Origin of the sequence: Streptomyces diastatochromogenes (assembly GCF_002242805.1) — a bacterium.
GTDB lineage: Bacteria > Actinomycetota > Actinomycetes > Streptomycetales > Streptomycetaceae > Streptomyces > Streptomyces diastatochromogenes.
Window position 1 is genome coordinate 111346 of record NZ_MCGQ01000022.1, and the last position, 56299, is coordinate 167644.

Genomic DNA, 56299 nt, shown 5'->3' on the forward strand with positions numbered 1-56299 from the left:
CTGGGTGGCGTTCGTACGACGGTGATCGGTACCGAAGTTGAGGATCAGCGGCTCCTGCTCGGGCAGCGCGGGCAGCTGCTCGGCGCAGTGCACGACCCGGACCGGCAGTCCCGAGGGATCGAGCAGGGCGACCGACTGGCCGCCGCCCGGTACGCCGATGTCCCGGACGGTGCTGCCGGTGGCGCCGGCCAGCCGGTCCAGGTCGGCCCGCTCGGCCGCGCGGAACGCAGGCCCGATGAACCGGGACGCACGCCCCCGCCGGATGACCATGCAGGGTGAGCCGGCAAAGGTGCCGCGCAGCCACAGTTCCCGCTCGGTGCGGGCGGCGATCGCGAATCCGAAGTCACGGGCGAACACCTCGGCCCGGTCCAGGTCCGGCTTCTCGAACTCGAGCCAGGCCAGATCCGCCACCTTGATCACGGGGTTCCGGGAACGTCCAGGATGCTCTCCGCGCAGGGCGCCCTGCTCACTGTGGAGGTCTTGGTGGGGCGTCTGGGGAGCGGCCCTGTTAGCGGGGGTGTGGGACATGGTGTCCTCCAAGCAACACTGCTGTAATGAGGAAATCATCAACATTGCCGATATCCATCGTCAATAGGGTGGACCCAAATAATTGATGATCTCATCAGTGATGGCAGACTCATCGCGACGGTTGTTACACTCGCGATATGCCGACGTCAGCCCCGCCCAGGAACCGCTTCGAGAGGCGCCGTGCCGAGACCCGTCAGGCGCTCGTCCGTGCGGCCCGCCAGATCCTCGCGGAGACCGGGGACACCAGCGCCAGCATCCAGGCCATCGCGGAGCGCGCGGACGTCGGTTTCGGCTCCTTCTACAACCACTTCGACTCCAAGACGGAGCTTTTCGACGCCGCGGTGACAGACGCCCTGGAGGAGTTCGGGCAGGTCATCGACGAGCGTGTACAAGGCATCGACGACCCGGCCGAACTCGTCGCCGCCGGCTTCCGGCTCACCGCCCGCATGGCCGACTCCCACCCCGAACTCATGCGGATCCTGCGTGACCGCGGTCTCGCCTACATCCACTCCGCCCGCGGACTCGCCCCGCGAGCCCTGCGAGACCTGGAGAACGGCATCGCCTCGGGCCGCTTCACCTGCCGCAACGCGACCACCGCTCTGTCCGCCATGGGCGGCACCCTGATGTCCCTCGTGGCGCTGCGACTGGCCCGCCCCGACCTCGACGGCGACGAGGTCGCCTCGGACCTGGCCGAGATGGTCCTGCGCATGCTCGGCGTCCCACCGGACGACGCCCACCAGGTGACCCGGCGGCCGCTGCCCGACGTCAGTTGACCGGAGCACCGGCCGCGCCAGGCGCCGTGGGCACCGGAAAGCCGTGGGTGTCACCCGTCCACCGGTGGCCGCGCGGACCCTTGCCCTCGACCAGCCCATGAGAGCGGGCTCCCCCCGGGACACCGCGCAGCCAGATGCGGCCATCTGAGGCTTCGCGATCCACCAGGACGGCGTAACGTCGTCAGCGTGGACTTCACCGCGGACAGTCTTCTGTCCCGTGCCGCACATGAACTCAGCCCGCGAGCGGACGAGCTGATCCACGACGTAGAGCAATACCTGCGGCGCGAGGTCCCCGAACTGTGGGACGAACCGGACATCGCACAGATGACGGGGGAGAACGTCGCCGAGCACGTCGTCGCCATACTTTTCGGCATCGAGCACGACATCGAGCCGAGGCGGATCGATCCGCCGGCCGCCGACGCACAGCGCGCGCGTCGGCTGGCTCAGCGCGGGAAGCCGGTCACAGCGATGCTGCGCGCCTTCCGGCTCGCGCAGGGCCTCGTCATCGACCGGCTGCTCGAAGAGCTGCCCCGGCTCACCAGCGATGCCGAGCCGATCAACGCGGCGACACGCAAGCTGATCGCGCTGGCGACCGAGTACATGGACCGCATATCGGAGACGGGCGTCCTGGCCTTCCAGGAGGAGCGGGATCGCCAGCTGCAGTGGCGGCTCTCGGTGGTGAACGAGGCGAGCGTACGCGTCGGAACGACCCTGGACATCGCCCGCACCGCCCAGGAGTTGGTGGACCTGGCCACCGAGCACTTCGCCGACGCCGGCACCGTCGACCTCCTCGACACGTCTCCCGGAGACGAGCCCCCGGCGAAGGGCACACTCGTGGTCCGCCGGGTCGCCCAGCAGTCGGTGATGGACGGTTACCCCAAGACGACCTCCGTGGAAGCAAACTACGGGGAGTCGTCGGTTCCGCCGCAGCAGATCCACAGGTATCCGGACGGATCACCGCCGGCTCGCGCCCTGGTCACCGGCAGGCCCTCACGGCACCAACTCGGCCCGTCCGCATCCATGCTGCTGGTCCCGCTGTGCGCCCGTGGCACCACGCTGGGTGTCGCTAAGTTCTTCCGTCACCACAAGCCCGACGCTTACGGGGACGAGGACCTGCTACTCGCCCAGGAGATCGCGGCCAGGGCGGCGGTGGCCATCGACAACGCCCGCAGATACACCCACGCGCGCGCGACCGCACTCACCCTCCAGCGCAGCCTGCTCCCGCGCAGTACACCCGCGCAGTCCGCCGTGGAGGTCGCCTGCCGCTACCTTCCTGCTGCCGCCCAGCTCGGCGTGGGCGGCGACTGGTACGACGTCATCCCGCTGTCCGGCGCCCGGGTCGCACTCGTGGTGGGCGACGTGGTCGGCCACGGCATCCACGCCGCCGCCACCATGGGCCGACTGCGGACCGCCGTGCGCACCCTCGCCGACATCGACCTGCCCCCCGACGAACTCCTCACCCACCTGGACGACGTCGTCATCCGCCTGTCCGCGGAAGTCTCCTCCGAAGTCTCTGCCGAACCGGACACCGAATCCGCGGGGGACATCGGAGCCACCTGCCTGTACGCCGTGTACGACCCCGTAGCCGGCTGCTGCACCCTCGCCCGTGCGGGCCACGTGCTGCCCGCCGTGGTAACCCGGGACGGAACCGTCAACATCCTCGAGCTGCCAGCCGGCCCGCCACTCGGCCTGGGCGGCCTGCCCTTCGAGACAGCGGAGATCGACCTGCCCGAGGGCAGCCTCCTCGCCCTGTACACCGACGGCCTGATCGAGGCCCTCGACCACGACATCGAGACGGGCCTCACCCGACTGTGCCACGCCCTCGCGCAGTCCTCCGCCTCCCTGGAGGCGACCTGCGACACCGTCCTCGAAGCGCTGCTGCCCGCAGACCGACCGCACGACGACGTGGCACTCCTCCTGGCCCGCACCCACGCCCTCGGGGACCGTCAGGTCGCCACCTGGGACGTGGCTGCCGACCCGGCCGAGGTCGCCCGTGCCCGAGCGAGCGTCTCCAAGCAGCTGACCACCTGGGGACTCGAGGAACTCGACTTCACCACCGAACTGGTCGTCAGCGAACTGGTCACCAACGCCATCCGCTACGGGCGACCTCCCATCCAGCTGCGTCTCATCCACGATCGCACCCTCATGTGCGAGGTCGCGGATGCCGGCAGCACGACTCCGCACCTGCGCCGGGCCCGTGTCTTCGACGAGGGCGGCCGAGGTCTGTTCCTCGTCGCCCAACTCGCCGAGCACTGGGGAACGCGCCATGCCCGACGCGGCAAGACGGTCTGGGCGGAGTGCGCCCTGGGCGCGCCGACGCTCTTCTCGGACGCGGCAGCGCTGGACGTGGAGGGTATTCCTGGGGTCGTATGAGCACCGTCTCGCCCGGCCCCCTGAGACGATCGCGACGCCCCGTACCGGCAGAACGTCATACTCGGCGGGCCGCGCCGACGCCCTCGAAGAGCGCTACGGCCGCGGCATTGAATTCGTCCACCTCGGCCCATGCCGATGCGGCCCCGGAGCGGTGCAGCGAACCCAGCGTGTGGGCCGGCAACGCCCGTGCGATGCCCCGGCGTTGCGCATCGGCCAGGACCGCGATCAGCCCGATCCTCGGCCTTCGGGTGACCGGCGCCACCCGGATCAGCCCCACGTACCGGCCGGACAGTTCCGCGACCGCGTACTTCGACGGGTCCACGATCGTGACCCCAGCAGGGCGGGGCAACACCTCGGCCGGCATCGTTTGCCGGCCGACCGTGGCCTCGACCTCGTCGCGAATCGCCCGGTCCAACACGCGCAGCAGGTCTTCCTTCGCCTCGCCGGCGGGCACGATCGTCACAGCCGACGGCAGTCGCACCGCGTCGAGCCCGGTGCCCCTCGGGTCGGTGGGCACGCCGTACCCCCACTCACGGCGTACTCCCGCTCACGGCTCCCTGTCGTGAAACCGCCAGGCTCCCAACCGGCCCGGGCCTCGCGGTCGGTCTCGTCGACCACCACGTACAGCGGCGTCGGCACGTCCGCCACCCATCGCAGCGGCGGGCCGGTCGAAGACAGCGCCCTGCCGCGCATCGATGCCAACCCATGGTCCGCGGACGCTCCCCGGCCCCGCATGCCCGCTCGCACTCCGGACGTCGGTCTCGCGCATGACTCGGCCGACCGAGCTGCGGACCCGGCTGCGGCCGAAGCCTGGCGCACGGTGTCGCCGGTACGCGTTCACTCGCCGGCCGACCGGACCTCCATGTCACTGGGCGTCCGCCGCCCGTACTGACGCGCACTCAACCGGACCTTCGGCAAGATGGTCGCCGCAGACATCGAGCGGCTCGGTACCCGTCACCGCAAGGGTGAGTCGGCGGTGGGCGTCAGCACGGACTCGGCGACGCCGACGATCTGGCTGATGTCGAAGCCCTCCATGTCCGCACTGAATTCGGGGCTGGACAGGTACGCCTCCAGCCGTTCCTGAACGTCGTCGACGTCCTGGTAGGAAACGAGGGCGCACAGCTGGGGCGCCTCACTCCCAGGAGCTGCAGCCACCGTCCAGACGCCGTGGGTGGCGATCCTGTGCTTGGCCATGCCTGGAATGTGCTTGGACCAGATGTTCTCGTAGGCGACGAGTGCCTCAGGGCTGCGCAGTGTGTAGACGCGAAGCTGGTACTGGGACATGAACTCTTTCCTTCTCTTCTGTGGCCGGGACAAAGATCACCATCCGCCCGGCGGCTGGGAGGCTTCCCTCAGCCTTTTGCAAACAGGTTCGCCAGTTCGAGGTCCCAGTCGATGTGTCCGGACTCGGTACCCCGTGGCACCAACGCCTCCGTGTTCTCCAGGAAGGTCCTGACGTCCTGCACGGGAACCTCGAGCAAGGCAGTGCCCGCGGGAGACCCGAGAGCGATGTACATCCCTTGGTCACCACGGCTGACGGCCGACCAGATCCGGATGTCCCCACAGCCCGCAGAACCCCTCAGGCCATCGGCCAGAAGATCACGCCCCAGTAGGTGCGCGAGATGACAAGCTGCACGGCCACCTCCTGCATGACGGTCTTCAAAGACTCCATCGACTTTCACTCCTGCCTGGGCGGCGGTCAGCGACCGCTGATCTCATCCTGGCCGTCGCGGTGCCAGCCATGGATCTCGTCCCAGGAGTAGCCCAGTTCCAGCAGATAGCCGACACCGTGGTCCCAGCGGTAGTCGCCGGCGTTGACGCTGCCGGCCGGGCGCTGGCCGTCAACGGACGCAGAAGTCGCGGCTGAAGCGGTGCCCCCGGCACCGAGAACGGAGACTCCCGCGACCGCCACGGAGAAAGCGGTGACGGCAACGCGCCTCGTGAGCTTGTTCATGGTCTTTCCTTCCCGATGGGTGCGATCTGCACCCATCGGCTGCATACAGGCGCTGTGCGACACCTGGCGTGGTCCGAGGAAGCTCTTCCATACAACGTATGGAAGTTCCCTTCCAGGATTACCATACGACGTATGGAACTGTCTAGGCGGCACAAAGGGCCCCGCATGGCCGGCAGCGGCACTGAGGAGATCAGCCACACCTGCGAGCAACTTGCCAGCGCGGACGAGCTGCCCGGGATTCCCGTTCGTCGACATCGACGTGGCCGGCGCCGGCCTCGGGCAACCGCGACCCCATGCGGTTCAGCGAACCCGATCGGTTCGACCCCACCCGCCCGGACAACCAGCACGTCGGCTTCGGCAGCGGCATCCACCTGTGCTTCGGCACGCCACTCGCCCGCAACCAAGCCGAGGCCGCGCTCGGTGCGCTGGTCCCCCACCTCGGCACGGCGCGCTTGGTCGAGGACCCGCCCCCCTACCGCCAGAACGCCATGCTTCGCGGACCTCGCCACCTGCCCATCCGACTCTGAGACCGAGGGGCGACGACAGCAGGCCAACAGGCTGCCGTTCAGCACGGCCAGGGCGATCACCAGGTCGACCACGGTGAACCGGCCTGCGTTCATGTCCTCCTCCTCGTCGCGCTTCGCCCGCGGAGCCAGTCCGTCGCCGGCGCATATCCGACCGAGCCGCATACCCAGCGAGGCGCTGGCAACTTGATCACTTCCGTGAGACTTGACTATATAGCGGTCATATCTGACTATTCCATCAGAAGTGGACAAAGTCGTCCAAGGTTGGCAGATGTCGTGCCGGTGCAGGGCTACAGGTCAGGCCGACGCACATGCCGACGCTGCCTCACACCCACGCACCGATGGGAAGAACCGGATGACGAACACCGACCACACACCACTCACCGAGCCGGTGAGCCCCCGAGAGATACCCGACGCGGCAATAGCGATGCTCGATGGGGAGGGGACCGTGGTGGGGTGGACGCACGCCGCTGAGCACCTTGTCGGGTACTCGGCCGGGGAAGTGGTGGGCCGGTCCGCCGCACATGTGCTGCCGCCCGCCGAACACGCCCCGAGGGCTTCGGCGTTCGCCGAGCAGTGCCGCGCCCAGGGTGGCTGGTCCGGCACCGTGACGGTCCGCCACCGCGACGGCCACACCATCAAAATGACGCTGCGGATCTCACTGCTGTGGGGGCAGGACGCCGCCACCCGGTGGCTGGTGTCCGTTACCGACATAGGCACCCTGTCCTCGGGGGCGTCCGACGGAGCTGTGCGGGAGTCGCTCCTGGCCCACTCACCGGTCGGCATCGCCGTCTATGACCCGCAGCTGCGCTGCACCTGGGTCAACGACGTCATGGAGCGCCACGACGGCACTCCTCGTGAGCGACGGTTCGGACGCCGCCTGCGGGACTCATTGCCCGCCGTCGAGGCCGAAGCGCTCGAGGTGGTGATGCGGCAGGTGCTGGAGAGTGGCACCACCATGGTCCACGAGTACCGGGCGTGGTCGTCGGCGGACCGGCGCCGGGAGCACGCGTTCTCGGCCTCGTTCTTCTGCCTCCAGGACGCGGACGGCACGGCACTGGCAGTGTGCTCCATGAGCGTGGACGTCACCGGCAACCGGCGGGCGCGCGAGCGCCTTGCCATCCTCAGCGAAGCCAGCACGCGCATCGGCAGCACCCTCGATTTCATGCGGACCGGGCAGGAACTGGCCGACCTTGCCGTGCCCCTGCTGGCCGACCACGCACTCGTCGACCTGGTGGAGTCGGTTCCATTCGGCGTAGATCCCTCGGGGGGGACCGGCAAGGCGAGCGGCCCCCCACCTGTGCTGCGCCGTGCCGGTGTGGCCTCCATCGACCGGGGTGTCCTCACATTGCCGTGGGTGCGCCAAGAGGTGATCCGCCCCTTCCCGGCCTCGTTGTTCGCCACCGCCCTGCGCACGGGCACGTCGTACCTGGAATCGGTGCTGGACACCTATTCAGGCCCCTGGGTCAGTCACGACCCGGTGCGGACGCAGAAGCTCCGTGACAGCGGCGTCCACTCTTTGATGGTCGTACCCATCCGTGCGCGCCGCTGTGTGCTGGGGCTGGCGGTGTTCGGCCGCTCCCAGGAGCCGGCGCCGTTCCAGGAGGACGACCTCCTCCTCGCCGAGGAGCTCGTCACCCGGGCCGCGCTCAGCCTGGACAACGCTCTCCAGTACGCTCGCCAACGCACCGCGGCACTGACGCTCCAACGTGACCTGCTCCCCCACCATGTGGGGGGCGGCGCCGCCGTCGATGTGGCCTCGCGCTATGTGCCGGCTGACATGGACCACGGCGTGGGGGGCGACTGGTTCGACGTGATCAGGCTGTCTGGCGCCCGGGTGGCCCTCGTCGTCGGAGATGTGGTCGGACACGGCATCAACGCCGCGGCGACGATGGGCCGATTGCGCACCGCCGTGCGCACGCTCGCGGACATGGAATTGCCTCCCCACGAACTGCTGAGCCACCTCGATGACACGGTCAGGCGGCTGAGCGAAGAAGATGCCGACGCTCCGGACCAGTTCCCCGCGGCGGTGGGCGCAACCTGTCTGTACGCCGTCTACGACCCGGTCACCCGGCGGTGCACGATGGCGCGGGCCGGGCATCCCCCGCCCGCGGTCATCGACCCGCAGGGCCATATCACTTTCCCCGACATGCCCGCCGGGGCCCCGCTCGGCCTCGGCCTCGGTCTCGTCCCATTCGAGTCCGTGGAACTGGAACTGCCCGAGGGAACTCTGCTCGCGCTCTACACCGACGGTCTGGTCGAGTCCCGCGACGACGACATCGACGTGGGCCTGGATCGCCTGGGCGCCGCCCTGGCAGAGACCGGTTCGTCCCTGGAAGACCTGTGCTCTCAGGTGATCGAGACCCTGCCGACTCAGGCGCCGGGCGACGATGTCACCTTGCTCCTGGCGCGGACTCACGGCCTCGAACCGGCCCAGGTCGCCTCCTGGGAACTGCCGAACGAACCGGCCGCCGCCCGCATCGCCCGGCAGGCAGCCGCCCGTCAGCTCAACGAATGGGGGCTTGAGCATCTGGTGACCACCATGGAGCTGGTCATCAGTGAACTGGTCACCAACGCCATCCGCTACAGCGGCGGGCCGATCCGCCTGCGGCTCATTCAGCACCAGGTCTTGACGTGCGAAGTCTCCGACAGCAACACCGGCCACCCACGCCCCCGTCATCCCCACACCATCGACGAGAACGGCCGCGGTCTTTTCCTCGTCGCTCAGCTGTCCCGCAGGTGGGGCTCACGCTCCGCAACGGACGGCAAAGTCGTCTGGGCCGAACAAGACCTGCCCTCGAAAGCCGTTGCGGTGTGACGCGCTGCCGACCGGCGGCCAATGGCCGCCACCACACGCCGATCTCTCGAGCCGCAGGCTCTCGTACAGGAAGCCACAGATGGATATCGACAATGTCAAGAACGCAGACTCCGCAGGCGCCTCCCACGGATCGAGGGCCGTCTCCGGTTCCGGCCCCAGCGGCAGCTTGTACGCCTTCGACGGTCTGGCAGCCGCCGTGCTCGACGATCGAGGCGCGGTGCTGCGGTGGACCGGAACAGCAGAGGACCTGACGGGGTTCCGCGCCGAGGAGGTCTGTGGCCGCCCCGTGCAGGAACTGGTGGCCGGCCTCCCGGACGACCTGCGCGGCGCCACGGAGATGCCGGCATCCGGCCGGGTATGGCTGTGGCACCAGTGCGGCGACACCATCGATGTCACCTTCAGGACCACCATGGTGGGGGGCTCGGCGGAGATCCTCGTCCTGGCGGCCCCTACGCCCCACGTCACCAACCACGAGCACGGTGCGGCGCTGCTGCGTGCGCTGGCCGCACAGAACGGGATCACCATCGCCGTGCACGACACGGATCTCACCACTGTGCAGACGAACGCCACGCCGGGCAATGTCGACGGCCGTCCAGTACCGCCCGGCGCTCGGCTGAGCGACGTGCTGTGCGCCCAGGACGCGGAGAACCTCGAGGCAGTACTGCGCCAGGTACTCGAGACGGGTGCCCCAGTGGTCCGCAGAAACCAGCAAGTGAGCTGGCGGCACGATCCGGCGCGGCAGTACGCGCTGTCGCTGTCCGCCTTCCGGCTGGAGGACGCGCGGGGACGCGCCACGGGGGTCGCAGCCCTGTACATCGACGAAGCCGACCAGATGCGTGCCCGCCGTCATCTGGACCTCGCCCGCGAGGTGGCCGAGCGGGTAGGAGGATCCCTGGATGTCGTACACACCGCGCAGGACCTTGCAGACGTTCTCGTACCTGCGTTCGGGGATCTCGTCGCAGTCGACCTAGCGCACCCCGTTTTCGCCGGGGACGAACCCTCGACGCAGCTGGGCGGTGGAGACATGAACAACGCGGCTCTTGCGCCGGCCACCGCAGTGTGGCCGGCCGGCATCGAGCGTGGGCAGCCCGTCCCGCCCCTTTTCTCCCACCCCCTGCTGCACAGCTTCCGACACGGCGAGCCAGTCGTCTTCGGCGTTGACGACGTCATCGCCATGCTCAGCGACCCGCAGCTGGTCGAGTATCTCGTCCCGAAGCAGGCCCATTCGGTGATGGTGGCACCGTTGCATGCCCGGGGGCTCACACTCGGCGCCATATCGGCCTGGCGATGCGGCCGATCCGACCCCTTCACCGAGGACGAGGTGGATCTCATGAAGCAGATCGCCTCCCGGGGTGCGCTCGCCATCGACAACGCCCGCCGTTACACGCGCGAGCACAGGGCAGCCGTAGCGCTGCAGCAGCGCCTCCTTCCCCCCGCCACGACCGACACTCCGGCAGCCGAAACCGCCGGGGTCTACCTGCCCGCAGGCGGGGGAGCGGACATCAGCGGCGACTGGTACGACGCCATTGCTCTGCCCTCGCTCCGGCTGGCCCTTGTCGCCGGAGACGTGGTCGGCCACGGCATGCCCGCGAGCGCCACCATGGGCCGCCTGCGTGCCGCCATCCAGACGCTCGCGGACCTGGAACTCGAACCGGACGAGCTGCTCACCCGGATCGCGGACCTGAACCAGCGCCTCGCGGCCGAAGCCCCATCCGGCGACCGCGACATCATCGGCGCAACGTGCCTGTACGCGGTCTACGACCCGGTCACCAGGCGCTGCGCCATGGCCAGTGCCGGGCATCCGCCACCCGTCCTGGTCCGGCCCGACGGAACCGCCGAAGCAGTCGGGATCTCCCCGGGGCCACCACTCGCCCTCAGCGGCATGCCGTACGAGACCACCGTGATCGACGTTGCGCCGGGCAGCATCCTCGCTCTCTACACCGACGGCCTGGTCGAACGGGGCGATCGCGACAGCGGCCAAGGCCTGCGGCGCCTGACGGACGCCCTCGCCGCGTACTGCCGTCCGGATAGTGCCCTGGACGAAACCGGCCGGGCTCTCCTCGCCGACCTGGCAGACCAGGCGCCACGCGACGACGCGGCCCTGCTGCTGGCCCGCACCCGCGCCATCCCGACGGCGGACACCGCTCACTGGGAGATCCCGGCCGATCCGGCCGCCGTCTCCAAGGCCCGAGGGTGGATAACCCGCCAACTCACCATGTGGGGCCTGGACGACCTCCTCTTCACGACCGAACTCATCGTCAGCGAACTGGTCACCAACGCCATCCGCTACGGTCGTCCGCCGATGGACCTCCGTCTGATTCGCCACAACGTCCTGGTGTGCGAGGTCACCGACTCCAGCAGCACCCAGCCCCGTCTGCGGCGTGCCCGCATGACCGACGAGGGAGGACGCGGCCTGTTCCTCGTCGCTCAGCTCGGCGGACGATGGGGCTGCCGCCACGGACAGAACGGCAAGACGATCTGGTCCGAGCAAGCCATCCAGGATTCCCCGTGAGGCTATGGCTCACCGAGGTGGGTCGCGGCAGAGTCACCCACAGCTCTGATGTCCCTCGCCACCGTGTGCCGTGACAGCAACTACCCGAGGTGGGAGTCTGCGAGCAGGAGCAGACTCCCACCTCGTGGCCGCGGCGCGGCTCCGCTCGACGGAGGCGCAGCGACCGGGATCAGGTGCCATCACCGAAGCCGGGCTTGGCATTGATCACGGAAGAGACGTCCACGACCACGTCACTCGCACGTTTCTCCGGCACCCCGGCAGCGATCAGGGTGGCGACGACGAGAGGGACGACATCATCATCCAGGACCCCGTCATTGACGCTCTCCAGCAAGGCGACCATCAGCGCTTCCAGTCCAGCGCTGAGCGCCACGGGCGGCAGGTGGGAATGGAAAACTCCCTCCCGCTGTCCCCTCTCCACAATGTCCGTCGCCGCGTCTCGGACCGGAGCCAGGATCCCCGTTACGCGTTCGGCTCCCAAGTGCCTGCGAGCCAGCGCCAGGAGCATCCGATACCTGTCCCCCACGGGCCACATCGCAAGAAACAGCCGCGCCAGGGCCCGCTCAGCCGGCTCATCCAGCCCCACGGCGTCTTCCGCCGCCTCCCGCAGCGCTGCGGACGCCTCGTCGGCGAGCGCCGCCAGCAGAGCGTCACGCCCGGGAAAATGCCCGAAGAGCGTGCGCCGCACGACACCGGCGGCTCGCGCGAGCTCCTCCATCGTGATGTCCGGGTTCCGACCGAGCTCCTGGCGGGCCGTGTCCAGGATGCGCGCCCGGTTGGATCGTGCATTGCGGCGCTGAGGCGCGCGGGCCACGGGTTTGCTCACGACAACCTCGGTACATCTGTATGGCAGGGTGGCGGCGCAGAGGCCAATCGGTACGTCCGATTTTGACAGAAGCGGGAATCGCCTGCTCTGTCGGCCCGTCGCTGTGCGCCACTCTCGCCGGCAGCTGCCGCGGGTGAATTTCGCACGATCCACGCCGACCCATGCAGACGGAAGCTCTCAGTCACGCAGACAGTCCTCACCCCGGGGCAGTATGGGCCGTGGATGCCGGGGGCACGTGAGTCAGTCCATCGAGATCACTCCGCCCCAATCACCCGTCGCCATAGCCGGCCAAGAGGCAGCCGGCCGTCCAAGGGCCGGCCTTACGACTTGGTACGCGACTGACGTCGGGACGTGCTGGCCCTGGTGGATTGTCTGGTGGTGATCAGCAGGCCGTGCGGTGGACGGGCACCAGTTCGGTCTCGTCCGGTGCCGGGTCGGTCTGCGGGCGGCGCGGTCGGAGAGCAGGCCGGCGATGGCGGCGTGGGTCTCGGGGTAGTACTAGCGCCGTCCGGTGTACCGCTGCAGCGGGCGCCACTTCTTCTCTTCTCCGATGACATGCTCGACGCAGATCCGGCGGGCGGATGGTCGTCGGCGCTGCTCGCGTCAGGCATGCCGCTCGCCGAGCGGGGCGTCATCCTTCGGTTTCTTCGGCGGGGCGCTGACCTGGTCGGGGAACTCGTTGGCCAGTCCTAGGTAGCCCTCGTCGGCCTCGGCTTTCACCTTCGGGTGCAGGCGGAGCATGTGTGTGGGCGGGCCGCTCCTCGGGGTTCAGAACCCGTATCACCGCCGGCCGGTCGGCACCCGTCGTCTCCCGCAAAGCCGGAACGGGCCCAGCCTTCAGCAGCGAGGACTTCCCGCTGCCGGATGGCCCGAGTACGGCTGCAAGACGTTTCTTTCGCACCGGTGCGGGCATCTGCGAGCAGCCGCGGTCGGACGAATGCTGACCCAATGCTGACTTTACTGACAGGCCATCAGGTAATCGTCGGCTTGACGCCCGCATCGATGCGAGTCGGGCGTCAGCCGGTCCGGGAGCAGCGGTCGTTTCCCCCGGCGCTTCGCAGTTTGCCGCATGCGACGGACGTATCAGCATGACACCGCCGGCAGGCGAGGATGTCCGTGACCGACTCGGTCACGTGGACCCGGTGCTCGTACGAGCGGGCGGCGACGTCCTGCGGTCCCCGTCCGGCGCCGGGTCGGCCGGTCCGGGCAGCCCGCTGGGAGCGGCTCCTGGGACCGGACGTCCGAGGGCCGACTCGGTGCTCTCGCCGAGGAAGCCGCCCGACTGGTGCTGCCACAGCTTGGCGTAGGCACCGTTATCCGCGAGCAGCTCCTCGTGGGTGCCCTGCTCGACGACGCTTCCGCGGTCGAGGACGACGAGACGGTCCATGCCGGCGACGGTGCTCAGACGGTGGGCGACCACGAGGGCCGTACGTCCGTCCATCAACCGCCACAGGGCATCCTGAACGAGGAGCTCGCTCTCCGAGTCCAGCGCGCTGGTCGCCTCGTCGAGCAGCAGGATCGGGGCGTCGCGCAGGATGGCCCTGGCGAGGGCGACACGCTGGCGCTGGCCGCCCGAGAGTTTCACTCCCCGCTCCCCCACCAGAGTGCCGAAGCCGTCGGGGAGTTGGTCGGCGAACTCCGTGACGTGCGCGGCCGCGGCCGCGGCGTGGATCTCCTCGTCGGTGGCGCTGGGCCGGGCGAAGGCGATGTTGTCCCGCAGGCTGCGGTGGAACATGGCGGGTTCCTGCGGGACGTAGGCGATCAGTGAGCGCAGGTCGGTCTGGCGCAGCCGGCGGATGTCCTGACCACCGATCAGGATGCGTCCGTCGTCGATGTCCGACATCCGCAGAAGGAGCCGGGTGAGTGTGGTCTTGCCGCCGCCGGACCTGCCGACCAGGCCGATACGTGCGCCTGCGGGCACGTCCAGGTCGAGTCCCTGGAAAATCGGCTTCGCGCCCGTGTGAGCGAAGGTCACCGCCTCGAAGCGGATACCGGTGTCCCGCGGTGCGAGCGGTTCGGGTTCCGTCGGGTCGAGCACGGTGGGCGGATCCAACAGCAGCTCCGTGAACTGCGCGGCCTCGGTCATCGAGCTTTCCAGCCGCCGGTAGATCTGGTTGAACTCGAACATGATCTCGGTTGCGTTGGAGTAGTAGGTGAAAGCGACGACGACCTCCTCCACTCCCTGACCCGAGCCACCGAAGGCGATGGCGACCAGCAGACCCAGCACGTTGGTCAGCACGGACATGGGGGCGATCAGGGTGTCGACGCGCAGATTGCCGTAGTCCCACGACCTCAGCGTCAGGCGCCGGGAATCCGCGACACGGCTGCGGTGTTCGTCGGCCTCCCGCCCCTCGGCCGCGAACGCCCGGATGGTCTCCATGTTCACGAGGCTGTCGGCAACGTGGCCGGAGACCCGGGCGATCGCCGCCTCACGGTCATTGACGAGCCTCTGCCGACGACGGATCAGAGGTGTCGCGGCCACCACGGTCAGCACGATCATCACAAGAAGGCCGGCGACGAGCATCGGTTCATAGCTCCAGAGCACCACGGCACCGAACACCAGGGGAACGAGACTGCCCACGATCCGGTACGTCACCGTGTCGACGAAGTCCTCGAAGCGCTTGCCGAAGCTCAGTACCCGTTTGGTCAGGGAGCCGGCGAAGTTGTCGTGGAAGAATGCCGCGTCCTTGGCGAGGAGTTCGTCCATGCCGCCCACGTACAGGTGTTCCATACCGAGGGCGTCCACGCGGTTCAGGCAGTGCTGCCCGACCCGCCACACGGCCTCGGCGAGCAGCAGCGTCACGCCGAAGCCCAGCACGTACGGCAGCGCCGAGCTGAGGGCGAGACCGCCGTCGTCGGCGGCCTGTCCTGCCAGTTTGGCGATCAGTAGGGGGGCGACGTAGCGGGTGCCGATGTTGCCCGCGGCCGGCAGCAGCAGCGCGGGCAGGGCCAGCCGCCGCAGTCGCAGCAGTTCCCGGCCGTAGCGGCACAGTGCCAGAACGACCGCGCTCCTGCCCGGCATCGGCCCTCGCGTATCTGTTGTCCCCATCACGCTCCCGGAGGTTCGGAAGTCGGAAGTGTCCCGTCGAGGGAGCTCCTCAGTCCAGGCATTTACCGCGGACCGGCGATTACCGGACACCGCTGCCGGCAAGCACGCCGGCACAACTGCCGTGCCGGTCGCGTACCAGAGGTCCCGTTGGCCGCAGCAAACAGCGGAGCGCTGTCAGTAGCGGGTGGCAGCATCGAACACATGACGGACACCACGGCATTCGACTGGCGGCCCTTCCTTCTCAAGTGGAGCGGGGAGTGGGCAGATTCCCTGCCGGACGGCGAGACGCGGGGCGAGGACGACGAGACCGCCAGGCAAGCGCGGTGGCTGGGGTTCCCGCCCGCGTCCGAAGAGCGGATCGCAGCCATGGAAGCGCGCCTCGGCCGACGGATGCCCCCGTCGTACCGGGAGTTCCTCAAGGTCAGCGACGGGTGGCGGCACGCGGGCGGTTTCGTGTGGCTGCTGGCGGGGACCCAGGAGGCGCACTGGCACGACAACGAGTCGGGACTTGCTGACGTGTTCGAGGAGTACCTGGACGAGGACGCCGGGCCCGAGGAGCGGCTGGAGGCGGACATCTGGCGGCGCGGGCTGCAGCTCGACGTCGAGTCCGACATCACCCACGTCCTCATGGACCCCGAGGACGTGGACGAGGACGGCGAGTGGGCCGTGTACACATGGGCGAGCTGGCGGGCCGCGCCGCCCGAGCGGCACGCGAACTTCCTTGAGTTCATGCGGGACATGTACCGGGAGCTCCACAGCCTGCGGGCGCACCGGAGCGACGGGGAGCCGGTGTTCGCCAACGACACGACGCGAGATCTGGACGCCCTGGTGGAGGAGGCCCGGCTGGAGGCGCTGCGCGGCGGCTGGGAACGGGCCGGGGAGGCGCTGGACGAGGCCAAGGAGTACGGCAGACCGCGAGCCGCTGGGCTGGGCGACCAGATACGCCGCCTGCTCGGACAGACCTACATGGTGTACTTCGACGGCCTGGTGACGGACCCGCGGTACGCGCCCGAGATGCTGCCACCGCTGGTCGCCGAGCATGCGGCGCACTCGTACCGGGACGACTCCACGCTGACGTTCCATCTGGGGGGCGCCGACGACGACCTGGTGTCACTGGCTTACGCCACGCTGGATCAGATGCGGAAGGGCACGTACCGATACACGGCGGCCGGACCGTTCGGGGAAGCGGTCGAGCGGGCGCGGGAGCTGGCACGGTGGGGGGACACCGACGGGGCATGGCGGACACTGATAGATGCTCTGTCCCTGTGGGAGCCGCTGGGACCGGACCACCTGGCGCCGCTGGGATGGGTGGCCGACCCCGTGCTCGGGCCGCTGCTGACCCCGGGGCGCGGCCACGAGCTGCTCTCCACGCCAAGGGGCGGGCAGGCCGGCGAGGCGCCGAGGCCGACGGTCGGGCTCGACCCGGGCGACCTGGCGTGGCTCGCGGAGCCGGACCCGGGCAACAACCGCACGTCCTACCGGTTCGTCCTGGTGGAAGGTGTGGAGCCGCAGGAGTTGCCCGGACGTCTCGCGGACGGGGACGGCACCCTGCTGAACGAACCCATGACCTTCTGGGAGGCGCGCGACAGGTCGCTGCACGACCAGAGGGAGTTCTCGTCCTACGACGACAGGGCTCTCATGGCGGTCGGCCGGGCCGGCACCGGCTGGAGCTTCGCCTTCGACGGCGATCCCGCCCCGTTCGACCAGCGGCGGTTCGTCTCCCCGGCCGCGGCCGCCAGCGCCGGCACCCGCGCGGTGGTGGTGTGGAGCGGCCTGAGAACGTGGCACGGAGAACCGTTCTTCCACCTTTCGGTGGCGCGAGACGGTGCCGAGCAGTACGCATTCACATACGGGGACGGAGAGATCCGGCAGAGCGGGGAGATACCGCAGGCACTGGACCCGAGCCGGTTCTTCGGTGACCTGGCGGACGGCGTCGAGGCGGAACGGTCGCTGCTGGAAGCGGTGGCCGGCGAGTTCGGTGCGTCTCTGCCGCGTCATGCCATCTTGAACGGGCGGCTGCACACATTCGCCACCCGCTCCTGGACGCGGCCGCCCAGGAACGGAGAGACGTACGCGGTGATCCGCATGCATCGGGGAGCCCCACGCCCGGCGGACGGCGAGCGGACGGGAGACGACGGACCGGCGAGCAGGTAGAGACCACGCGGGCCGCGCAAATCCTCGATGCGGTGAGATCCGAAAGCACGAAGCCCTGGGACGTCGGAGGACGAACTCCCGAGGCTTTGTCCTGTCGGCGGCTTCAGGCCCTGAGCGGGGGAACAGGTCTTCGATGTCAGCGCTCTCGGGGAGTCCTTCGAGCCAGCCGATGACGGCACCGGACGCGGGACGTCGTACCCCCGTGCGTGACGAAACCCCGCCCACCAGAACACTCACCAAACGGCGCGGGGGTACAGCAGTGCCGCGGCATTCGTGGCGGCTGCCGCCGCATACGGCAATGTGGGCAATTGGGCCATGGGAGAGCCTCCGCACTGCAGTCGGCCTACGGCCTGACCTCCGCCGCGTCCGCCGGCGGCTCCGGCAGGACCATCGCCATCGTCGACGCCTACGACGACCCGAACGCCGAGTCGGACCTCGCCAACACCCACGACAGTCAGGCTCTGATGTCCGTGTCCCGAGCCTCCCGCCGATCCGCTCCACCGCGGGCCGCACCGACGCCGGCCGGCCAAGCTCCACGGGGCACGGGCTGTGACTGCTTCCACTTGCGCTGATGGCTGCACTGGCAAGGCATCACCCCCTACAGCGCTGACGGTGGACTGTGGCCACTTCGTCTCGCAGATCAAGGTTGTGTGAACTACGTATTTACGCGGGCGACCTCGATCGTGTGTGGAACGAGCCGAGGTGTACGCGATTCCGATGGCCCTGGAAGTGCCGGAGGCGAGGGAATCGCCGGGAGAGGCCGCTGGCGCAGGCGATCCCCCCGCCAGGGCAGAGACGACGGCCCACACGAAAGCGCGGCGTCCAGCGGCTCCTGCATGCCAGCCACCATGCAGGCGAAGCCGGTGCCCTGCGAACCGGCACACCGCGTCATTCCGGAGGAATACGAAACTCGAATTTGGGACGGTCCCACGGCACGGCGGGCGGGTTCGCGAGCGCGGTCCCGGTCCGCACTGCACCGACGCGGTGGTAGAAGTCCTCGGCGGGAGGATGCGACACGACCTTCACACGGTCGAGCCCGGCGGCACGGGCCTCGGACTGCATGTGCCCAACGAGCAGCCGTCCAATACCACGTCCTTGCGCATCGTTGGCGACGAACAGCAGGTCGAGCTCCGGTGGAGCGAGGACGAGCGAGTAGAACCCGATGACCCGGCCTCCATGCTCGTCGGCGCCGACGGCTACGAAGGCACGGTGGGCTTCGATGTAATCAGGACCGACCCGGTAGCCCGCCACTGCGCCTGCGTACTTACCCTCGTAGGCGCCTGAGCCACGCACGAGCCGCGTGAGCCGTTTGGCATCCCGCGCGACTGCCCTCCGTATCGTGATCGGCTGGCTGATCGGGGAAGTGCGTGATCTCATCGGGAGAGTATTTCGCACCGGGGAGTGCCTTCCTGCGGCGGGTCGGCTGCTCGGGCAGGCGTTCCTGCACCGCTCCCGGGAACCACCCGTGCGAGCGCAACCGATCTCACGCCGAAGCCGCGCCGGAGCGCTCCGGTGCGGCTTCGGCGTCTCACGGCTCCGCGCGGAGGTCCCCGTCGGAACGGCTTCTGGCGGGCCTCGCCGTATCGCCCGCTATCACGCAGCTATCACGACCTGGGCGGACCCTCTCGGACCAGTAGGCCCTGACCTGCGATTTCATGCCCGCGATTGACTGGTGTAGACGCCCCTGGAGGGTCCCTACAACCTGTGCCAGGTGGGACCGTATGACTCAGAGCGGGTGGCCACCGCTCTGCGGCCACGGCCGACGGATTGCCGCCCTGCGCCAGCAGCGTGAGAGCTTCGGCTTGCAGGGCGGTGTTGGCCGACGCAGGTGGGGGCACTTCGGCCACCGGGACCGCGGATGCTCGCATTCCTTGAAGAACGAGCCCATCCCACGGACCGACGTATCCCGCGCCCCGTCCGACCGACTCCTCGCGACCGACGCTGACCCTTTGCTGACCAGGAGCAGTCGCGCAGGCCGCTGACCTGAGGAAACGGCGGAATTGTGCGATATGTGGTGGAACTTCGTCGGGCGTACGCTGCAGGAGATCGAACAGGCGCGCGAGGACTGGATGAAGGGGGCACGTTTCGGTGAGGTGAAGGGCTACGACGGGGGTCCGCTGCCCGCACCCGAGCTGCCGCCGGTGCCGTTGAAGCCACGCGGAAGAGTGCGCTGACCTGGGCAAATAAGGCTTCCGGTCCAGGGATTTCGAGACCGTCTCTCCGCCCGTCCTGCAACAACGATCTCTGGTGGCGCGGGCGCTCGGATGCTGCCGCATGGGCGCCCCCGAGGCAGCCTGCGTTTCCAAGGTGTGGGCGTCTGTGCGCAGCTTTGGCCGGAGCAGGCCGACGAGGACACGGTCCGGGACGTGATCCACCGGTTCAACGAGATCGGTCTGGCCTGCTTGGACCCTCGGTGGGCGGGAGGCCGTCCCCGCCTGCTCAGTCCTGACGACGAGGACTTCGTCGTCCAGACGGCCACCACCCGCCCGACCAAGCTCGGGCAGCCCTTCACCCGCCGGTCCCTCCGCAAACTCGCCGCCTGCCTGCGCCGCGTACACGGCCGTGTGATCCGGATCGGCCGCGAGGCGTTACGGTGCCTGCTCGCCCGCCGCGGCGTCACCCTCCAGCGCACCAAGACCTGGAAGGAATCCCCCGAGCACGACGTCAAGCTCGACCGGATCGAGCACGTGCTGGAGCACTTCCCGGACCGGGTGTTTGCGTTCGACGAGTTCGGCCCGCTCGGCATCCGCCCCGACGTGCTGGCCGCCCAACGCCGCGAACGCGCCCGTATCCGCAGCGAGAAGGGCATCCGCTGGGGCGGCCGAAGTCAGGCAGCCGCTGCCTGAACTGCCAGTCCTCCCTGGCGGCCACGCACTACGGTGGGATACATGTCCGAGCTCTCCGTGCGGCATTTCTACGACGAGTTGGCCCACGACTACCACCTGATGTTCCGGGACTGGGACGCGAGCATGGCCTACCAGGCCGAGGTATTGGGCGGGCTCGTCCGCCAATCTCTCGGCGCGGGACCGCACAGCGTCCTGGACTGCTCGTGCGGGATCGGCACCCAGGCCATCGGGCTGGCCCTGGCCGGGCACCAGGTCATCGGCAGCGACCTGAGCCCGGTCGCCGCCGCGCGCGCCGCCGCCGAGGCGGCGGCCCGGGGCAGCCGGCTTCCGGCCGCCGCGGCTGACATGCGCCAACTGCCGTTCAAAGAGACGTCATTCGACGTCGTCCTCTGCGCGGACAACTCGCTCCCGCACCTGCTCTCCGGGCAAGATCTCCGGGCGGCACTCCTCGGCATGAGACGGGTACTCCAAGACGACGGACTGCTGGTGATCACTGTCCGGGCCTATGACGAGACGCGCCAGACCAGACCCACGGCGACACCTCCCCAGGTCTCGGAAACACGCGATGGCCAAGTGATCACCTTCCAGCTGTGGCACTGGCATGAAGACGGCGAGCGCTACGACCTGGAGCACTTCCAGCTCATCCCCGCGGGGAACACCTGGCATGTCCGAGTCCGCCGGAGCACCTACTGGGCGCCGACGACGCCGCAGCTGACAGAGTTCGTGGCCGAAGCCGGCTTCACCAACATCACCTGGCACAGTCCGGCCTCCAGCGGGTACTACCAGCCCGTGCTCACCGCACAGCGCGCTCCCTCAGCGCAGTAGTCCTTACGGGGACGGTCGTCACAGGCCCGCCACTCAAGTGATTGTGGGAACCCAACAGGTTCAGGTGCAGCGGGACGAACGTCGCCCCCCCCCCTGCGGCCCAGAGGTCAGGGCTAACAGTGGCGTCCGCGACAGAGACGGCTGGGGCCGGCTCGTCCCGTTCGGGCCGGCCGGCGCGCGTGGGCGAGCTACTACGCACTGAGGGCGCTGATCGCCCGGCTCGGGTTGTCTGTCATGCCCAGAGCCGTCCTCGAGGTGGCCGTTGCCCCCACTCCGGCAGACGTCCCGCGGATCGCGAGCATCGTTACCAGGTCGGGCTGCTAGCCGGGGCACGCGGCCAAGCGCACTGTGTCGATCACCTGAAGCCTGTGAATCGTGGTCACGACGAGAGTGCCGGCTCCACTGAGGCCGGCTTCCGTCAAGAGTCCGAACTCCAGGTCCGAGTAGTCGGCGCCCTTGCCAATCCGGGCACCATCCCGATTGACCGCAACACTCCCAAGAACTACGACGTCGACCGGCACGAACCCGTACCGGGAGCGGAGCCTTGTCAGGCACGGCCTTGATGACGTTGGCGTTCTTCCAACCGTCCAGCCAGACGGGCGGCGGCCGTGCCTGTGAATGACGGCAACCTCCTGCCCGTCGGCGGCCACTAAGGGGCGACACCGGCTCGATCTTCCAGGACGGATGAGCAATGAAGAAGCAGCAGGCCCCACAGCACCGCCGACGCCGGCTTCGGCTCGCAGTGGGTACACCGCTGGCACTCATCGCCGGGGGCGTCATCGCCTACGGCACGGTCTTCGGGATGTTCGGCGACGACGGCAAGCCCCAGGCGTCCGCGGCGACGGCCCCGGTTCCCGACAACGCGATGGCAGCCGTGGCCGCGATGCAGCCGGGATGGAACCTGGGCAACAGCCTGGAGGCCGTCCCCAACGAGACCGACTGGGGCCAGCCCCGCACCACCAAGGCCCTGCTGGACTCGGTACGCTCCCAGGGCTTCAAGAGCATCCGAATCCCCGTGACCTGGAGCGACCACCAGAGAGCGGCTCCGGACTAGACGATCGACCCGGCGTACCTGAGCCGGGTCAAAGAGGTCGTCGACTGGGCGATCGCCGACGGCTTCTACGTGATCATCGACGTCCATCACGACTCCTGGCAGTGGACCAGCAAGATGTCCACCGATCACGACAAGGTCCTGGACCGCTTCGACACGACCTGGACCCAGATCGCCACCGCGTTCCGGAACGAGCCCGCCCAGCTGGTCTTCGAGAGCGTCAACGAGCCCCAGTTCGACAACGCCGACAACGCTCGCAAGGCCGAGCTGCTCAACGAGCTGAACACGTCCTTCCACAAGGTCGTTCGCGCGTCGGGAGGCAACAACACCAAGCGCCTGCTCATGCTGCCCACCGAGGTCTGCACCCCCGACCAGCGACTGATGGACAACCTGGCCACCACGATCAAGTCGCTGCACGACCCACGGCTGATCGCCACCGTGCACTACTACGGCTACTTCCCGTTCAGTGTGAACGTCGCCGGCTCCACCCGCTTCGACGCGCAGGCCCGGGGAGACCTGGACAAGACGTTCAGGCGGATGCGCGACATCTTCGTCGCCCAGGGCATCCCCGTCGTCCTCGGCGAGTACGGCCTGCTCGGCTACGACCACGGCCCCGGCGCCGTGGAACGCGGCGAGATGCTGAAATACTTCGAGGCGCTCGGCCACGCCGCCCGCAGCAACAAGGTCACCACCGTGCTGTGGGACAACGGCTCCTTCTACGACCGCGGCAAGCTCCGGTGGAAGGATGCGGGACTCTTCCGCCAGATCAGGTCGAGTTGGACGACGCGCTCGGCAACCGCCTCCTCGGACGACGTCTTTGTACCGAAGTCCGGTCCCGTCAAGGACCGTACCCTCACGCTGAACCTGAACGGAACCACCTTCAAGGCTCTCAAGCAGGGCACCACCAAGCTGGTCAGCGGCAGGGACTACGCCCTCTCCGGCAACCGGCTCACCCTGAAGGCGGCCACGCTCACGCGGCTCGTCGGCGAACGTTCCTACGGGGTCAACGCGACCCTCCAGGCCGAGTTCTCCCGAGGAGTCCCCTGGCGGATCCAGGTGATCTCCCACGACGCCCCGGCACAGTCGAGCACGATCGGAACGGCCGGTTCGTTCCGCATCCCCACGCAGTTCCGGGGGGATGTGCTGGCGACGATGAAGGCCGAGTACGTCGACGGCGGCAACGCCGGCCCTACCAACTGGACCCCCTACCAGCAGTTCAACACCACCTTCGCGCCGGACTACGCCAGGAAGGCCATCCGCCTCACTCCCGCCTTCCTCGACACGGTCAAGGACAACGCACGCGTGAAGCTCACCTTCCATTTCTGGAGCGGCGCCACCGTGACGTACCAGGTGACCAAGTCGGGGAGCACAGTGACCGGTACGGCGTCCTGAGGTGGGGCGGGTACCCGCCCGGGGAGACTCTCCGGGCGGGCGCCGCCTTCCAGCCACGGGCGAGTTCGCCGACGCTCCGTTCACCGGACGTGGCGCGCGATGCCGGTCGCCTTCGCCCTCAGCATGGATCTGCATGCGGGCTCCGATCTCCGCCGTCCTGGCCATGGCCTGGCCCAGGATCGGTCCCAGTCGGGCGGGGCCGAGCTTGCGTTCCTGGCTCAGCCGGCATACCCGGGCCTCTACCGCTGCCGCCGTGCGGTGTGGTGTCGTGCGGGGCGGCTGGGCCGGTCGTACAGCCCTTGCTCGCCTTCTGCCCGCCGGCGGCGGATCCATTTGTGGGCCTTGACGCGCGAGATGCCCATCTCGGCCGCGACATGCGCATCAGGACGGCATGCGCAGACACGCTCGATGAGCAGTCGCCTGCCGTGAACGGTCAGACGGGCATCACGGTGGGACACGAAGACCTCCGTGCGGTGCAGTCCTAGACAGCTCCACCACACCGGAGGTCTTCGCCGTGATCAAGTCGGCCGGCGACGCGTGCGAGCGGCTGCCGTGGCGCCGGGCAGGCAGCACGTCACCCCGCCGGGTGAGTTGCCCGGCGGGGTGCGTGGATGCTCGATGTCGGTTCGGGCGGTCAGCAGGTGGAGTTGGTTTGGGTGAGCAGGCCCATCCGCCAGGGGAGGCGGATGTAGTCGCCTCCGGCGTTGGGGTCCATGCCCTGGTAGACGTACTGCAGTCGGCACGGGTTGATGGTCAGGTTCTGGTCGTTGCCGGCGCGGACCATCTCGCCGTGGCTGATGTCCTGGGTCCAGGCGCCGCCGGGGAAGGTGACGTTGTTGCGGCTGGCGAAGGGTTCGTTCTCCGTGGCGGCCAGGGGGGTCCAGCTGCCGGTGAGGCTGGTGGAGGTGAAGGAGCGGAAGTAGCGCCGGCCCGACGTGTTGCTGATGGCCTCCTGGAGGAGCAGGTACTGGTTGCTGTCGGCGACCTTGTACACGTTGGTCGCCTCGAACAGGTTGTTCTTGGTGTCCGACATCACCAGCTGCGTGTTCCCGAACCCGTTCGGGAAGTTCGCCAGGCTGGTCTGGGCGCGGTAGATGTGGCCGTTGTCGTCACTGAAGAACAGGTGGCAGTTGGCCGTGTCGCAGATGACCCAGAAGTCGATCCAGGTGCCGTTGCCCTTGTTCTGGGTGACGATGGGCGGCTCCTGGGAGATGAGGGTGCGCGGCGCGGACCAGGAGTGCGGGTCGGCGGGGTTGGTGCTCGTGGAGTAGGTGGGCGGACCGGTCTGGTAAACCATGTACCACAGGTTCTGCGGCGCGAAGTAGAACACCTGGGGCGCGGCCCGGTAGCCGGGGCCCATGGGCGAGGTGTCGAGGTAGGTCTGCGGTGCGGACCCAGCCTGGGACCAGTCGTCGAAGTTGAACTGCACCAGACCCCAGCCGGAAGGGCTGGCGCTGGTCGCGAAGGTCAGCCACTGGTTGTTGTACCGAACGACTGAGAAGTCCTTGATCGACGTCACGTCCGGGTGCTGGGCGTCCGGCTTCGGACCGGCCAGGACGCCGCTGGAGGACCACCGGAACGTCGACGGCAGTGCGCCGCCGCTGCTGGAGCCGACGCGGACCAGTTGCCACTGCTGGTTGGCCCCGCCCCAGTCGGTGAACTGCACGACCTTGGCACCGTCCGCGGTCGAGGCGTTCTCCACCTCGACGGCCTTGCCGCTGTTGCGGTTGAGCAGACGGACGTAGCCGTCCGGCGAGTCGGCCAGCCGGAACTGCTGGTTGGCACCGTTGGCGTCGCTCCACTGCGCGATGTCCGCATGGTCGGCAGTGGAGTAGTTGAGCACGTCCAGCACCTTGCCGGAATGCTGCGCCTTCAACCGGTAATAGCCGCCACCCGAGTCGACGAACTGGAACCGCTGATTGGCGCCATCGGTACGGCTCCACTGCGTCAGACTCGCCCCGTCGGCCGTACTCGCACCCGCCACATCGAGCACCTTGCCGCTGCCACGGTTGACCAGCACATACGACGCGTTCGTATCCACGGTAGCCGCCTGCGCCGTCCCGGCAGCACCCAACCCGGACAGCAGCGTTGCCATCAGGGCGGTCACCGACGCGAGCACCCCCGTACGCCTCCCGCATCTCCACCACGGAACCCTGAATGTCATATGCATGCCCTTCATCGGTGTCTCCAGGAACTCAACGCCCGCTACACCTACGCCACCCCACCTGCCAGGAGCAGCCGTTCCAGCTCCGGGTCAAGGGCGAGAGCTGTCCTCCACCTTCTCGAAGAAGAACTCGTGCTTGAGGAAGGAGACGTCGTACTCGTGACCGGACTGAGGCGGCAGAAGTTGGGAGGCCTGGAACAGGCGCCACCCGTCGTGCAGCGCGGCAAGCCCTGTGGAATAGGGCGGCTCGTCGCTGTCCCCGGTCGTCGGACGGGTCCGGCCGGTCCCGTCGTACCGGGACCAACCCACCACGTCGGAGTCCAGCGCCGACGACGCGAGATAGAGGACCAGAACCTGCTGCCTCATGCGTGACTCCTCAGGGTCGGCCGGTTGCTGACGCGCGTGACCCAGTACTCGACATCGAACGAGTCGTCACCGGTCAGGGCCCGCCACAGCAGGACCCGGTTGTAGATCTCCAGTCGGGCCGTGGCCTGCTCGCACCAGGGGAAGTACGCATTGAGTTCCGCGGTCACCGCGGGGTCGTGCAGGTCGGAGACGTCCCACAGACGCACCTGCGGCACCGTCGGGTTGAGGCGGATTTTGTACATGTAGCGACGGCCCGCGGTGTCGTTGCGGCGGCCACTGTGCCAGATGCCGTGGTGCACGAGAACGACCGTGCCTGCCGGGCAGGTCAGACGGGTCTGCCCCCTGAGGTTCTGGACACGGCCGACGTCCGTCTCGTTGATCCTGCGCAGATGGCTTCCGGGCACACTGAGGGTGCCGCCCATCTCGGCGGTCACCTCGTGCGGGTAGTACATGAGCTGGATGTCGAACGCGTCCGGCCGCACGTCGATGATGGCGTCTCCGTGGAGTGGCTGCGCCTGTCCCTCGTGCGGCTCGCGCACATGAACCGCATGGTGGTCGACGGTCGGCTCGGGGCCGACCAGGCTCTCGACAGCGCCGGCGACGACCGGCAGGGCGAGCAGCTCGTGGACGAAGGTGTCCGGCGCGAACGCCCGGCCCAGCGGAGTGCCGTAGGGCACTTCCGGCAGGGCCTCGGTCAAGGCCGCGACGGCCCGTTCATTGATCTCCTGCGGCACCACCCCGTCCAGGCGCAGGAATCCCTGCGCGACGAAGCGCGCTACCTGAACCGATGTCAGGAGTTGCTTGCTGGTTGGCATGCGACGAACGTACGTGCGTTGTGCGGATCGGTCGTGGGCTGAAATCGTCCAGTGCTGGTAATTTTCCATCCTCGTGAAACACGCAACAGTACGGCTCGACGAGGCGCCCACCGTGGTCAATGCAGGCATCGGGGTGCACGGCGTCTCCACCGCCCACGACGTCTTCCGGCTGCCCGACCTGTGGCAGCTGCACCTCTACCACTACGAGGGTGCTCTGTCCGTCGGACAGTCGGTCCACCCCATACGCCCCGGCCACGTCAGCCTGGTGCCGCCGAACACGGAGGTGCACTTTCACTACCGGGGCAGGTCGGAGCATTACTACGTCCATCTACGGCTGCACGACGGCGGAACCGCGCGGGTGGTACCAGTGATGCAGGACGCCGCGGCCGAGAGCGCACGCCTGGCCGATCTGCTCCGAAACGCCGTGGCGGCCATGCCGACTTCTCCCCCGCGAGCCACGGCCGAGGTCTGGACCGCTCTGTGGCGCATCGCCGAGTTGCCGAGGGGCGATGGAGCCGGGCGCCGCCACCCCTTCGTGGCCGCCGCACAGGCCTACGTCGAGGAACACCTGGCCGGCCCGTTGTCCGTACCGGACGTCGCACGCGCCGTCGGAATCTCCCACACACACCTGACGCGCGTGTTCCGTACCGAAACCGGCCTCACGGTCGTGTCGTACATCCGGCACCGACGCCTTCAACGCGCCCGCCACCTCCTGCTGTCCTCCACCCTGTCCATCACCGCCGTCGCCGCGGCCGTGGGCATCGCCGATCTCCAGGCCTTCAACAAGGCCTGCCGCCGTGAACTCGGCGCGAGCCCGCGTGACGTACGTGCGGCTGCCCCTGCGGGGCCGGACGTTCGGAAAGCGGATGGCTGCTGAGACCGCCGGTCGGGTCCCCGTCCCAAGATCCGGGCCATACCCGGGCCAACGTTTGCCCGTGTCCCTTCACACAGCACATTTGCACTGGTCCGCGCCATGGATCAGGCGGTGGCGATGCCGTCGAGCTTTCCGGCCTTCGCCTCCGCCACCAGGGAGGCGAACTGGTCGGCGCTCATCTGGACGCGCTGCCCGAAATCGTCGGTGAGCAGGACGCGGCGCTCCGCGGGAGCGTCGGAGTCCACGAACAGTTGCGGGCAACCGCAGTCGCAGTCCCCGCAGAAAGTCGCCACAGGCTCCAGGCCGTCAATACCACTCATCGTCCCTACCTCTCCCAGGAGTTGTGCGACCCAGCCGACCGCCCCTCGTGCTCCTCGTACACCGAATCCAGCAGGAACCAATGACGGTTGCTCTCCGACCCTCAGGAGGAGGCCCGTCGCCGTCTAGGGTGTGGTCGTGACCGACACCCTGACCATCGGTGTGCTGCTGTTCGACGACGTCGAGGAACTCGACGTGGTGGGCCCGTGGGAGGTGCTCGGCTTCTGGGCCTCCCACATCGCGTCGTCTCCCGTGCAGCTCCTGGCCGTCGGTCCGGACGCGGGGGCGGTGGTGGTCTGCTCGAAGGGGCTCCGCCTCGTCGCCGACTGCGGCACGAACACGGCGCCGCCGCTTGACGTGCTCGTCCATCCCGGTGGTAACGGCACCCGAACACTGGTGCGCGACGAGGGGCATCTCCACTGGCTCCGTAGCCTCCACGAACGCGGCACCGTACTGGCGAGCGTGTGTACCGGCTCACTGGTGCTGGCCGCCGCGGGACTGCTGGCCGGGCGGCCGGCCACCACGCACCAGCACTACCTCGACAAGCTCACGACCATCGACGGCACGGTCGACGTGCGTGCGTGGGAACGGTACGTGGACGACGGCGACATCGTCAGCAGCGCCGGGGTGTCGGCCGGTATCGACATGGCGCTGCACCTGGTGACCCGGTTCGGCGGTGCGGAGGCGAGCGCAGCGACGTGTGCCGGGATTCAGTACGAGGCACCTGCTGGCAAGGGCGTCTGACCGAGCGTCAGCGCTCGCCGGCCTTCACGGACCGGTCCTCCTCCGCTCCGTCGTTGTCGCGCGTCTCCTCACCGGCCTCCTCACCACTGCCACCGGCGAGTGGCTGAGCCGCGTAGGTGATGCGAACGACGCCGTCGGCGTGCTGTTCGGCGTGCGCGCGCACGCCGAAGACGTCGGCCAGGAGCTGCGGGGACAGCACGTCCAGGACCGGTCCCGCTGTCACCACGGCTCCCTCGTGCAGGACGACCAGGTGGTCGCAGAGGCGGGCGGCCAGGTCGAGGTCGTGCAGGACCGCCAGCGTGGTGACACCAGTGGCCCGGATCAGGTCCAGCAGCTCGAACCGGGCACGGATGTCCAGGTGGTTGGTCAGCTCGTCGAGCACGAGCAGTTGAGGGTCCTGCGCCAACGCCCGTGCCAGCAGCACGCGTTGGCGCTCGCCGCCGGACAGGGAGGCGTAGTCCCGGCCCGCGAACGGTCGTACACCGCAGCGCTCGATGGCGTCGGCCACGGCCCGGTGGTCCTCGGCGCCGTCGCGCCCCAGCAGGCCGTGGTGGGGCGCGCGGCCGAGCGCGACGATCTCGGTGACGGTCAGGCCGGTGGTGTTGCCGGTGGCGTCCTGGAGGACGGCGGCGGTGCGGCGGGCCGCGGTGCGGGCGGACAGCGCCCATACGTCGTCGTCGCCGACCCGGACCACGCCGTCCGCCGGGCGCAGTGAGCGGTAGACGGCCCGCAGCAGGGTGGACTTGCCGCTGCCGTTGGGGCCGACGAGGCCGACGATGTCGCCCTTGTGGGCCTCCAGGCTCACATCGCGGAGGATCGGACTGCGGTCCAGGGTGATGTGGAGCCGGTCGACGGTGAGTTTCATGCTTCAGTCCAGGCCCTTGTTGCGGCGCAGCAGCCACAGGAAGAAGGGAGCGCCCAGCAGAGCGGTGAGGATGCCCAGCGGGAGTTCGTTGGGGCGGTTGAGGGTGCGGGAGAGCAGGTCGACGAGGACCAGGTAGAGGGCGCCCAGCAGGGCGGTCAGCGGCAGGAGCCGGCGGTGGTCGGCGCCGAGGGTGAGCCGGACCAGGTGCGGGATCATCAGGCCGACGAAGCCGATGCTGCCGGCGACGGCGATGACGGTTCCGGTCAGCAGCGCGCTGAGCACCAGGAGTACCGCGCGCAGGCGGTTGACGTCCACGCCGAGCGCGGTGGCGGAGTCGTCGCCGGCCAGCAGGACGTTGAGCCGCCGTCCGAAGAGCGTGAGGAGAGCGGTGCCGGCCAGCACCACCACGGTCACCGTGGGCAGTTGGTCCCACTGGGCGCCGGCCACGCTGCCCAGCATCCAGAACATCACTGTCCGCAGCTCGGTCGGCGTGGCCTGCAACTGGACGTAGCTCGTGGCCGAGAGGAAGACGTAGCCCACCGCGACCCCGGCCAGGACCAGCCGGGTGGGGGCCATCCGGCCGCGCTTCTGGCCGAGGGCGAAGACCAGCGTGCCCGCCGCCACCGCGCCGAGGAAGGCGGCCGCCGAGACGCCGAGCCCGGCGAGTGCCACGCCACCGCCCAGGGTGATGACCAGCACCGCGCCGAGCGTGGCGCCGTAGGAGAAGCCGAGGACGATGGGGTCGGCGAGCGGGTTGGACACCACGGTCTGCAGCACCGCGCCCGAGACGGCCAGGCCCGCGCCGACCAGGGCCGCCAGAACCACCCGGGGCGTGCGGAAGTTCCAGACGATCTGGTCGGTCGCGAGGTCACCGGAGGCGCCCTGCCCGGTGACGTGGTGCCAGACGATGCCCCACACGTCGCCGAGCGGGACGGTGACCGCGCCGATGCTGATCGCCACGATCATGGTGACGATCAGCGCGACGGGCAGGAGGGTGAAGGCGAGGGTGACCCTCAGTCGGGTCGGGCGGCTCAGAAGGCGTCCGGGTGCAGCATCTTCGCGATCTTCTCCACGGCCAGGTCGTTGCTCGGGCCGAGGTACATCGAGTCGGACAGCACCACGTACTTGTTCTGCTTCGCGGCCGGCCACTGGGGGAACTCCTTCAGCAGTTTCTTGGCGTAGGCCGCCGGGCGGGGGTCGTTGTAGCCGATGACGACGAGCGCGTCGACGTCGGTGGCGGCCACCTTCTCCTTGCTCAGGTCGGCGAAGGAGGTCTTGGAGGCCGACGCGAAGGCGTTGGAGCCGCCGGCCTTGGTGAGGATGTCGTTGTAGATGCCCTGGGCGACGACGGAGCTGAAGTCGTTGCCGCCCATGGACATGTTGGAGAAGAGCACCATCACCTTGGGCGCCTTCTTGCCCTTGACCTTGGCGGAGACCTCGCCGATGTGCTTCTCGGAGGCGGCGATCAGTTTCTCCGCGCGGTCGGAGACATGGAAGATCTTCCCCATGTCGCGCAGCAGCGTGTAGCTGTCGGCGACGGTCATCTTCGAGGTGTCCTGCGTGCAGCCCTGCGGGGAGACATAGGTGTTGGCTGCCACCTGCTTCAACTGGTCGCGGGTGGCGAAGCCGTTCTTCTCGTCGAAGCCGTACGACGTCGTGGACAGCACCAGGTCCGGGCGCAGGCCGAGCATCGCCTCGCGGGGGATGTCGTAGGCGTCGTTGAGTTTGATGTCGCCAGTGGGCAGGGCCTTGATCGTCTTGGCCCGCCCGGGCACCTCGCTCATGCCGTAGGTCTGCTCGTTGGCGACGATCCTGTCGCCGAGGCCGAGGGCGAGGAGGGTCGAAACCTCGGCGACCGAGGCGCCGTTCATCACGACCACGCGGCTGGGGGCCTTCTTGAAGGTCTCGCTCTGGCCGCAGTTCTCGATGGTCACCGGGTATCCGGTCTTCGAGGCGGCGGCCTCGGTCTGCTTGCCGCTCGCCTTCTCGTCCGTCGAGGAGCCGGCGCATGCCGCCGTGACCAGACAGAGGGCGGCGGCCAGGGCAGTGGCAACCGGCCGTTTGATGGACATGCTGACTCCTTGCTTGCAGAGCTCGGTGGTGTTCCGTCGCAGTAGTCGTGGCGCCGTCGCCGTGAGTTCCCGGGAAAGTCCGACTACTTGGCGGGAGGCGCCGGATGGGGTTCTGTTCCGACCGGTGCGGGCAGCTCCCCGGTGGCCACACACCGGTCGAGGTACCGGAACACCAGGTCCCGGCCGATCGACGGACAGGTGATGCCGCTGCCTCGCAGCCCCTTGCGGACGTGGTCGGTGTGGACGTGCCCGAGCCGCAGGTCGGGGGCCTCGCTCCCGCTTGCCTCGCTCGTCGAGTCGAAGAAGGCGAGCGTGGTCGCGGCGACATCCGCCGCGCGGGGCAACTCGTCGCGCCACTGGGCCAGCGGCATACGTCGAACGGGGTAGCCGTACTCCTCGACCCAGTCGTAGAGGTCGCTCAGCCGCACTCTCGGTACGGCCGCGTGGTTGAAGACGGGGCCGGCACCGTCGAGGCTGAGATGCACCACGGACCTGGCGACGTAGTCCACCGGCGTCCAGATCTCGTCCTCGAACAACTCCGGGACGATTCCCGCCGGGATACCCGCCCGCAGCACGCTCCACAGGAAGTCACGAGCGTTGACATAGCCGGTGCCGGCAGGTCCGACCACTCGCCCCAGGCGGTGCACGGTGACGGGCAGGCCACGCTGGGCGGCCTGTTCGAGGAGCCGTTCCGAGGCCCACTTCGACTGCTGGTAGCCGTACCGCAGACCGGCGTGCGGCGGCAGGAACGCCTCCGGTACCTCCGCGCTGTGGCTCGCGGGCGGAGCCACGGACAGGGTGGAGACGTAGTGGAGTGGAATGGCGCGTGCGGCGGCCAGGCCCAGCAGGTGCCGGGTGGACTCGGTGTTGACGGCACGCAGGGTGCCGTACTCCCGCATGATGCTCACCGTCGCCGCGTTGTGGAAGATCGCGTCGCAGGTCTCGGCCAGGTCACCGATCGCGTCCGGTGCCAGACCGAGGCCGGGGCGGGCGAGGTCGGCGCGGACGGCGGTGATGCGCTGCTTCGCCGCTTCCGGAAGCGAGAAGCCGTGCTGCTCCAGGGCCTGGTGGACGCGGTCCATGGCCTCGCCGGTGGTGCGCGCGCGGATCGTGCAGACGATCTCGGCCTCGGTGGTGGCCAGGAGTTCCGCCAGTAGGTGCACCCCCACGAAGCCGGTGGCGCCGGTCAGCAGGATGCGCCTGGGCACGTCCGGGCGACGGCCGGCACCGGGTCGGATGCCCGGGTCGAGGGCCGTGTCGGTGAGCAGGGCCGCCGGGAGACCTGGGGCGGCGGGCGTGCGGTCGTCGAGGAAGCGGGCGAGTTCGGCGGCTGTGGGGTACTGGAAGAGCCAGGCGACCCGTAGGTCGCGGCCCAGTTCGACGCCGAGGCGGTTGGCCACCTGGATGGCCTGGAGGGACTGGGCCCCCAGGACGAAGACGTCGTCGGCGGCGGTGACATCGTCGGCACCGAGGATCTGTTGCCAGATGCCGATGATCGTTCGCTCCAGCGGGCTGCCGGCGGAAGGAGCCCGCAGCTCGGCGGGCGCGCTCAGCGCGGGTCGGTCGATCTTGCCGGAGCCCGTTCGGGGCAGGCGGTCGTGGAGTGCGACGGCGGAGGGGATCATCGCCGCGGGCAGCTTCGCCCGCAGGTGGTCCCGGACCTCGGAGGCGGACGGAGCCGGGGAGTCCGCGACCAGATGGGCCGCGAGGCGCCGGGTGCCGTCCGGAAAGGACTGTCCGACGACCGCTGCCTCGCGGATCCGAGGATGGCTCAGCAGGGCGCTCTCGACCTCGGCGGGATGCACCCGATGGCCGCTGATCTTGAACTCTTCGTCCGCCCGGCCCAGGAACCGCAGTTGCCCGTCCTCGCCGATGTGCACCAGGTCGCCCGTGCGGTAGGAGCGGGGGCCTCCGGGAAGTGCGGCGAGGGGGGCGAACCGGGCGTCTTCGGAAGCGCCGGCCGCCCGGTAGCCAAGGGCCAGGTTGTCGCCCAAGAGGTACAGCTCCCCGCCGACGACGGCGGCGCGGGTGCCGGGCAGCGGCAGTCCGATCGGTACGTCGCCGGGGGCGAGTGCGGGGTCGTGCAGGTCGGCGACGGTGGCGACCACGGTTGCCTCGGTCGGGCCGTACGTGTTGAACAGTTCGACCGACGTGCCGACGGCCTTGCGCCAGCGTTCGACGCGTTCGGGGAGCGCCGCCTCGCCGCCGATGACGACGGCCCGCACTCCCTCGGGCAGGACGGTCGTGCCTGTCGAGAGCGCGTAGGCCAGTTCGTGCCAGTAGGCGGTGGGCAGGTCCAGCACGCTGACGTTCAGGCGTGCGCAGTCGTCCAGGAACCGCGGGACCGACTCCGTCATCTCGTCGGTGCGGACGACGAGGGTGGCTCCCACGCACAGGGTGAGGAACAGTTCCTCCACGCTGGCGTCGAAGTGCAGGGGCGCGAACTGCAGGACCCGGTCCTTACGGCGCAGCCCGTAGCGATGGGTGGCACCTGCCACGAAGTGCGCCAGGGCACTGTGGCTTATCTCGACGCCCTTGGGACGGCCGGTGGAGCCGGAGGTGTGGATGACGTAGGCGGGGTCCCTGGGTGACGGCTGTGGCGGGGTCGGGCCCAGGGGCGAGTCCGGCTGGTCGACCGTGAGTACGGGCGTACCCGTGTACGCGCTCGCATCGGCGTCGGTCGTGACCACCAGGGCGGGCGTGGCCGCGCTCAGCAGCTGCGCCGTCCGGTCGGCGGGGGCGGCCGGGTCGAGGGGGCAGTAGGCCGCGCCCGACAGCAACACGCCGAGGATGGTGGTGACGGCGTCGATGCCCCGGGGCAGCGCCACGGCCACCAGATCGCCCCGGCCGATGCCCCGGGCGGCCAAGCCGCGGGCCATGTCGCGTGCACTGCCGAAGAGTTGGGCGTAGGTGACGCTGTCCCCGGCATGCTCCACGGCGACCGCTCCGCCCCGGCGGGCGGCATGATCGGCGATGAGGCTCAGCACCGGGCGGACCGGGGCGGGCAGCGGCCCGCCGTCCAGGACCGGTACGGAAGGCGGATGCAAAGGCCGGTCAGGGGTGGCCACCGCCTCGGCGAGCAGTGCGAGCAACCCCTCCTGAAAGGCGGTGACTTCGGCTTCCGTGTACAGGTCGGGGTTGGCGTCCACCGCTATCCGCAGGCCGGTGCCGTCGGAGCGGTCGTACACGTTGACCGCCAGGTCGTCCACGGGACCGGCGGAGACGTTGTGGACGGTGCTGCTGTGCCCGGCGAACCGCAGGTCGTACTCGAACGGCATGATGTTGACGCCGGGCCCGGAAAGCCGGCGCTGTCCCCCCACCAGCTTCAGGTCACGGCGGAGCTGTTCGTAGCGATAGCGCTGGTGCGGGAGACCGGCGCGGAGTTCGCGGGAGACGCGGGCCGCGAGGTCGCGGAGGCTGTCGTCGGCGGAGACGGCGACCCGCAGCGGCAGGATGTTGCGCACCATGGCCGGTACCCGCAGCGAGACGGAGCCGAGACGGCCCATGGCCGGCAGGCTCAGGACGATCTCGGGTGCTCCGGTGACCCGGTGCAGGTGGGCCACGGTCGCCGCGAGCAGCACCTCGGACCAGGTCACCGACAGCTCACGGGCGACCGTGCGCAGGGCGTCGGCCCGGGCGGCGTCGAGGTCCGTGACGCGGCGGTGAAAGGTGCGCGCGGGCAGCGCCGAGCGGCCGGCCGGGCTGGCCACCGGGGGGCGGTCGGCGTAGCGGTCGGTCCAGTAGGCCCGGTCCTTGGCGTGGCGAGCGGACTCCCGGTAGGCACCCTGCTCGGCGCGTACGGACTCCAGGGTGCCGAAACCGCTGTCGGGTACGGGTTCGCCCGCCACGAGGGCCGTGTAGACCTGGGCCACCCGACGGGCCACCAGGGAGAGGCCGAATCCGTCGAGGGCGATGTGGTGGACGCGGTGGTACCAGAGGTACCGGTCGCTCCCCGTCTTCAGCAGGGCGTGGCCGAACACGGGGCCGCGGGTGAGGTCCACGGGGCGAGCCATGTCCGCGGCCATCCAGGCGAGCGCGGCCGCGTGCGGGTCCGGTTCGGCGGTGAGGTCGGCGGTGTGCAGCTGCCAGCCGTCCGCCGGGGTCCCGGCCTCCCAGGGACGGCCTTCACCATCCACGACGTACGTGACGTTGAGGGCTTCTGTCTCGGCGACCACGTGGTGGAGCGCGGTGTCGAAGACGGCCGCGTCGACGGGTCCGTCGATGCGCACGTACTCGGCCGTGTTGTAGGCGGGGCTGTCCGGGTCGAGCTGTTGACCGGTCCAGATGCCTTCCTGGGCGGCCAGCAGGGGGTGACGGGGTGAGGGCTCAGGTGTCGGCACGTGCCGCACCTCCCTGCCGCTCGGTCAGCAGCTGCCACCACTGGGCGAAGGAGGTGCGCTCGGCGAGGTCCACGAAGCTGACGTCCGCGCCCGCGGCCTGCCACCGTTCGAGCAGGGTGACGATGCGCAGGGAGTCCAGTCCTGCGTCCAGCGGGCTCTCGTCCAGGTCGACTTCGTCGGGCCGCAGGTACAGGAACTCCGCGAGGTCGGCGCGGAAGTTCTCCAGGGTGAGGGATTCAGGCATGGGGGTTCTCTCTACGACGGTCTACGACGGTGTTCTTCACGACGTTGTCGGCTGCGTCAGTTGACCTTGCGGGCGGAGTCGCCCCAGAAGCGGTCGCGCAGTTCGCGGCGGAGGATCTTGCCGCTGGGGTTGCGCGGTACGTGGTCGATGAACTCGTAGGCCGACGGCAGCTTGAAGGCGGCGAGGCGCGGAACCAGGAAGCGGTGCAGGTCCCGCGGGGTCGGCTGGTCCCCGGGTACGGGGACGACGAACGCGTGGACCCGTTCGCCCCAGCGTTCGTCGGGGGCTCCGACGATCACCGCCTCGGCCACACCCGGGTGGCTCTCCAGCACGTTCTCGATCTCCGCCGGGTAGACGTTCTCGCCGGCGACGAGGATGGCGTCCTTGATCCGGTCACGGATGAAGATGTAGCCGTCCCGGTCGATGTACCCGGCGTCGCCGGTGTGGATCCATCCGTCGACCAGGGTCTCCGCGGTCTTGTCGGGCAGGCCCCAGTACTCCACCATCCGGGCCGGGGTGCGCAGGCAGACCTCGCCGATCTCGCCCGACGGCAGTTCCCGGCCCTCGTCGTCGATCACCTTGGCCCGGACACCCGGATAGGGGTGGCCCGCGGCCTGCATCCGCGGTCCGCCGGGGACGTGGTCGGCCGGTGGCAGGCAGACGGCGGTGTTGCCGGTCTCGGTGAGCCCGTAGATCTGCGCGAACTCGCAGTCCAGTACGGCGAGGCTCTCCTCCAGCAGGCTCTCGGAGATCGGGGAGCCGCCGTAGACGGTCTTGCGGAGGGTGGTGAAGTCCTTGGCGCCGATCCCTGGTTCGGTGAGCATCATGCGGAGCATGGCGGGAACAACGCAGGCGGTGGTGATGCCGAGGTCGCGGATCAGGTCGACGGCCTGGCGGGCGGCGAAGGCGCGCATCGCCACGATCGTCGTCCCCGCGCTGAGGTTCTGCGTGGCCCACCACAGGCCGCCGATGTGGAATCCGGGGATGCCGACGAAGGCGATGTCACCCTCCCGCCAGTCGATCCAGTCGAGCCCCTCGCGGGCCAGGGCCGCACGGATGGCGAAGAAGCTGCGGTGCGCGAGCACGACCCCCTTGGGGAGCCCGGTGGTGCCGCTGGTGTAGAGCTGGGCCACGGGGGTGTCGGCGGTCGCGTCCATCTTCGTCTCGGTGTCCGGATGTCCGGCCTTCCAGGCCGCGAAGTCCGGGCCGAGGGGTACGACCGTCTCGGGCGGCGCTGCCGGCATGCGCTCCACGATCGGCGCGAACTCCTCCTCCAGGAAGAGGAGTCGGGTGCCGGAGTCCCGGAGGATGTGGCTCACCTCGGGTGCGGCGAGCCGCCAGTTGACGGGAACCAGGACGGTGCCGCTCTTGGCGCAGCCGAAGAGGATCTCGTAGTAGTGCTCGGACTCCTTGCCCAGGTACGCCACCCGGTCGCCCTCGGTGAGTCCGGCGGCCCGGATCGCGTGGGCGATGCGGTTGCTCTCGCGGTGCAGTTCGGCGTACGACAGGCTGCGGTCCTCGCAGAGCACGGCCGGGGCGTCGGGCCGGTGGTCGGCATGGAAGCGGGTGGTCTGGACGAGCGTCTCCATGGGCTCCATGGGCGGTCCCTTCGATGGCTCAGCGGACGTTGACGAATGCGAGCGTCGCCTCGCCGTCGCACCGGCCGCCGTCGGCGTCCCAGTAGCGGTACGAGGTCTCGGCATGGAGGAACGGTTTGCCGCCGCCGGGCATGCGCCGGGTGACGGACAGGAACGCCATCTCCCCCGAGAACGAGCGGGGGTTGACGGGCCGCCGGAAGGTGCCCGCGAACCGCGCGATGAGGATGTCCGGGAGCTGGTGTCGCCAGAAGTCGTCCAGGGTCCAGTCCTCGAACCCTGCCAGGAGTCCTTCCTGCACGGACTTCGCGACGAGGTAGTACATCATCTGGTTGTAGGCGATGTTGACCTCGACCGAGTTCAGGTGCCCGGTGTCGTCGATGTAGCAGGACTCGGGGATCGCGAACTCACAGCGCGCCGAGGTGTGTTCGTGGCCGACGGTGACCTCGGCGGACTTCAGGTACTTGCAGTGCTCCTTGTACGGCACCAGGACGCGCGCGAGCAGGGCGGTGTCGGTGGCGTACGAGCGGTCGGCGGCGGGTGTGGTCATGGCACCCGTATCCCGTCGTGCAGCTTGCGCTCGTCGTGGACGGTGACGCGGTAGGAGACGGTCGGCTCCGGGGTGGTCGTGTGCCGGGCGCGGTGGATGAGGCTGCGGTTGTCCCAGATCAGCAGGTCGCCCTGCTCGAAGCTCTGCAGGTGGATGTTGTCGTGTTCGAAGGTGTCGTCGAGCTGGCCGGTGGCTTCGAAGAGGCGCCCCAGCAGTTCCTCGTCGAGTGGCGTGCCGTTCGCGTCCTCGATGCCGATGGTGAAGCCCTCGCTGATGTACAGAACCGTTTCACCAGTAAGGGGATGAGTGAAGGTGGTCGGCTGCCTGACGGCCGGGGTCTTGCGCTCGACCTCTTCGATGATCTCGGAGAGGGGGCGGTAGACGTCGTGCGGGCGGATCTTGAAGTACTTGCGGACCGAGTGACGGCAGTACGTGCCGGCGATCTCCTTCTTCAGGTCCCGGGGCAGCCTCTCGTAGGCCCGGCCCATGTCGATGAAGTACGTGCCGCGGTTCCGCTGCGGAATGACCTGCGGGTAGATCAGCGTGATGCCGAAGGGGTCGGGCATGAACTGGTAGTCGGCGTGCCAGAACTTGCCCGTCTTCGGCACGCCTATCTGCTTGCCGTTCTCCGGGACGTTGGAGGAGACGAAGATTTCCTTGGTCTCGGGGTGGTGGTACATCGGTTCGTAGTAGGTCTCGGGGCGGCCGAGGCGCTTGCCGAGGTCCAGGAACTGCTGGGGAGAGAGGTCCTGCCCCTTCAGGACGGCGATCTTCTTCGTGTAGACGGTCTGCTTGAGTGTCTCGACGTCCGCGTCGGAGGCGCTGGTGTGGTCGAAGTCCTCGACCGTGGCGCCGAGGGCCGAGCCGAGCTGTTCGGTGATCTTCATGGGTGTCTTCCTTCGTGGGAGGTCAGCGAGCCTTCTTGGCGTCGATCAGTGCCGCGGTGCCGCCGAGGGTGAGGGTGGGGCGCAGTTCGCTGTCGTGCACCGTGACGCCGAGGTCGCGCTCGATGCGGATGCTGATCTCGACCATCGTCAGCGAGTCGACGTCCAGTTCGGCGAAGGTGGCCTCGGGGGTGAAGCGGTCGGCGGGAGCGTCGTGCAACTTCGCGAGGATCGCCACGAGTTGGTCGTAGGTGGTCGTGCTCATGAGGCGGTTTCGTCTCCTCGGTCGTACGGGTCGGCGGGTACGGGCTGTATGTCGGGCCAGGTCAGTAGGCAGGAGCCCCAGGTGAGGCCGCCGCCGAAGGCGGTGAGCAGCAGCCGGTCGCCGGGGCGGATCGCCTGCCGGGCGACCGCGTCGGCCAGGGCGAGCGGGATGGAGGCGGCGCCGGTGTTGCCGACGGCGTCGACGTTGGTCACGCAGCGTTCCCTGGGCAGACCCAGGTCGTCGGCGACGGAGTGCAGGATGCGCAGGTTGGCCTGGTGGGGCACGAAGTGGTCGACGTCGTCGGTCTTCCAGCCCGCCGTGTCCAGGACGGCGCGCGCGGACTGGGCCATGCGGGTCACCGCGTGGCGGTAGACCTCGTTGCCGCGCATCGCGAAGTGCCGGTCGCGGTGCTGTACTTCGCCGCCGGTCGAACGCTGGCGGGAACCGCCCGCGGTGACGGTGATCAGGTCCTCGTGCGCACCGTCGCTGCCGAGGTCGAAGTGGCCGACCGCGCCGGGGTCGTCGGCCTGCCCGGCTCGCAGGACCACGGCTCCCGCGCCGTCGCCGAAGATGATCGCGTTGGCGCGGTCCAGCGGGTCCACGATGGTGGAGTAGGTGTCCGCGCCGATGAGCAGGACCCGATCGGCGACGCCGGACGTGATCAGGCCGGCGGCGGTGGCGAGGCCGTACACGAAGCCCGTGCACACCGCTCCGACGTCGAAGGCCGCGGCCCCGGCCAGGCCCAGCCGCGCGGCCACGGCGGGGGCGGTGGCGGGGCAGGGGCGGTCCGGTGTGGTCGTGGTGACGATCACCGCGTCGACGGACGCGACTCCGGCATGGCGCAGGGCACGGCGCCCGGCCGCGACGGCCAGGTCCGAGGTCGCCTCGCCGGGTTCGATGACATGGCGGCGGCGTATTCCGGTGCGGGTGCGGATCCAGGTGTCGTCGGTGTCGAGCCGCTCGGCGAGCTCGTCGTTGGTGACGACGCGGGCTGGCACCCATCCGGCAAGTCCGCACAGGACGGCGGCGGGTGGACCGGGCGAGTGGGTGGGCATGGCTGATCTCCAGGTGTGGGGAGTTCCGGGGGCACCGGGACGGGAGGGGGACGGCGGGAGCGGTCTAGGGACCCGTGGTCGTTCTGCGCACGGCGAGGGTCAGCGGCACGCCGCAGGCGATTCCGGCCGCTATCGCGAACACGGCGGCCCTGATGCCGGCCGGCGCGGTACCGTCCGCCGGGTGCGGGCCGACCGCACCGGCCAAGGCCACCAGCACCGCGAGACCCACCGCGCCACCGACTTGGAGGCTGGTGGAGGCGAGCCCCGACGCCACACCCTGGTCGTCGGGCTCGACACCGGCGGCGGCGGTGATCCACATGCCGGTCCAGACAGCCCCTTGGCCCAGGCCCAGCAGCACGATGCCCGGCAGCAGCAGGGGGTACGAGCCGTGCTCGGTGAGCGCCAGGCCGAGGGCGGCGGCTCCGGCCGCGCCGAGGGCCATGCCGCCGACCAGCATGCGGCGTACGCCGACGACGGCAACGGCCCGTTCTCCCACCTGGGTTCCGGCAGCGACCACCACGGCCGGGACGAGGAAGGCGAGGCCGGTCGCGAACGCGCTGTAGCCGCGCACGGTTTGGAAGTAGAGGGTCAGGAAGTACGGCAGGGAACTGAAGGTGGCGCTGTAGACCGCCGTGACCGCCATCGCACCGACGAGCCCGCGGTGTCTGAACAGCCGGATCGGCACCAGCGGATCACGCGAACGCGTCTCGACAAGGGCGAAGAGCGCCAGCAGCGTCAGCGAGAGCACGGCGCTCACCAGGGCGGACGGGCTGGTCCAGCCGGCCTCGGGCGCATGAACCAGCAGGAACACCAGGAGGGTTATGCCGCCGGTCCCGGTCAGCGCGCCGGTCATGTCGAATCCGCGCGCTCCGGTCCGCGGGGCGTCCGCGGGAAACAACACCCGGCCCGCCCACGCGATCGCCGCCGCCACGGGGACGTTGACGAAGAACACCGACGGCCAGCCGGACCCCTCCACCAGCAACCCGCCGAGCAGGGAACCGAAGCAGAGACCTCCGGCCCCCGCGGCACCCCAGACCGCCAAGGCCCGGTTCCGGTCGGGTCCTTCGGCGTAGATCGTGTTGATCAGGGACAGGGTGGCCGGGAACAGCAGGGATCCGCCGATGCCTTGGACCGCCCGCACGGCGACCAGTGCTCCCGGGGTCTGGGCGAACCCGCCCACCAGTGAGGAACCCGCGTAGATCAGTGCCGCGGTGACGAACGTCCGGCGCCGGCCGAGCAGATCGGCGGCCCGGCCGCCCAGCAGCAGGAAGCCGCCGGTCGTGACGACGTAGGCGCTGACCACCCACTGCAGATCGTGCTCCGAGAAGCCGAGGCCCGCGCCTATGTCGGGGAGAGCCACGTAGACGATGTTGTAGTCGAGGGCGATGACCAGTTGGGCCAGCGCCAGGACGAGAAGGGGCAGTCGTGCCGACATCGTCCGGTCCCCCTCACCAGAAGAAAAGAAATAGAAAACGAGACGAATATCGAATCCGTCGATCATTTTCGGTCACGATAGCACCCCGAAGAGACCTTGAGAATGGCCCCCCTGTCGACTTCCCCAGGGGTGGAAATTAACTTTTTCGGGCAGCACTGAAAACCGACAGCGCAGAACTGTCGGTTCGTTTTTCCGGGAGTTTCAGGCGTTCAGCCGTCTCCCATCAGTCGCCTGATTTCCGAGATGAGGGCCACCAGCGCCTGCCGTTCCGGAATGGTTGTTTCCGGGTGCCAGAGGTCCATGAGGAGGCAGGTGCGGGGACGATCGCCGTCGTTGCGCGCCTCGTGCTCGAAGGAGTAGTCGAAGAGCAGGCAGTGACCTTCCTGCCAGGTACGGGTCTCACCGGCGACGGTGATGCCGCACCCGTCGGGGATGTCCACGGCGAGATGCAGGTTGATGCTGAAGTTCCACAGGTCGCAATGCGGGGCTATGGATGCCCCGGGGAGCAAGGTGGAGAAGTGGCATTCCAGGAGAGGGCATATCGCCTCCGTGTCGACGGCGAACTCCTGGAGCACCTTGTAGGCGGTCGGAACGGTCGCAGCCGAATCCTCGACCAAGGCCCCACCACGGTAAAGGTAGAGAGCCTGCCAGTTGTGCTGCCGGGTCAGGTAGTGCTCGTAGTCGGAAAATGCCTCCCGGTGGACCGCCCAGGCCGAGTTCAGCTCGCCCTTGATGACCGGATGAGCGGATTCCAGCGCCTCGACGACGGGGGTCAGTTCCGGATAGGCGTAGGGATCGTGCCACGGAGTGGGCGAGAGACCCGGCAGGATCCACTTGGCTCCCTTCTGGAGCGGATGCCGTGGCCCTCCCCCTCCAGGTTCCAGCATCTGCTCCACCCTGCTGAGGGATTCCGCACCGTGATCGCTTCTGATCGCCGCGAACGCGTTCTCTATCTCGGGTGTCATGAGGCCCTCCTGGCTGATGCCGCGACCGTGCGTCGTGCCGCGCCGTCGCATCAGTGGTCGGACAGGAGTCCGAGCGAGTTCCCGCGACTTTCGGTCAGCGTGCCGCGCGCCTAGGGGAATTGACGCTTCCGCTCGCCCCTGGGGGCCATGCCGACGTCGGGCCTGCCTCTTCGTGCCGGACCGCCGGGGCCAGGTCCACCGAACGGTCGCAGAGAGAGACGAGTACCGGGTCGTCGGTCGCGACCAGCACCGTGACGGGCGACTCGGCGAGGAGCTGCGCGAGGGCGTTCCGGTCGGCGCCTTCCAGCCCCTCGGTGGGATGGTCCGCCAGCAGCACGCCTGCTCCCGCCGTCACACAGCCGATCGCCCGTGCCATGGACAGAAACTGCAGCTCCCCACGCGTGGTCCCTGCGTCGCGCCACGGCATCGTGCCGGCGCGCGCCATGGATCCGGGAGCCACGGTCACCCGCGGAAGCCAGGCGCAGGCCCTGTTGCGCCACGCCCTTTCAGCGGGGTTCCGGTTCTCCCGTCCGCCCACGGTGATCTGACCACCGCTCACCTGGTGGAGCCCGGCCACCGCGCGCAGGAGCGCCGTACGGGCCGGGGCCGCCGCCGCGCCGGTCAGCGCGACGCGTTCCCCCGCGAGTACCTCGAGGTGCACGCCCCGGATCTCCGCCCTCACACCGGCTCGGCAGCGGACGTCACGCAGCCGCACGTCCAGTGCGACCGGATCGCCCGAGGGCCAGGAGAGCAGCTCCCGAGCCCCGTGTGATCGCCATCTGGTCTGTCCCACGTCCCAGTAGTCGTGCGACCGCCCCACCGAGTTCCCGACTTCACGGCAACTGGGCCGGAAACCTGCGGCCACCGGCTTCCGACCACTTCTGTGTGACCCGGAACAGGAGATATGTCGCCGCTTCCCTCGGTATGCACTGGATCTACGGCACCTCCCGCCGCTTCGACGGCTACAACTACTTCAGCGAGCACCCCGAGGTCGCCGTCGCCTGGTTCGACGACCACGTCCGCTGATCACATCAGCCGAAGGAACTCCACAGCTGACGGGAAGCCGCCCTGGGGACATCCCCGGAGCGGCTTTCCGTATGTCAGGTCTCAGCGTCGCCGGATACGCAGCACGGGGACCAGGTTCAGGAGAAGTCCGACCGCCGCGACCCCGGTGACCAGGTTCAGGCCGGGCCGGTAGGCGGTGAAGTCGCCGCCGCCCGCTCCGGCGAGCACGGCGGTGAGCACGGCGAGGACGAGGGCGGCGCCCACCTGGCCGGAAGTCTGCACCAGACCGGAGGCGAGGCCCTGCTCGGAGTCGTCGATGCCCTCGGTGGCCTGGGCCATGATCGCGCTGTAGCCGAACGCGAAGCCGCCGCCGAGCAGGATCAGGGACGGGAGCATGGCGAGCAGGTAGTCGGGGGAGGAGCCGGCCGTGGCCAGGAACCAGACGTAGCCGAGGGTCAGCGAGGTCATCGAGGCGATGATCAGCGGTGCCGTGCCGAAGCGGTCGACGAGCCGTCCGACGAGGGGCGATCCGACGGCGACGATCAGGCCTACGGGCAGCAGCGCGAACGCCATGCGCAACGGCGACCAGCCGCGCCCGTCCTGCAGGAAGAGAGTCATCATGAACTGGAAGCTGATGTAGGAGCCCATCAGCGCGATCATGCTGAGGTTGGCCCGGACCGTGGTGGCCTGGCGCAGCATGCCGAAGCGGACCAGCGGGTACCGGACCCGCTTCTCGATCAGGACGAAGCCGAGCAGCAGGACGACGGCGAGGCCGAAGGCGCCGAGCGTCGCCGCCGAGGTCCATCCCGTGGTGGGAGCGGTGACCACGGCGTACACGGCGAGCAGCATGCCGGCGGTGAGGGTGACCGCGCCGGCCGGGTCCTGGCCGCCGGTCTCGCTGCGCCGGTCGCGCGGAATCAGCAACAGGCCGACGACCAGCGCGAGCAGAGCGAGCGGGACCGGCATCAGGAAGGTCCACCGCCATCCGATCCCGGTGAGCAGGCCGCCCAGGATCAGACCGGAGGAGTAGCCGAGGGCGCCGAAGAGGCTGAAGACCGACAGGGCCCGGTTGCGCTGCGGGCCCTCCGGGAAGGTCGTGGTGAGGATGGACAGGCCGGCGGGAGCGGTGAACGCGGCGGCGAGGCCCTTGACGAAGCGGGTGGCGATCAGCAGCGTGCCGTCGTCGACGAGGCCGCCGAGCAGCGAGGCGGCGGCGAAGACGGCCAGCGCGATCAGGAAGACCCGGCGGCGGCCGAGCAGGTCCGCGGTACGGCCGCCGAGCAGCATCAGTCCCCCGTAGCCGAGGACGTAACCGTTGACGATCCACTGCAGCGAGCCGGTGGCCAGGCCGAGGTCGTGGCCGATGGAGGGCAGGGCGATGCCGACCATGGAGACGTCGAGGCCGTCGAGGAACAGCACCAGGCACAGCACGGCGAGGACGGCCCAAAGGCGGGCTGTCCAGCGCGGCTCGGGGGCGGCCGAGGGCAGCGTCCCGGGACGGGACTGGGTCAGGGACATGGGGAGGTGGATCTCTTTCCTGGCGGATGAGCAGGCAGGTCGGACGCCTCGGCGCTGAGGAACCGGTCGGAAGAGGGCCGGACCGGGGGCGGGGACGCGCGGCGCGGTCGGCCTCGTGACGAGCGTGCCAGGGGATGCCGTACACGAAAAAGGGAGAGCCTCTTCCTACGCGCGGGGTGCGTAGGAGAAAAGGCTCCCCCTCTGAAGGGAATAGCCGGGGCGGTCAGGCGGAGCTGCTCCTGACCGCGTGGCTCGGGTCCGCCGCCCAGGACGCCAGCAGGTGCAGGCTGTCGTGGGTCGGGGTGCCGGATTCGGCGGTCCACACGATGATCTGCAGGTCGGGGTCGGCGGCCCAGGTGACGGCGTTCCAGTCGAGATGCAGATCCCCCACGACGGGGTGGCGCAAGTGCTTGGTCCCGGTGTCCCTGACGGCGACGTTGTGGGCGCCCCACCACTGGCGGAACTGGTCGTCGCGGAGCGAGAGTTCGCCCACCAGGGCGGCGAGCTGCGCGTCGCCGGGGTTGTTCGTGTTGTGCATCCGCATCTGAGCGATGGCCAGCCCGGTGACGCCCTCCCAGTCCGCGTACAGCTCGCGCATCGCGGGATCGGTGATGAGCAGCCTTATGTAGTAGCGCTGCTTCTCCGGGATCTTTCCGAAGTCGGTGATCAGGGCGGCGCCCATGGCGTTCCAGGCAACGATCTCGGTACGCGGTCCGATCACGAAGGCGGGGGTGTGCGCCATGTCGTCGAGCATGCGCTGCAGCTGCGGCTGCACCTTGGGGCGCGGCTGCCGGCGGGGAGGGCGGAACTCGTCCTTGGCCGCGAGCTCGTACAGATAGGCGCGCTGATCGTCGTCCAGGTGCAGCACCCGGGCCAGGGACTCCAGCACGGACGGCGAGGGCTGGATACGGCCCTGTTCGAGGCGCGCGTAGTAGTCGGTGCTGATGGCCGCCAGTACGGCGATCTCCTCACGGCGCAGGCCCGCGACGCGACGCGGGCCGCCGTCGGGCAGTCCGACGGCGGCCGGGTCGAGCTCGGCGCGGCGCGCCTTGAGGAATGCCCCCAGATCGTGACGGTGAGGATCGCGGTTCATGCCATCACCCTGACATCGGAGAGCGGTGTTGTCAGGGGGAGAGATCTGTCCCTGGAAGCCCTCACTCTCAGGATGACGCGCTGCTCTGCGGCATCAGCGGACGCGAGTCCACTCCCCGTGGAGCTGGACGAACGTGAAGTGGCCGAGCGGGGTGTCCGGGCCGAGGTCCACCGGCCAGGTCTGGCCCACGCTGGGGAGAGTCGCGTTGCTGTCCCTCGGTACCGCTCTTTCCTTGAGCGGTGGTGCGGGGGTGTCAGCCGAGGGTCTTGACGACTTCCTGGGCCAGCGGGACGGCCGAGGCGGGGTTCTGGCCGGTGATGAGGGTGCGGTCCACCTCGAGGTGGGGAGCGAAGTTCTCCTCGCCCTTGCGGTAGTCCGCGCCCACGTCCGAGACGAGACGGTCCTGCAGGAGCCACTTGGCCCGGTCGGCGAGGCCGTTCTGGATCTCCTCGGAATTGGACAGACCGGTGAGGCGGTAGCCGGCGAACGGGGACTTGCCGTCGGCGTCCACCGTGGACAGCAGCGCGGCCGGGCCGTGGCACACCAGCGACACGATCTTGCCGGAGGCGAGCCAGTCGCTCAGCAGCTTGCCGGCCGCGGGGTCGTCGGACAGGTCCTCCATCGGGCCCCAGCCGCCGGGGACGAACACCGCGTCGTAGTCGTCGATGTTCACGTCCTCGATGCGGATGGGGTTCGCCAGTTCGGTGGCCTCGCGCAGGGCGGTCTTCATCTGCTCGGCGCCCTCCTCACCACCGTTGAAGTCCGGCGTGAGGCTGAGCGCGTCGGCGGTCGGCGGGACGCCGCCCGGGGTGGCCGCAGCGATCTCGTAGCCGGCCTCCTTGAAGACGCCGTACGGACCGATGGCCTCCTCGGCCCAGAAGCCGGACGGCTGCTCGAACCCGTCGGCCAGGGTCCAGTGGTCGGCGGCCGTGATGAGGAAGAGGATCTTCGCCATGGGGTGCTCCCAGAGGTGAGTGCGGGCGGTCAGTTGTTCGCGGCCTGCTGGACGACGTGGCTGTCGGCGGCCTGGACGAGGTGGGTGAGCTTGCCGTCGCGAGCCGTCCACAGGTGGATGAAGCGCGCGTCCGACTCCTGTCCGGACTTGGACACCGCGTGGTAGTGGCCGCGCACGAAGACGTGCTCCCCGGCGTCGTAGAACTCCTCGGCCACCGCGCCGAAGGAGGTGAAGCGCGGCGCGAGCCGGCCGAAGAAGTCGCCGCCGGCGCTCGCCCAGGTCTTGTAGACGCCGCCGTAGGGGAAGCCGGGGGTGATGTCCCAGACGATCTCGGGGTCGATGACCTCGGCGACCACGTCCGGGGCCATGCCGGAGTCGTAGAGCCGGCGGACGAGAGCGAGGTTCGGGGAGTCGGACATGGTGCTGCTCCTTGTTCAGGTCAGGCTGCGGGGGGCTTGGGTTCAGGCGGCGAGGGCGGCGCGGCCGGCGCGGAAGAACGCGGTCTGCTGTGCGACGCGGGCGCCGAGGCCCTCTGCGGTGGCGATGTCGGACTTGTGGACGGCCTCCGGGCCGGCATCGACCGGGGTCTGGGCACCCGCACCGACGAAGTAGCCCAGACGGTTGACGTCGTCCTCGCTGCCCTCGGTGGAGGCCCAGCCCGGCTGGACGCCGAGGCTGACCCAGTGCATGCCGTGCTGGGCGGCCATGGTGAAGAAGTAGCCGAGGGTCGAGGACTTGTCGCCGTTCTTGGCACCGGAGTTGGTGAAGCCGGCGGCGATCTTGTCGGCCCACGTCTGGGTGTACCAGCGCTTGCTGCTGGCCTCGGCGAAGGTGTGGAAGGCGGCGGAGGCGGTGCCCATGTAGGTGGGGGCACCGAAGATGATCGCGTCGGCGGCGTCCAGCTGCGCCCACTGCTCGTCGGTGATCGTGTCCACGGGTATCGAGATCACCTCGGCACCGGCTTCGGCGGCACCGCGCGCGACGGCCTCGGCGATGACAGCGGTGTGGCCGTAGCCGGAATGGAAAGCGACGGCGACCGTGGGGCGGGCGGTGGAGGACATGGGGGTATTGCTCCTCGAAAAGAATCGCGTGAATCGTGCTCCGGAAGCATGGCACGGAATTCAAAAGCGAAGGTAGGAAGGATTTATCCCTGGTCGGGATTTGCTCCTGACCGAGAGGAAGGCACGCTCCCCTGCCTTTTCTTTAGCCGCCCTGCTGGGCCGCGGCCCAGGAGGAGAGAAAGCGCAGCCCGTCGTAGTTACGCGGGGGGGGCGTGCGCCCCTGCTCCAACCGGGTGTAGTAGTTGGTGCTGATGGTGGCCAGCACGGCCACCTCGTCCCGGCGCAGGCCGGCCACGCGCCGCCGCCGGTCGGTTTCGGGCGGGCCGACCGTGCGGGGGCCGAGTTCGGCCCGGTGGGCCTTCAGGAAGTGACCCAGCTCCTTACGGTGGGCACTGCTGTTCATGCTGGCCAGTCTGCGCTGTCCGCCACTCGGGTGGGTAGGAAGGTTTTATCCCTGGATACTTCCGCCCTGGGGTGCAATTCTCCTCTGTACGGGCCCTGTGAGCGGTGACAGATTCATTGACCGGAAATTACTTTTCATAAGCCGTAGACACTTCCGTATACCCCATGGGACATCGTCGAGGAATGCGGCACGTCCGGGTGACACCGCTGCCTCAGCAGCAGCCCCGCCCGAGAAACGCACCAGGAGAAAAGACATGCGAGCAACCGTGATCCACGCCCCCGGCGACATCCGGGTGGAGGACGTCCCCGGGCCCAGGATCGTCAAGCCGACGGACGCGATCATCCGTACGGTCGCCACGTGTGTATGCGGCTCGGACCTGTGGCCGTATCGCGGTCTGGAGCCGGTCGGTGACCCGCACCCGATGGGCCACGAGTACGTCGGCGTCGTCGAAGAGACCGGCAGCGAGGTCACCCACGTCAAGCCCGGGCAGTTCGTGGTCGGCTCCTTCGCCACCTCCGACAACACCTGCGCCAACTGCCGGAAGGGCTGGCAGTCCTCCTGCCTGAACCGCGAGTTCATGAGCACGTGTCAGGCCGAGTACGTGCGCATCCCCAACGCCCACGGCACCCTGGTCGCTACGGACGAGCACCCCTCCGGCGATCTCGTGCCCGGCCTGCTTGCCGTCTCCGACGTGATGGGCACCGGCTGGTACGCCGCCCTGGCCGCCGAGGTCAAGCCGGGCTCGACGGCCGTGGTGGTCGGTGACGGCGCGGTCGGCCTGTGCGGTGTCATCGCCGCGAAGGAACTCGGCGCGGAGCGGATCATCGCCATGAGCCGCCACGAGTCCCGGCAGAAGCTGGCCCTGGAGTTCGGCGCGACCGACATCGTGACCGAGCGCGGCGAGGACGGCGTCACCCGTATCAAGGACCTCACCGGCGGCATCGGCGCCGACTCCGTGCTGGAGTGCGTCGGCACCGCCCAGTCCATGCGGCAGGCCCTGCACTCGGCCCGCCCGGGTGGCAACGTCGGCTTCGTCGGCGTACCGCACGAGGTGGCCGTCGACGGCCAGGAGCTGTTCTTCTCCCAGGTCGGCCTGCGTGGCGGCCCGGCTCCCGTCCGCCGCTACCTGCCCGACCTGATCGACCGCGTGCTGTCCGGCCACATCAACCCGGGCAAGGTCTTCGACCTCACCCTGCCCCTGGACCAGGTCGCCGAGGGCTACAAGGCGATGGACGAACGCCGCGCCATCAAGACCCTCCTCACGCCCTGAGCCAGTCGCCTCGTGGGCGTGAGCTGCCCCAACCGCGCTCACGGCCACGGGGGCACACCCACCGCACGACCGTGGAGGAGGCAAGCCCATGACGACCCGACCGCAGCTTCATCGTCTTCGTCGCTTCCGGCGTCATCCTCGTGACGCTGGTGGTGCAAGGGCTCCTGCTGCCGGTGGCGGTGCGCTGGGCGAAGCTGCCGCCAGACACCTCGGTCGACGAGAAACACGACCTCGCCGAGACCGTCGCCATCAATGAGGCGATCAAGGTGATGCCCCAGCTCGCCGTCGATCTGCGGTCCGAACCGAAGATCGTCGAGTGGCTACGGCAGGAGTACGAGGCCCACCTGGCGTCCGTCCGGGCCAGGAGCGCGGGAGCCCACGGCGACCCCGCGGTGCTCCAGCACCAGAACTGCCTCGCGCTGCGCCTGGCCCTCATCGCCCACGAACGCGGCACCGTCGTCCGGTTGCGCGACGAGCGCCGGATCGACGACACCGTCCTGCGCCGCCTGCGGGCCGCCCTCGACAGCGAAGAGATCCGCCTGTCGGGCGGCGCGGCGGTCGAATGACTCATCTCCGAGGAAGGACCTTGTATGAAGGCCATAGGCCTGACTGAATTCGGCGGGCCCGACGTACTGCGGGTCCTGGACCTTCCGGTCCCCGAGGCCGGGCCGGGCGAGATCCGGATCCGTGTACACGCGGCGACGGTCAACCCCGTCGACACGTTGGTGCGCCGCGGAATCGCCTTCGTCTCCGACGCCGAGCCGCCCTACGTTCCAGGGATGGACGCGGCCGGCGTGGTCGAGCGGATCGGTGAGGGAACCGACACCGATCTCCAGGTCGGCGAGCGCGTCATGGCTGTCGTGGTCGTCTCCGGGACGCACGGCGCCTACGCCGAGCACGTGGTCGTCCCCGCCGAGTCGGTGGTCCGCGTACCGGCGGGCGCGACCGATGTCGAGGCCGCCACACTGCCGATGAACGGGCTGACGGCCCGTATGGCACTGGACCTGCTGGAACTCCCCACGGGGGCGACCGTGGCGGTCACCGGAGCGGCCGGCGCGGTCGGCGGCTACGCCGTCCAGCTGGCCAAGGCGGACGGGTTCCGGGTGATCGCCGACGCGGCGCCGAAGGACGAGCTACTGGTGAAGGAACTCGGGGCTGACGTGGTCCTGCCTCGCGGTAGCGAGTTCCCGGAGCTGGTGCTCAAGGAGATACCCGACGGTGTCGACGGACTCGTCGACACCGCGGGCGTCGCCGGGCTCGTCATCCGCGCGGTGCACGACGGTGGCCGGGTGGCCTCGTCGGTCGGCGGCGTCCAAGTCCCCGTTGAACGCGGCATAGAGACCCGGAGCACCTTCGTGCCGCACTACGCACGCGAACACGCCAAGCTCGACCGCCTCCGCCGCCTGGCGGAACAAGGCAGACTCACCCCACGAATCGCCCACACCCTCACGGCCGAGCAGGCCACCGAAGCGCACCGGTTGCTGGAAGCGGGTGGCCTCCGGGGGCGCGTGGTGCTCACCTTCTGAGCCTCGGCGAGCAATGCGCGGGATGATGCCGCGTGTGCGTAACCATCGCCGCAGGTAGGGGTAGTCGTAGCCCTTGTCCGCGTGCAGCTTGGCCGGGCGTCGGCGTAGTGGCCCGCGGCGTGAGCGGATCGGTGGGATGCCTTGCACGAGCGTCTGCAGGGCTTGGCTGTCATAGGTGTTGGCCGCGGATATTCAGGCAGGCTGCCACAGCTCGATCCGATTGCCCTCGGGATCGGTGACCCAGCCGAATCGGCCGACGCCCTCCATGTCCTGCGTCTCCTCGGCCACGTCCGCTCCCTTGGCGCGCAGTTGCGCGAGCATCGCGTCGAGGTCGCCGACCCGGAAGTTGAGCATGGTTCGCTGGGCGCGGGACCCGAAGTAGTCGGTGTCGGACTCGAACGTCGCGAACACCGTCGGCCCGGCTCCCTGACGCCACAGGCCGTTCTCGTCGGCGTCCAGGCCCAGGCAGTCGCGGTACCACGCGTTCAGGGCCGCCGGGTCGGTGGCCCGCAGGAAGTATCCGCCGATTCCAAGCACACGTTCCATGCCGCCATCTTGCCAGGACGGCGCTCGGGCGGGCCTGCACCACACCCTCACCCGCTGCACCCCCGGCTCAACCGCGGGTCGCCGGAAACGCCGGGGCCCGGGCGACGACTGTGGGGGTCCACGTCGTCGTCCGGGCCGGCTCCCCCGGGTCAGGCGGGGTGTCGGTGTCTCAGGAGACGTTGACCGCGCTCCAGGCCGCGGCCACGGTGGCGTACTCGGTGCTGGTGGCGCCGTAGAGGTCCTTCGCCGCGTTCAGAGTGGCGGTGCGGGCGCCCTTGTAGTCCGTGGTGGAGGTCATGTAGACGGTCAGCGCCCGGTACCAGATGGCGGAGGCCTTCTTGTTGCCGATGCCGGTGACGGTGGAGCCGTTGCAGGTGGGGCTGTTGTAGGAGACGCCGTTGATGGTCTTGGCGCCGCTGCCCTCGCTCGCGAGGTAGAACCAGTGGTTGCCGACGCCCGAGGAGTAGTGCACGTCGAGGCGGCCGACCGACTTCGACCAGCAGTCGGCGGAGCGGCCGTCCAGGGACGGCTTGTCGAAGCGGCGCAGCCACGGCGGGGTGGACTGGTCGCTGAAGAGGTAGTCGGGGGTGTCGACCGGGTTGTTGGCGTACCACTCGACCATGGTGCCGAGGATGTCACTGGTGGCCTCGTTCAGGCCGCCGGACTCACCGCTGTAGCGCAGGTTGGCGGTGGCCGAGGTGACGCCGTGGGTCATCTCGTGACCCATGGTGTCGAGGTCGACCTGCTCGGGGTCGGTGGTGCCGTCGCCGTCGCCGGTCAGCATGCAGAAGCAGGAGTCCGACCACTGGGCATTGTCCCAGTTGGTGCCGACGTGGACGAAGACGGTGGCGCCGCGGCCGTCGTTCTTGATGCCGTTACGGCCGAAGGTCGACTTGTAGTAGTCGAACGTCTCCGCGGTGTTGGCGTGCGCGTCGACGGCGGCGGTGGCGCGGTCGGTGGAGAACTTCCTGCCGTCGCCCCAGGTGTTGTCGGCGTCGGTGAACAGGGTGCCGGATGTGCTCTTCACGGACGAGGACGAGAGGTTGTGTGCGTCCTTGGTGATGTGGCCGCGCACCGGGTCGATCAGGGCGAAGGTGCCGTCGGCCTGCTGGGTGGTGTCGATGCCGACGTCACCGGTGTACTCGGAGTGGCCGGTGCCGGTCGCCTCGCGCTCGGCGTCGTAGTTCTCGATCGCCGCGCCGGTGGTGGCGTCGGTGACGAAGACCTCGCCGTGCGGCTGGCCCTTGTCGCCCAGGCCCTGCACGGTGGTGCGCCAGGCCAGGCGGGGGGTGCCGTCGGCGGCCCACACAATCAGCTCGGGGGTGGACTTGGCCTTGCGCACCAACCCGTGCGAGCGCTTCAGGGCGCTTGCCGCGGTGCCCTTGGCGTCGACGGCGGGTGTGACGGACTTGAGTGCCACCTTGTGGGCCTTGGCGCGGGTGGATCCCTTGAGCGAGCCGTCGGCCTTCTGGTGGACGACGAAGTCGCCACCGACGACGGGGAGGCCGTGGTAGGTCCGTTCGAAGCGGACGTGCTGGGTGCCGTCGGCGTCGATGACGACGTCCTTGACGTGGAGTCTCTGGCCCGCACCAAAACCGAAGGTGTCGGCGTGCCGGGTCACGTTCGCCTTGGCCTGGGATATCGCCGTGTCGCGGACGGAAATTCCGCCCCGCACTGCGCTGGTCTGCGAGTGCGCGGGTACGGCCATCGCGCCCGTGGTGATGACGCCGGCTGCGACCATCGCGGAAAGGGCAAGAAGGGGACGGGGCATGACGGGGTGATTCCTTCGCTCGTCGTGGGGTGACGACGCCCTGGGGGACGTTGACGCGAAGTGTTCACCAGGTGACATGTTCCTGACGTGACTTCATCTGGGATATAACCGCGGAGTTATAGGGCAGGGGGAGCCGTGGCCCGGGCGGTCACCTGCGCTCGCCGAGGGCGAACTCCTCTCCCCCGTCCTCCCACCAGGCCAGATACTGCGGCCGCTGCCGCACCAGCGACAGATAGGCGGCCAGCAGACGCTCGCCTGCCGCGTCGGCGAGTTCGAGCGGAACCGATTCCGTGTTCCAGGCCAGCAGCAGCCGCCGGTGGAACGGGACGTCCACGAGCGGCCGCTGCACGGTGCCGTGGGCGGGGACGTCGGCGGTCGGCCATACGCCGCAGACGGCACGCCGGCCGGCGACCAGGATCTGCGCCACGGACAGGTCCGGCGTCACATGGGCGATGCGCGGAGTGAATCCCGCCGACTGACAGGTGAGATGAAGGTACGCGTGTACACCGCTCTCGTCGGCCTCCGGCATGACCCACTCCTCGCCCGCCAGCTCATGGAGGCCGACCACCTCCTGGCGCGCCAGCGGGTGGTCTTCGGGGAGCAGGACGAAGACCGGCTCGCGCAGCAGTGTGCGCGTCTTCACCGACTCGCCGACCGGAAGCGGGAAGCCGGGGAACTCGCCGAACACCGCGATGTCGCATTTCGACAGGCTCAGCGATTTCACCAGGGTGTGCACCGAACGGCGGGCGTCTATGGTGAGCCGGCGTTCCGGGACGAGTTCGAAGAGGGCGGAGACCAGCAGGGACATCAGGGGGCCGGCGGTTCCGCCCGCCCTCAGTGGCGCGGCGGCCTTTCGGTCCGTCTCGGCCGCCGATCGTGCGTGCTCGCGCAGCCGGTCGAAGCCGACGACGAGGTCACGGGCGCAGCGCAGGACGTACTGTCCGTTCTCGTTCGGGGTCACCCCGTCCGCGCGGCGGATGAAGAGCGGGCCGCCCAGCTCGTGTTCGATCCGCTTCAGCTGAGCGCTCGTGGCCGGCTGGGACAGCTGCAGCCGTGCGGCGGCCTTGCGGATGCTGCCGGCCTCGGCGACGGTGAGCAGGATACGGAGATGCCGGAACTCCAGGTGCATGACCATTCCCCGCTCAGCGCGGGGGCCCCTGCACCCCCCTTGACCAGCAGAACCCGTTGCCCGACGGCATGGTGACCAAGAGTCCGACGGCCCCGTGGGGGCGGCAACCAAGGGACGGTAAAACCTGCGTGCGAACGCTACGGCGTTCCACCCTCGACGGCGAGCGATCGCCTGCCGGTTACTCCCGAGACGTGCGGGATGCCCACGGTGTCCCAAACGGACCGTACATATGCGGAATCCTTTCTTCGGCGAGTCCGGCGTCAGTAGGGTGACCTCCGTGAAGGCACTCCTGTTGTCCGGTGGCTCAGGTACCCGTTTGCGCCCCATCACGCATACGTCGGCGAAACAACTCGTACCGGTCGCGAACAAGCCGGTGCTGTTCTACGGTCTGGAGGCGATCGCCGGGGCGGGCATCACCCAGGTCGGGATCATCGTCGGGGACACCGCCGAGGAGATCCGGGAGGCGGTCGGCGACGGTTCCGCGTTCGGTCTCGACGTCACCTACATCCCGCAGGCTGCTCCGCTGGGGCTGGCCCATGCGGTGCTGATCGCCCGCGAGTTCCTGGGCGACGACGACTTCGTGATGTACCTCGGCGACAACTTCATCGTCGGTGGCATCACGGATCTGGTGGACGCCTTCCGGGCCGAGCGGCCTCAGGCGCAGATCCTGTTGACGAAGGTGCCGAACCCGACCGCGTTCGGGGTGGCCGAGCTGGACGCGGCGGGCCAGGTGATCGGCCTGGAGGAGAAGCCCAGCCATCCCAAGAGCGAGCTGGCGCTGGTGGGCGTCTATCTGTTCACCCCGGCGATCCACGAGGCCGTACGGTCCATCGAGCCGTCCTGGCGCGG

At 69.2% G+C, this 56299-nt stretch carries 50 protein-coding genes and 9 pseudogenes (2 of these 59 running past the window's edge); 19 read left to right on the plus strand and 40 right to left on the minus strand.

Going from position 1 to position 56299, the window contains the following annotated elements:
* Positions 1-528 carry the 5' portion of a VOC family protein gene (locus tag BEK98_RS25620; RefSeq protein ID WP_094219017.1) on the minus strand. It extends 618 nt beyond the left edge of the window, so the window shows 528 of its 1146 coding nt (coding positions 1-528); it begins with the start codon at positions 526-528; its stop codon lies beyond the left edge, outside the window.
* A gap of 137 nt (positions 529-665) precedes the next feature.
* On the opposite strand from BEK98_RS25620, the gene BEK98_RS25625 reads away from it, so the two are divergent.
* Both BEK98_RS25625 and BEK98_RS25630 read left to right on the plus strand, forming a co-directional pair.
* Positions 666-1301 carry a TetR/AcrR family transcriptional regulator gene (locus BEK98_RS25625; protein ID WP_094219018.1) on the plus strand — a complete coding sequence of 212 codons (636 nt, stop codon included), beginning with the start codon at positions 666-668 and terminating at the stop codon, positions 1299-1301.
* A gap of 186 nt (positions 1302-1487) precedes the next feature.
* Positions 1488-3674, plus strand: coding sequence for an ATP-binding SpoIIE family protein phosphatase (locus BEK98_RS25630; protein WP_094219019.1), 2187 nt, complete (start codon positions 1488-1490; stop codon positions 3672-3674).
* A gap of 55 nt (positions 3675-3729) precedes the next feature.
* Here the strand turns inward: BEK98_RS25630 and BEK98_RS25635 are convergent, their stop codons facing one another.
* The 4 genes from BEK98_RS25635 to BEK98_RS25650 all read right to left on the minus strand — a co-directional run bounded on the left by BEK98_RS25635 (position 3730) and on the right by BEK98_RS25650 (position 5628).
* Entirely contained in the window at positions 3730-4191 is a 462-nt protein-coding gene (locus tag BEK98_RS25635; protein ID WP_425276626.1) for a GNAT family N-acetyltransferase, read from the minus strand.
* A gap of 437 nt (positions 4192-4628) precedes the next feature.
* Positions 4629-4958 (minus strand): NIPSNAP family protein, encoded by a 330-nt coding sequence (locus tag BEK98_RS25640; RefSeq protein ID WP_094219020.1) that lies wholly within the window; start codon positions 4956-4958, stop codon positions 4629-4631.
* 68 nt (positions 4959-5026) lie between these two features.
* The gene (locus tag BEK98_RS51310; protein WP_425276627.1) at positions 5027-5284 is read right to left on the minus strand and encodes an SsgA family sporulation/cell division regulator; all 258 of its coding nucleotides are present in this window, start codon (positions 5282-5284) and stop codon (positions 5027-5029) included.
* 89 nt (positions 5285-5373) lie between these two features.
* On the minus strand, positions 5374-5628 hold the full coding sequence (locus tag BEK98_RS25650) for a hypothetical protein (protein WP_094219022.1): 255 nt from the start codon (positions 5626-5628) through the stop codon (positions 5374-5376).
* 260 nt (positions 5629-5888) lie between these two features.
* Between BEK98_RS25650 and BEK98_RS25655 the strand changes: the two are divergent.
* Positions 5889-6155: pseudogene (locus tag BEK98_RS25655) on the plus strand (cytochrome P450); the annotation flags it as partial.
* A gap of 21 nt (positions 6156-6176) precedes the next feature.
* On the opposite strand, the pseudogene BEK98_RS51130 reads toward BEK98_RS25655, so the two are convergent.
* Positions 6177-6317 (minus strand): annotated as a pseudogene (locus BEK98_RS51130) (TetR/AcrR family transcriptional regulator); the annotation flags it as partial.
* A 190-nt stretch (positions 6318-6507) separates the two neighbouring features.
* Here BEK98_RS51130 and BEK98_RS25660 point away from each other — a divergent pair.
* Together BEK98_RS25660 and BEK98_RS25665 are read left to right on the plus strand one after the other, a co-directional pair.
* The gene (locus BEK98_RS25660; RefSeq protein WP_094219023.1) at positions 6508-8970 is read left to right on the plus strand and encodes a SpoIIE family protein phosphatase; all 2463 of its coding nucleotides are present in this window, start codon (positions 6508-6510) and stop codon (positions 8968-8970) included.
* A gap of 79 nt (positions 8971-9049) precedes the next feature.
* On the plus strand, positions 9050-11482 hold the full coding sequence (locus BEK98_RS25665) for a SpoIIE family protein phosphatase (RefSeq protein WP_094219024.1): 2433 nt from the start codon (positions 9050-9052) through the stop codon (positions 11480-11482).
* Between the two features lie 169 nt (positions 11483-11651).
* On the opposite strand, the gene BEK98_RS25670 is transcribed toward BEK98_RS25665, so the two are convergent.
* The 4 genes and pseudogenes from BEK98_RS25670 to BEK98_RS25675 form a co-directional block, all read right to left on the minus strand.
* Positions 11652-12305 (minus strand): TetR/AcrR family transcriptional regulator, encoded by a 654-nt coding sequence (locus tag BEK98_RS25670; RefSeq protein WP_094219025.1) that lies wholly within the window; start codon positions 12303-12305, stop codon positions 11652-11654.
* A 603-nt stretch (positions 12306-12908) separates the two neighbouring features.
* Positions 12909-13046, minus strand: a complete 138-nt coding sequence (locus BEK98_RS49110) for a hypothetical protein (RefSeq protein WP_167444261.1) — start codon at positions 13044-13046, stop codon at positions 12909-12911.
* Between the two features lie 52 nt (positions 13047-13098).
* Positions 13099-13395, minus strand: a pseudogene (locus tag BEK98_RS51135) (nSTAND1 domain-containing NTPase); the annotation flags it as partial.
* 39 nt (positions 13396-13434) lie between these two features.
* A complete protein-coding gene (locus BEK98_RS25675; protein WP_094219026.1) occupies positions 13435-15354 on the minus strand; it encodes an ABC transporter ATP-binding protein in 1920 nt (639 codons plus the stop codon).
* Between the two features lie 201 nt (positions 15355-15555).
* On the opposite strand from BEK98_RS25675, the gene BEK98_RS25680 reads away from it, so the two are divergent.
* Together BEK98_RS25680 and BEK98_RS51315 are read left to right on the plus strand one after the other, a co-directional pair.
* Positions 15556-17508, plus strand: coding sequence for an SMI1/KNR4 family protein (locus BEK98_RS25680; protein ID WP_094219027.1), 1953 nt, complete (start codon positions 15556-15558; stop codon positions 17506-17508).
* A gap of 308 nt (positions 17509-17816) precedes the next feature.
* Positions 17817-18080: a hypothetical protein gene (locus BEK98_RS51315; protein WP_094219028.1), complete on the plus strand. Its 264-nt coding sequence runs from the start codon at positions 17817-17819 to the stop codon at positions 18078-18080.
* A gap of 316 nt (positions 18081-18396) precedes the next feature.
* Here BEK98_RS51315 and BEK98_RS25690 read toward each other — a convergent pair whose 3' ends face one another.
* The gene (locus BEK98_RS25690; RefSeq protein ID WP_167444262.1) at positions 18397-18885 is read right to left on the minus strand and encodes a GNAT family N-acetyltransferase; all 489 of its coding nucleotides are present in this window, start codon (positions 18883-18885) and stop codon (positions 18397-18399) included.
* A 632-nt stretch (positions 18886-19517) separates the two neighbouring features.
* On the opposite strand from BEK98_RS25690, the pseudogene BEK98_RS25695 reads away from it, so the two are divergent.
* The 3 genes and pseudogenes from BEK98_RS25695 to BEK98_RS25705 form a co-directional block, all read left to right on the plus strand.
* Positions 19518-19682 (plus strand): annotated as a pseudogene (locus BEK98_RS25695) (pirin family protein); the annotation flags it as partial.
* A gap of 135 nt (positions 19683-19817) precedes the next feature.
* A pseudogene (locus BEK98_RS25700) lies at positions 19818-20261 on the plus strand (helix-turn-helix domain-containing protein); the annotation flags it as partial.
* Positions 20262-20396: 135 nt separating this feature from the next.
* A complete protein-coding gene (locus BEK98_RS25705; RefSeq protein WP_094219030.1) occupies positions 20397-21179 on the plus strand; it encodes a class I SAM-dependent methyltransferase in 783 nt (260 codons plus the stop codon).
* Between the two features lie 320 nt (positions 21180-21499).
* Here the strand turns inward: BEK98_RS25705 and BEK98_RS51320 are convergent, their stop codons facing one another.
* On the minus strand, positions 21500-21940 hold the full coding sequence (locus tag BEK98_RS51320) for a 5-formyltetrahydrofolate cyclo-ligase (RefSeq protein ID WP_208643224.1): 441 nt from the start codon (positions 21938-21940) through the stop codon (positions 21500-21502).
* A gap of 122 nt (positions 21941-22062) precedes the next feature.
* Between BEK98_RS51320 and BEK98_RS50130 the strand changes: the two are divergent.
* Both BEK98_RS50130 and BEK98_RS51140 read left to right on the plus strand, forming a co-directional pair.
* A pseudogene (locus BEK98_RS50130) lies at positions 22063-22932 on the plus strand (glycoside hydrolase family 5 protein); the annotation flags it as partial.
* A complete protein-coding gene (locus BEK98_RS51140) occupies positions 22924-23622 on the plus strand; it encodes a X2-like carbohydrate binding domain-containing protein (protein WP_341868987.1) in 699 nt (232 codons plus the stop codon). The pseudogene BEK98_RS50130 and the gene BEK98_RS51140, both read left to right, overlap by 9 nt.
* A gap of 171 nt (positions 23623-23793) precedes the next feature.
* Here BEK98_RS51140 and BEK98_RS25720 read toward each other — a convergent pair.
* The 4 genes and pseudogenes from BEK98_RS25720 to BEK98_RS25735 all read right to left on the minus strand — a co-directional run.
* Positions 23794-24080: pseudogene (locus tag BEK98_RS25720) on the minus strand (leucine zipper domain-containing protein); the annotation flags it as partial.
* 176 nt (positions 24081-24256) lie between these two features.
* On the minus strand, positions 24257-25663 hold the full coding sequence (locus tag BEK98_RS25725; protein WP_244201975.1) for a non-reducing end alpha-L-arabinofuranosidase family hydrolase: 1407 nt from the start codon (positions 25661-25663) through the stop codon (positions 24257-24259).
* A gap of 213 nt (positions 25664-25876) precedes the next feature.
* Complete coding sequence (locus BEK98_RS25730; protein WP_094219031.1) at positions 25877-26152, minus strand: hypothetical protein; 276 nt, start codon at positions 26150-26152, stop codon at positions 25877-25879.
* Positions 26149-26967 (minus strand): phytanoyl-CoA dioxygenase family protein, encoded by an 819-nt coding sequence (locus tag BEK98_RS25735; protein WP_094219032.1) that lies wholly within the window; start codon positions 26965-26967, stop codon positions 26149-26151. Before BEK98_RS25735 ends, BEK98_RS25730 begins: the two co-directional genes overlap by 4 nt.
* 73 nt (positions 26968-27040) lie before the next feature.
* Between BEK98_RS25735 and BEK98_RS25740 the strand changes: the two genes are divergently transcribed.
* The gene (locus tag BEK98_RS25740) at positions 27041-27844 is read left to right on the plus strand and encodes an AraC family transcriptional regulator (protein WP_094219033.1); all 804 of its coding nucleotides are present in this window, start codon (positions 27041-27043) and stop codon (positions 27842-27844) included.
* 101 nt (positions 27845-27945) lie between these two features.
* Here the strand turns inward: BEK98_RS25740 and BEK98_RS25745 are convergent, their stop codons facing one another.
* Positions 27946-28161: a hypothetical protein gene (locus BEK98_RS25745; protein WP_094219034.1), complete on the minus strand. Its 216-nt coding sequence runs from the start codon at positions 28159-28161 to the stop codon at positions 27946-27948.
* A 136-nt stretch (positions 28162-28297) separates the two neighbouring features.
* Between BEK98_RS25745 and BEK98_RS25750 the strand changes: the two genes are divergently transcribed.
* On the plus strand, positions 28298-28903 hold the full coding sequence (locus tag BEK98_RS25750) for a DJ-1/PfpI family protein (RefSeq protein ID WP_094219146.1): 606 nt from the start codon (positions 28298-28300) through the stop codon (positions 28901-28903).
* Between the two features lie 7 nt (positions 28904-28910).
* Here the strand turns inward: BEK98_RS25750 and BEK98_RS25755 are convergent, their stop codons facing one another.
* The 13 genes from BEK98_RS25755 to BEK98_RS25815 form a co-directional block, all read right to left on the minus strand.
* Complete coding sequence (locus tag BEK98_RS25755; protein ID WP_094219035.1) at positions 28911-29768, minus strand: ABC transporter ATP-binding protein; 858 nt, start codon at positions 29766-29768, stop codon at positions 28911-28913.
* 3 nt (positions 29769-29771) lie between these two features.
* Positions 29772-30734 (minus strand): FecCD family ABC transporter permease, encoded by a 963-nt coding sequence (locus BEK98_RS25760; RefSeq protein WP_094219036.1) that lies wholly within the window; start codon positions 30732-30734, stop codon positions 29772-29774.
* Between the two features lie 65 nt (positions 30735-30799).
* Positions 30800-31840 carry an ABC transporter substrate-binding protein gene (locus tag BEK98_RS25765; RefSeq protein WP_094219037.1) on the minus strand — a complete coding sequence of 347 codons (1041 nt, stop codon included), beginning with the start codon at positions 31838-31840 and terminating at the stop codon, positions 30800-30802.
* Between the two features lie 83 nt (positions 31841-31923).
* Positions 31924-36180 (minus strand): non-ribosomal peptide synthetase, encoded by a 4257-nt coding sequence (locus BEK98_RS25770; protein WP_094219038.1) that lies wholly within the window; start codon positions 36178-36180, stop codon positions 31924-31926.
* Positions 36167-36424, minus strand: coding sequence for a phosphopantetheine-binding protein (locus BEK98_RS25775; RefSeq protein ID WP_094219039.1), 258 nt, complete (start codon positions 36422-36424; stop codon positions 36167-36169). The genes BEK98_RS25770 and BEK98_RS25775 overlap by 14 nt, the downstream gene beginning before the upstream one ends.
* 56 nt (positions 36425-36480) lie before the next feature.
* A complete protein-coding gene (locus BEK98_RS25780) occupies positions 36481-38022 on the minus strand; it encodes a fatty acid--CoA ligase (RefSeq protein ID WP_094219040.1) in 1542 nt (513 codons plus the stop codon).
* Between the two features lie 19 nt (positions 38023-38041).
* The gene (gene scoD / locus BEK98_RS25785) at positions 38042-38569 is read right to left on the minus strand and encodes a (2E)-enoyl-ACP glycyltransferase (protein WP_094219041.1); all 528 of its coding nucleotides are present in this window, start codon (positions 38567-38569) and stop codon (positions 38042-38044) included.
* Positions 38566-39456, minus strand: coding sequence for a (3R)-3-[(carboxymethyl)amino]fatty acid oxygenase/decarboxylase (gene scoE, locus BEK98_RS25790; RefSeq protein WP_094219042.1), 891 nt, complete (start codon positions 39454-39456; stop codon positions 38566-38568). The genes scoD and scoE overlap by 4 nt, the downstream gene beginning before the upstream one ends.
* A 22-nt stretch (positions 39457-39478) precedes the next feature.
* Positions 39479-39718, minus strand: a complete 240-nt coding sequence (locus BEK98_RS25795; RefSeq protein ID WP_094219043.1) for an acyl carrier protein — start codon at positions 39716-39718, stop codon at positions 39479-39481.
* A complete protein-coding gene (locus tag BEK98_RS25800; RefSeq protein ID WP_094219044.1) occupies positions 39715-40773 on the minus strand; it encodes a beta-ketoacyl-ACP synthase III in 1059 nt (352 codons plus the stop codon). Before BEK98_RS25800 ends, BEK98_RS25795 begins: the two co-directional genes overlap by 4 nt.
* A 64-nt stretch (positions 40774-40837) precedes the next feature.
* Positions 40838-42208, minus strand: a complete 1371-nt coding sequence (locus BEK98_RS25805; RefSeq protein WP_094219045.1) for an MFS transporter — start codon at positions 42206-42208, stop codon at positions 40838-40840.
* A gap of 209 nt (positions 42209-42417) precedes the next feature.
* Positions 42418-43173, minus strand: coding sequence for an aspartyl/asparaginyl beta-hydroxylase domain-containing protein (locus tag BEK98_RS25810; RefSeq protein ID WP_094219046.1), 756 nt, complete (start codon positions 43171-43173; stop codon positions 42418-42420).
* A 94-nt stretch (positions 43174-43267) separates the two neighbouring features.
* Positions 43268-43966: an ATP-binding cassette domain-containing protein gene (locus BEK98_RS25815; protein ID WP_208643225.1), complete on the minus strand. Its 699-nt coding sequence runs from the start codon at positions 43964-43966 to the stop codon at positions 43268-43270.
* Between the two features lie 92 nt (positions 43967-44058).
* Between BEK98_RS25815 and BEK98_RS48035 the strand changes: the two genes are divergently transcribed.
* Entirely contained in the window at positions 44059-44199 is a 141-nt protein-coding gene (locus BEK98_RS48035) for a hypothetical protein (protein WP_208643226.1), read from the plus strand.
* 81 nt (positions 44200-44280) lie between these two features.
* Here the strand turns inward: BEK98_RS48035 and BEK98_RS25820 are convergent, their stop codons facing one another.
* The 6 genes and pseudogenes from BEK98_RS25820 to BEK98_RS25845 all read right to left on the minus strand — a co-directional run.
* Positions 44281-45696, minus strand: coding sequence for an MFS transporter (locus BEK98_RS25820; RefSeq protein ID WP_094219047.1), 1416 nt, complete (start codon positions 45694-45696; stop codon positions 44281-44283).
* Between the two features lie 223 nt (positions 45697-45919).
* Positions 45920-46789, minus strand: a complete 870-nt coding sequence (locus tag BEK98_RS25825; protein WP_094219048.1) for a helix-turn-helix transcriptional regulator — start codon at positions 46787-46789, stop codon at positions 45920-45922.
* A gap of 253 nt (positions 46790-47042) precedes the next feature.
* Positions 47043-47744, minus strand: a complete 702-nt coding sequence (locus tag BEK98_RS25830; protein ID WP_094219049.1) for a type 1 glutamine amidotransferase domain-containing protein — start codon at positions 47742-47744, stop codon at positions 47043-47045.
* A gap of 29 nt (positions 47745-47773) precedes the next feature.
* Entirely contained in the window at positions 47774-48163 is a 390-nt protein-coding gene (locus BEK98_RS25835) for a nuclear transport factor 2 family protein (RefSeq protein WP_094219050.1), read from the minus strand.
* Positions 48164-48205: 42 nt separating this feature from the next.
* Positions 48206-48805, minus strand: coding sequence for a flavodoxin family protein (locus BEK98_RS25840; RefSeq protein WP_094219051.1), 600 nt, complete (start codon positions 48803-48805; stop codon positions 48206-48208).
* A 208-nt stretch (positions 48806-49013) separates the two neighbouring features.
* Positions 49014-49208: pseudogene (locus tag BEK98_RS25845) on the minus strand (helix-turn-helix domain-containing protein); the annotation flags it as partial.
* A 253-nt stretch (positions 49209-49461) separates the two neighbouring features.
* On the opposite strand from BEK98_RS25845, the gene BEK98_RS25850 reads away from it, so the two are divergent.
* From BEK98_RS25850 to BEK98_RS25860, 3 genes are all read left to right on the plus strand, one after another.
* Positions 49462-50478, plus strand: a complete 1017-nt coding sequence (locus BEK98_RS25850) for a zinc-dependent alcohol dehydrogenase family protein (RefSeq protein ID WP_094219053.1) — start codon at positions 49462-49464, stop codon at positions 50476-50478.
* Between the two features lie 149 nt (positions 50479-50627).
* Positions 50628-51044 carry a cation:proton antiporter family protein gene (locus BEK98_RS25855; protein WP_143684158.1) on the plus strand — a complete coding sequence of 139 codons (417 nt, stop codon included), beginning with the start codon at positions 50628-50630 and terminating at the stop codon, positions 51042-51044.
* A 24-nt stretch (positions 51045-51068) separates the two neighbouring features.
* On the plus strand, positions 51069-52004 hold the full coding sequence (locus BEK98_RS25860) for a quinone oxidoreductase family protein (RefSeq protein WP_094219055.1): 936 nt from the start codon (positions 51069-51071) through the stop codon (positions 52002-52004).
* Here BEK98_RS25860 and BEK98_RS49120 read toward each other — a convergent pair.
* From BEK98_RS49120 to BEK98_RS25880, 4 genes and pseudogenes are all read right to left on the minus strand, one after another.
* Positions 51999-52196 (minus strand): annotated as a pseudogene (locus BEK98_RS49120) (transposase); the annotation flags it as partial. The gene BEK98_RS25860 and the pseudogene BEK98_RS49120 sit on opposite strands and share 6 nt — an antisense overlap.
* Entirely contained in the window at positions 52197-52550 is a 354-nt protein-coding gene (locus BEK98_RS25870) for a VOC family protein (RefSeq protein WP_094219056.1), read from the minus strand.
* A gap of 169 nt (positions 52551-52719) precedes the next feature.
* Complete coding sequence (locus BEK98_RS25875) at positions 52720-54321, minus strand: M4 family metallopeptidase (RefSeq protein WP_094219057.1); 1602 nt, start codon at positions 54319-54321, stop codon at positions 52720-52722.
* A 148-nt stretch (positions 54322-54469) separates the two neighbouring features.
* Positions 54470-55450, minus strand: a complete 981-nt coding sequence (locus BEK98_RS25880) for a LysR family transcriptional regulator (protein WP_167444264.1) — start codon at positions 55448-55450, stop codon at positions 54470-54472.
* 277 nt (positions 55451-55727) lie between these two features.
* On the opposite strand from BEK98_RS25880, the gene BEK98_RS25885 reads away from it, so the two are divergent.
* On the plus strand, positions 55728-56299 hold the 5' portion of the coding sequence (locus tag BEK98_RS25885; protein WP_094219147.1) for a glucose-1-phosphate thymidylyltransferase. Its footprint extends 496 nt past the window's final position; 572 of the gene's 1068 nt are visible here — the first part of the coding sequence; its start codon is at positions 55728-55730; its stop codon lies off the right edge, out of view.

What these genes read in the sequence shown, in the direction of transcription:
- BEK98_RS25765 (WP_094219037.1), bottom strand. Translation starts at nt 31,840, where the DNA reads ATGTCCATCAAACGGCCGGTTGCCACTGCCCTGGCCGCCGCCCTCTGT.
- BEK98_RS25625 (WP_094219018.1), top strand. Translation starts at nt 666, where the DNA reads ATGCCGACGTCAGCCCCGCCCAGGAACCGCTTCGAGAGGCGCCGTGCC.
- BEK98_RS25735 (WP_094219032.1), bottom strand. Translation starts at nt 26,967, where the DNA reads ATGCCAACCAGCAAGCAACTCCTGACATCGGTTCAGGTAGCGCGCTTC.
- scoE (WP_094219042.1), bottom strand. Translation starts at nt 39,456, where the DNA reads ATGAAGATCACCGAACAGCTCGGCTCGGCCCTCGGCGCCACGGTCGAG.
- BEK98_RS25860 (WP_094219055.1), top strand. Translation starts at nt 51,069, where the DNA reads ATGAAGGCCATAGGCCTGACTGAATTCGGCGGGCCCGACGTACTGCGG.
- BEK98_RS25730 (WP_094219031.1), bottom strand. Translation starts at nt 26,152, where the DNA reads ATGAGGCAGCAGGTTCTGGTCCTCTATCTCGCGTCGTCGGCGCTGGAC.
- BEK98_RS25690 (WP_167444262.1), bottom strand. Translation starts at nt 18,885, where the DNA reads ATGAGATCACGCACTTCCCCGATCAGCCAGCCGATCACGATACGGAGG.
- BEK98_RS25760 (WP_094219036.1), bottom strand. Translation starts at nt 30,734, where the DNA reads ATGATCGTGGCGATCAGCATCGGCGCGGTCACCGTCCCGCTCGGCGAC.
- scoD (WP_094219041.1), bottom strand. Translation starts at nt 38,569, where the DNA reads ATGACCACACCCGCCGCCGACCGCTCGTACGCCACCGACACCGCCCTG.
- BEK98_RS25675 (WP_094219026.1), bottom strand. Translation starts at nt 15,354, where the DNA reads ATGGGGACAACAGATACGCGAGGGCCGATGCCGGGCAGGAGCGCGGTC.
- BEK98_RS25880 (WP_167444264.1), bottom strand. Translation starts at nt 55,450, where the DNA reads ATGCACCTGGAGTTCCGGCATCTCCGTATCCTGCTCACCGTCGCCGAG.
- BEK98_RS25840 (WP_094219051.1), bottom strand. Translation starts at nt 48,805, where the DNA reads ATGTCCTCCACCGCCCGCCCCACGGTCGCCGTCGCTTTCCATTCCGGC.
- BEK98_RS25870 (WP_094219056.1), bottom strand. Translation starts at nt 52,550, where the DNA reads ATGGAACGTGTGCTTGGAATCGGCGGATACTTCCTGCGGGCCACCGAC.
- BEK98_RS25810 (WP_094219046.1), bottom strand. Translation starts at nt 43,173, where the DNA reads ATGACACCCGAGATAGAGAACGCGTTCGCGGCGATCAGAAGCGATCAC.
- BEK98_RS49110 (WP_167444261.1), bottom strand. Translation starts at nt 13,046, where the DNA reads ATGCTCCGCCTGCACCCGAAGGTGAAAGCCGAGGCCGACGAGGGCTAC.
- BEK98_RS25660 (WP_094219023.1), top strand. Translation starts at nt 6,508, where the DNA reads ATGACGAACACCGACCACACACCACTCACCGAGCCGGTGAGCCCCCGA.
- BEK98_RS25640 (WP_094219020.1), bottom strand. Translation starts at nt 4,958, where the DNA reads ATGTCCCAGTACCAGCTTCGCGTCTACACACTGCGCAGCCCTGAGGCA.
- BEK98_RS25800 (WP_094219044.1), bottom strand. Translation starts at nt 40,773, where the DNA reads ATGCCCACCCACTCGCCCGGTCCACCCGCCGCCGTCCTGTGCGGACTT.
- BEK98_RS25850 (WP_094219053.1), top strand. Translation starts at nt 49,462, where the DNA reads ATGCGAGCAACCGTGATCCACGCCCCCGGCGACATCCGGGTGGAGGAC.
- BEK98_RS25795 (WP_094219043.1), bottom strand. Translation starts at nt 39,718, where the DNA reads ATGAGCACGACCACCTACGACCAACTCGTGGCGATCCTCGCGAAGTTG.
- BEK98_RS25825 (WP_094219048.1), bottom strand. Translation starts at nt 46,789, where the DNA reads ATGAACCGCGATCCTCACCGTCACGATCTGGGGGCATTCCTCAAGGCG.
- BEK98_RS25820 (WP_094219047.1), bottom strand. Translation starts at nt 45,696, where the DNA reads ATGTCCCTGACCCAGTCCCGTCCCGGGACGCTGCCCTCGGCCGCCCCC.
- BEK98_RS25745 (WP_094219034.1), bottom strand. Translation starts at nt 28,161, where the DNA reads ATGAGTGGTATTGACGGCCTGGAGCCTGTGGCGACTTTCTGCGGGGAC.
- BEK98_RS25680 (WP_094219027.1), top strand. Translation starts at nt 15,556, where the DNA reads ATGACGGACACCACGGCATTCGACTGGCGGCCCTTCCTTCTCAAGTGG.
- BEK98_RS25775 (WP_094219039.1), bottom strand. Translation starts at nt 36,424, where the DNA reads ATGCCTGAATCCCTCACCCTGGAGAACTTCCGCGCCGACCTCGCGGAG.
- BEK98_RS25875 (WP_094219057.1), bottom strand. Translation starts at nt 54,321, where the DNA reads ATGCCCCGTCCCCTTCTTGCCCTTTCCGCGATGGTCGCAGCCGGCGTC.
- BEK98_RS25830 (WP_094219049.1), bottom strand. Translation starts at nt 47,744, where the DNA reads ATGGCGAAGATCCTCTTCCTCATCACGGCCGCCGACCACTGGACCCTG.
- BEK98_RS25665 (WP_094219024.1), top strand. Translation starts at nt 9,050, where the DNA reads ATGGATATCGACAATGTCAAGAACGCAGACTCCGCAGGCGCCTCCCAC.
- BEK98_RS25780 (WP_094219040.1), bottom strand. Translation starts at nt 38,022, where the DNA reads ATGGAGCCCATGGAGACGCTCGTCCAGACCACCCGCTTCCATGCCGAC.
- BEK98_RS25650 (WP_094219022.1), bottom strand. Translation starts at nt 5,628, where the DNA reads ATGAACAAGCTCACGAGGCGCGTTGCCGTCACCGCTTTCTCCGTGGCG.
- BEK98_RS25705 (WP_094219030.1), top strand. Translation starts at nt 20,397, where the DNA reads ATGTCCGAGCTCTCCGTGCGGCATTTCTACGACGAGTTGGCCCACGAC.
- BEK98_RS25755 (WP_094219035.1), bottom strand. Translation starts at nt 29,768, where the DNA reads ATGAAACTCACCGTCGACCGGCTCCACATCACCCTGGACCGCAGTCCG.
- BEK98_RS25835 (WP_094219050.1), bottom strand. Translation starts at nt 48,163, where the DNA reads ATGTCCGACTCCCCGAACCTCGCTCTCGTCCGCCGGCTCTACGACTCC.
- BEK98_RS25805 (WP_094219045.1), bottom strand. Translation starts at nt 42,208, where the DNA reads ATGTCGGCACGACTGCCCCTTCTCGTCCTGGCGCTGGCCCAACTGGTC.